Annotated in this window: 51 protein-coding genes and 1 tRNA gene (1 of these 52 cut by a window edge); 14 read left to right on the top strand and 38 right to left on the bottom strand. The window is 66.3% G+C overall.

The window, feature by feature from the left end; genetic code table 11:
- The 4 genes from ACE3RQ_RS17325 to ACE3RQ_RS17310 form a co-directional block, all read right to left on the bottom strand.
- On the bottom strand, window positions 1–1051 hold the 5' portion of the coding sequence (locus tag ACE3RQ_RS17325; protein WP_374523322.1) for an alkene reductase. It extends 53 nt beyond the left edge of the window; 1051 of the gene's 1104 nt are visible here — the first part of the coding sequence; the start codon lies at window positions 1049–1051; the stop codon falls past the left edge of the window.
- A gap of 83 nt (window positions 1052–1134) precedes the next feature.
- Entirely contained in the window at window positions 1135–2028 is an 894-nt protein-coding gene (locus tag ACE3RQ_RS17320) for a ribose-phosphate diphosphokinase (protein WP_374523321.1), read from the bottom strand.
- 2 nt (window positions 2029–2030) lie between these two features.
- Window positions 2031–3605 (bottom strand): thymidine phosphorylase family protein, encoded by a 1575-nt coding sequence (locus ACE3RQ_RS17315; RefSeq protein ID WP_374523320.1) that lies wholly within the window; start codon window positions 3603–3605, stop codon window positions 2031–2033.
- 35 nt (window positions 3606–3640) lie between these two features.
- A complete protein-coding gene (locus ACE3RQ_RS17310; RefSeq protein ID WP_374523319.1) occupies window positions 3641–4360 on the bottom strand; it encodes a GntR family transcriptional regulator in 720 nt (239 codons plus the stop codon).
- A 77-nt stretch (window positions 4361–4437) separates the two neighbouring features.
- Between ACE3RQ_RS17310 and ACE3RQ_RS17305 the strand changes: the two genes are divergently transcribed.
- From ACE3RQ_RS17305 to ACE3RQ_RS17275, 7 genes are all read left to right on the top strand, one after another.
- The gene (locus tag ACE3RQ_RS17305; RefSeq protein WP_374523318.1) at window positions 4438–5817 is read left to right on the top strand and encodes a Rieske 2Fe-2S domain-containing protein; all 1380 of its coding nucleotides are present in this window, start codon (window positions 4438–4440) and stop codon (window positions 5815–5817) included.
- Complete coding sequence (locus tag ACE3RQ_RS17300; protein ID WP_374523317.1) at window positions 5814–7289, top strand: glutamine synthetase family protein; 1476 nt, start codon at window positions 5814–5816, stop codon at window positions 7287–7289. The genes ACE3RQ_RS17305 and ACE3RQ_RS17300 overlap by 4 nt, the downstream gene beginning before the upstream one ends.
- 23 nt (window positions 7290–7312) lie before the next feature.
- Window positions 7313–7636, top strand: coding sequence for a 2Fe-2S iron-sulfur cluster-binding protein (locus ACE3RQ_RS17295; protein WP_374523316.1), 324 nt, complete (start codon window positions 7313–7315; stop codon window positions 7634–7636).
- A gap of 65 nt (window positions 7637–7701) precedes the next feature.
- A complete protein-coding gene (locus ACE3RQ_RS17290; protein WP_374523315.1) occupies window positions 7702–8403 on the top strand; it encodes a fumarylacetoacetate hydrolase family protein in 702 nt (233 codons plus the stop codon).
- Between the two features lie 97 nt (window positions 8404–8500).
- On the top strand, window positions 8501–9550 hold the full coding sequence (locus ACE3RQ_RS17285) for a TRAP transporter substrate-binding protein (RefSeq protein ID WP_374523314.1): 1050 nt from the start codon (window positions 8501–8503) through the stop codon (window positions 9548–9550).
- Window positions 9551–9645: 95 nt separating this feature from the next.
- Window positions 9646–10200: an NUDIX hydrolase gene (locus ACE3RQ_RS17280; RefSeq protein WP_374523313.1), complete on the top strand. Its 555-nt coding sequence runs from the start codon at window positions 9646–9648 to the stop codon at window positions 10198–10200.
- Between the two features lie 6 nt (window positions 10201–10206).
- The gene (locus tag ACE3RQ_RS17275) at window positions 10207–11385 is read left to right on the top strand and encodes an MFS transporter (RefSeq protein ID WP_374523312.1); all 1179 of its coding nucleotides are present in this window, start codon (window positions 10207–10209) and stop codon (window positions 11383–11385) included.
- On the opposite strand, the gene ACE3RQ_RS17270 is transcribed toward ACE3RQ_RS17275, so the two are convergent.
- The 5 genes from ACE3RQ_RS17270 to imuA form a co-directional block, all read right to left on the bottom strand.
- Complete coding sequence (locus ACE3RQ_RS17270) at window positions 11371–11676, bottom strand: ATPase with chaperone activity (protein ID WP_374523311.1); 306 nt, start codon at window positions 11674–11676, stop codon at window positions 11371–11373. The genes ACE3RQ_RS17275 and ACE3RQ_RS17270 overlap by 15 nt on opposite strands.
- A 54-nt stretch (window positions 11677–11730) precedes the next feature.
- Window positions 11731–13263: a methyl-accepting chemotaxis protein gene (locus tag ACE3RQ_RS17265; protein WP_374523310.1), complete on the bottom strand. Its 1533-nt coding sequence runs from the start codon at window positions 13261–13263 to the stop codon at window positions 11731–11733.
- A 112-nt stretch (window positions 13264–13375) separates the two neighbouring features.
- The gene (locus ACE3RQ_RS17260; RefSeq protein ID WP_374523339.1) at window positions 13376–16471 is read right to left on the bottom strand and encodes an error-prone DNA polymerase; all 3096 of its coding nucleotides are present in this window, start codon (window positions 16469–16471) and stop codon (window positions 13376–13378) included.
- A 16-nt stretch (window positions 16472–16487) separates the two neighbouring features.
- A complete protein-coding gene (locus ACE3RQ_RS17255) occupies window positions 16488–17801 on the bottom strand; it encodes a DNA polymerase Y family protein (protein ID WP_374523309.1) in 1314 nt (437 codons plus the stop codon).
- Window positions 17761–18519: a translesion DNA synthesis-associated protein ImuA gene (gene imuA, locus ACE3RQ_RS17250; protein ID WP_374523308.1), complete on the bottom strand. Its 759-nt coding sequence runs from the start codon at window positions 18517–18519 to the stop codon at window positions 17761–17763. Before imuA ends, ACE3RQ_RS17255 begins: the two co-directional genes overlap by 41 nt.
- Window positions 18520–18802: 283 nt before the next feature.
- Here imuA and ACE3RQ_RS17245 point away from each other — a divergent pair, with 283 nt between their 5' ends.
- On the top strand, window positions 18803–19807 hold the full coding sequence (locus tag ACE3RQ_RS17245; RefSeq protein WP_374523307.1) for a porin: 1005 nt from the start codon (window positions 18803–18805) through the stop codon (window positions 19805–19807).
- Between the two features lie 166 nt (window positions 19808–19973).
- On the opposite strand, the gene ACE3RQ_RS17240 is transcribed toward ACE3RQ_RS17245, so the two are convergent.
- From ACE3RQ_RS17240 to aceA, 10 genes are all read right to left on the bottom strand, one after another.
- Window positions 19974–20050: transfer RNA gene (locus tag ACE3RQ_RS17240), tRNA-Pro, on the bottom strand.
- A 34-nt stretch (window positions 20051–20084) separates the two neighbouring features.
- Window positions 20085–20525: a MerR family transcriptional regulator gene (locus tag ACE3RQ_RS17235; protein WP_374523306.1), complete on the bottom strand. Its 441-nt coding sequence runs from the start codon at window positions 20523–20525 to the stop codon at window positions 20085–20087.
- Between the two features lie 141 nt (window positions 20526–20666).
- Entirely contained in the window at window positions 20667–20993 is a 327-nt protein-coding gene (locus ACE3RQ_RS17230; protein WP_374523305.1) for an integration host factor subunit alpha, read from the bottom strand.
- 29 nt (window positions 20994–21022) lie between these two features.
- Entirely contained in the window at window positions 21023–23443 is a 2421-nt protein-coding gene (gene pheT, locus ACE3RQ_RS17225) for a phenylalanine--tRNA ligase subunit beta (protein WP_374523304.1), read from the bottom strand.
- Between the two features lie 112 nt (window positions 23444–23555).
- A complete protein-coding gene (gene pheS / locus ACE3RQ_RS17220) occupies window positions 23556–24608 on the bottom strand; it encodes a phenylalanine--tRNA ligase subunit alpha (RefSeq protein ID WP_374523303.1) in 1053 nt (350 codons plus the stop codon).
- 110 nt (window positions 24609–24718) lie between these two features.
- Window positions 24719–25078: a 50S ribosomal protein L20 gene (rplT, locus tag ACE3RQ_RS17215; protein WP_086120609.1), complete on the bottom strand. Its 360-nt coding sequence runs from the start codon at window positions 25076–25078 to the stop codon at window positions 24719–24721.
- Between the two features lie 24 nt (window positions 25079–25102).
- A complete protein-coding gene (gene rpmI, locus ACE3RQ_RS17210) occupies window positions 25103–25306 on the bottom strand; it encodes a 50S ribosomal protein L35 (protein ID WP_009517525.1) in 204 nt (67 codons plus the stop codon).
- A gap of 174 nt (window positions 25307–25480) precedes the next feature.
- Window positions 25481–26086 (bottom strand): translation initiation factor IF-3, encoded by a 606-nt coding sequence (infC, locus tag ACE3RQ_RS17205; protein ID WP_374523338.1) that lies wholly within the window; start codon window positions 26084–26086, stop codon window positions 25481–25483.
- Between the two features lie 88 nt (window positions 26087–26174).
- Window positions 26175–28082: a threonine--tRNA ligase gene (gene thrS / locus ACE3RQ_RS17200; protein WP_374523302.1), complete on the bottom strand. Its 1908-nt coding sequence runs from the start codon at window positions 28080–28082 to the stop codon at window positions 26175–26177.
- Between the two features lie 241 nt (window positions 28083–28323).
- The gene (gene aceA, locus ACE3RQ_RS17195) at window positions 28324–29655 is read right to left on the bottom strand and encodes an isocitrate lyase (protein WP_374523301.1); all 1332 of its coding nucleotides are present in this window, start codon (window positions 29653–29655) and stop codon (window positions 28324–28326) included.
- A 326-nt stretch (window positions 29656–29981) separates the two neighbouring features.
- On the opposite strand from aceA, the gene ACE3RQ_RS17190 reads away from it, so the two are divergent.
- Window positions 29982–30896 carry a DMT family transporter gene (locus ACE3RQ_RS17190; protein ID WP_374523300.1) on the top strand — a complete coding sequence of 305 codons (915 nt, stop codon included), beginning with the start codon at window positions 29982–29984 and terminating at the stop codon, window positions 30894–30896.
- Here ACE3RQ_RS17190 and ACE3RQ_RS17185 read toward each other — a convergent pair.
- Together ACE3RQ_RS17185 and hemN are read right to left on the bottom strand one after the other, a co-directional pair.
- Window positions 30882–31553: a sulfite exporter TauE/SafE family protein gene (locus ACE3RQ_RS17185; protein WP_374523299.1), complete on the bottom strand. Its 672-nt coding sequence runs from the start codon at window positions 31551–31553 to the stop codon at window positions 30882–30884. The genes ACE3RQ_RS17190 and ACE3RQ_RS17185 overlap by 15 nt on opposite strands.
- A gap of 38 nt (window positions 31554–31591) precedes the next feature.
- Entirely contained in the window at window positions 31592–32971 is a 1380-nt protein-coding gene (gene hemN, locus ACE3RQ_RS17180; RefSeq protein WP_374523298.1) for an oxygen-independent coproporphyrinogen III oxidase, read from the bottom strand.
- Between the two features lie 154 nt (window positions 32972–33125).
- Between hemN and fnr the strand changes: the two genes are divergently transcribed.
- Window positions 33126–33845, top strand: coding sequence for a fumarate/nitrate reduction transcriptional regulator Fnr (gene fnr, locus ACE3RQ_RS17175; protein WP_374523297.1), 720 nt, complete (start codon window positions 33126–33128; stop codon window positions 33843–33845).
- A gap of 12 nt (window positions 33846–33857) precedes the next feature.
- Here the strand turns inward: fnr and ACE3RQ_RS17170 are convergent, their stop codons facing one another.
- From ACE3RQ_RS17170 to ACE3RQ_RS17130, 9 genes are all read right to left on the bottom strand, one after another.
- Complete coding sequence (locus tag ACE3RQ_RS17170) at window positions 33858–34142, bottom strand: hypothetical protein (RefSeq protein WP_374523296.1); 285 nt, start codon at window positions 34140–34142, stop codon at window positions 33858–33860.
- A 30-nt stretch (window positions 34143–34172) separates the two neighbouring features.
- A complete protein-coding gene (locus ACE3RQ_RS17165; protein ID WP_374523294.1) occupies window positions 34173–34466 on the bottom strand; it encodes a nitrogen fixation protein FixH in 294 nt (97 codons plus the stop codon).
- Between the two features lie 18 nt (window positions 34467–34484).
- Window positions 34485–35858 (bottom strand): cytochrome c oxidase accessory protein CcoG, encoded by a 1374-nt coding sequence (gene ccoG, locus ACE3RQ_RS17160; RefSeq protein ID WP_374523293.1) that lies wholly within the window; start codon window positions 35856–35858, stop codon window positions 34485–34487.
- A 127-nt stretch (window positions 35859–35985) separates the two neighbouring features.
- The gene (gene ccoP / locus ACE3RQ_RS17155; protein WP_374523292.1) at window positions 35986–36900 is read right to left on the bottom strand and encodes a cytochrome-c oxidase, cbb3-type subunit III; all 915 of its coding nucleotides are present in this window, start codon (window positions 36898–36900) and stop codon (window positions 35986–35988) included.
- Window positions 36901–36926: 26 nt separating this feature from the next.
- Complete coding sequence (locus ACE3RQ_RS17150; protein WP_374523291.1) at window positions 36927–37064, bottom strand: cbb3-type cytochrome oxidase subunit 3; 138 nt, start codon at window positions 37062–37064, stop codon at window positions 36927–36929.
- A 12-nt stretch (window positions 37065–37076) separates the two neighbouring features.
- Window positions 37077–37703 carry a cytochrome-c oxidase, cbb3-type subunit II gene (ccoO, locus tag ACE3RQ_RS17145; RefSeq protein ID WP_374523290.1) on the bottom strand — a complete coding sequence of 209 codons (627 nt, stop codon included), beginning with the start codon at window positions 37701–37703 and terminating at the stop codon, window positions 37077–37079.
- A 21-nt stretch (window positions 37704–37724) separates the two neighbouring features.
- The gene (ccoN, locus tag ACE3RQ_RS17140; RefSeq protein WP_374523289.1) at window positions 37725–39170 is read right to left on the bottom strand and encodes a cytochrome-c oxidase, cbb3-type subunit I; all 1446 of its coding nucleotides are present in this window, start codon (window positions 39168–39170) and stop codon (window positions 37725–37727) included.
- 70 nt (window positions 39171–39240) lie between these two features.
- Window positions 39241–39378: a cbb3-type cytochrome oxidase assembly protein CcoS gene (gene ccoS / locus ACE3RQ_RS17135; protein ID WP_374523288.1), complete on the bottom strand. Its 138-nt coding sequence runs from the start codon at window positions 39376–39378 to the stop codon at window positions 39241–39243.
- Between the two features lie 35 nt (window positions 39379–39413).
- Window positions 39414–41798: a heavy metal translocating P-type ATPase gene (locus tag ACE3RQ_RS17130; protein WP_374523287.1), complete on the bottom strand. Its 2385-nt coding sequence runs from the start codon at window positions 41796–41798 to the stop codon at window positions 39414–39416.
- A gap of 95 nt (window positions 41799–41893) precedes the next feature.
- Here ACE3RQ_RS17130 and ACE3RQ_RS17125 point away from each other — a divergent pair, with 95 nt between their 5' ends.
- Window positions 41894–42337 carry a universal stress protein gene (locus tag ACE3RQ_RS17125; RefSeq protein WP_374523285.1) on the top strand — a complete coding sequence of 148 codons (444 nt, stop codon included), beginning with the start codon at window positions 41894–41896 and terminating at the stop codon, window positions 42335–42337.
- Window positions 42338–42400: 63 nt separating this feature from the next.
- Here ACE3RQ_RS17125 and ACE3RQ_RS17120 read toward each other — a convergent pair whose 3' ends face one another.
- The 6 genes from ACE3RQ_RS17120 to ACE3RQ_RS17095 form a co-directional block, all read right to left on the bottom strand.
- The gene (locus ACE3RQ_RS17120) at window positions 42401–43954 is read right to left on the bottom strand and encodes a malonyl-CoA synthase (RefSeq protein ID WP_374523284.1); all 1554 of its coding nucleotides are present in this window, start codon (window positions 43952–43954) and stop codon (window positions 42401–42403) included.
- A gap of 9 nt (window positions 43955–43963) precedes the next feature.
- Entirely contained in the window at window positions 43964–44728 is a 765-nt protein-coding gene (locus ACE3RQ_RS17115; protein WP_374523283.1) for an enoyl-CoA hydratase/isomerase family protein, read from the bottom strand.
- A 20-nt stretch (window positions 44729–44748) separates the two neighbouring features.
- Window positions 44749–45729 carry a Bug family tripartite tricarboxylate transporter substrate binding protein gene (locus tag ACE3RQ_RS17110; protein WP_374523282.1) on the bottom strand — a complete coding sequence of 327 codons (981 nt, stop codon included), beginning with the start codon at window positions 45727–45729 and terminating at the stop codon, window positions 44749–44751.
- Window positions 45730–45857: 128 nt separating this feature from the next.
- The gene (gene lgt / locus ACE3RQ_RS17105; protein ID WP_374523281.1) at window positions 45858–46667 is read right to left on the bottom strand and encodes a prolipoprotein diacylglyceryl transferase; all 810 of its coding nucleotides are present in this window, start codon (window positions 46665–46667) and stop codon (window positions 45858–45860) included.
- 74 nt (window positions 46668–46741) lie between these two features.
- Window positions 46742–48601, bottom strand: a complete 1860-nt coding sequence (gene ilvD, locus ACE3RQ_RS17100; protein ID WP_374523280.1) for a dihydroxy-acid dehydratase — start codon at window positions 48599–48601, stop codon at window positions 46742–46744.
- Between the two features lie 101 nt (window positions 48602–48702).
- The gene (locus ACE3RQ_RS17095; protein ID WP_374523279.1) at window positions 48703–48939 is read right to left on the bottom strand and encodes a TIGR04438 family Trp-rich protein; all 237 of its coding nucleotides are present in this window, start codon (window positions 48937–48939) and stop codon (window positions 48703–48705) included.
- Window positions 48940–49061: 122 nt separating this feature from the next.
- Here ACE3RQ_RS17095 and ACE3RQ_RS17090 point away from each other — a divergent pair, with 122 nt between their 5' ends.
- On the top strand, window positions 49062–49367 hold the full coding sequence (locus ACE3RQ_RS17090; protein ID WP_374523278.1) for a c-type cytochrome: 306 nt from the start codon (window positions 49062–49064) through the stop codon (window positions 49365–49367).
- A gap of 192 nt (window positions 49368–49559) precedes the next feature.
- Here the strand turns inward: ACE3RQ_RS17090 and acs are convergent, their stop codons facing one another.
- A complete protein-coding gene (gene acs / locus ACE3RQ_RS17085) occupies window positions 49560–51554 on the bottom strand; it encodes an acetate--CoA ligase (RefSeq protein WP_374523277.1) in 1995 nt (664 codons plus the stop codon).
- 147 nt (window positions 51555–51701) lie between these two features.
- Here acs and ACE3RQ_RS17080 point away from each other — a divergent pair, with 147 nt between their 5' ends.
- Window positions 51702–52298 (top strand): TIGR00645 family protein, encoded by a 597-nt coding sequence (locus tag ACE3RQ_RS17080; RefSeq protein WP_374523276.1) that lies wholly within the window; start codon window positions 51702–51704, stop codon window positions 52296–52298.
- Window positions 52299–52340: 42 nt separating this feature from the next.
- On the opposite strand, the gene fumC is transcribed toward ACE3RQ_RS17080, so the two are convergent.
- Complete coding sequence (gene fumC / locus ACE3RQ_RS17075; RefSeq protein WP_374523275.1) at window positions 52341–53726, bottom strand: class II fumarate hydratase; 1386 nt, start codon at window positions 53724–53726, stop codon at window positions 52341–52343.
- A gap of 128 nt (window positions 53727–53854) precedes the next feature.
- On the opposite strand from fumC, the gene ACE3RQ_RS17070 reads away from it, so the two are divergent.
- On the top strand, window positions 53855–55354 hold a 1500-nt coding region (locus ACE3RQ_RS17070; RefSeq protein ID WP_374523274.1), incomplete at its 3' end, for a fumarate hydratase.

Raw genomic sequence — 55354 nt, 5'->3', positions numbered from 1 at the left:
AGGTGGCGCGGTTGCCTTCGTTGAAGGGGCCGCCGCGCTTGAGTCGCTCGACCAGATCGGGGTTGGCGATAAAGGGACGGCCAAACGCCACCAGATCGGCACCATCGGCCAGGGCCTGGTTGGCCAGGACGAGGTCGTAGCCGTTGTTCACCATCCAGGCGCCCTGCCCGCCTGCGGCGCGGTAGACGGCCTTGAGGGCGGCGTAGTCGAAGGGGCGGTCGGCCAGCTCTCGGGCACCGCCGGTGGCGCCTTCGATGATGTGCACATAGGCCAGGCCGAAGCGGGCGAGCTGGCGCACCACGTAGTCAAACAGCGGCTGCGGGTCGGCATCGACCACGTCGTTGGCGGGCGTGACCGGCGAGAGGCGGATGCCGGTGCGGCCACCGCCAATGGCCTCGGTGATAGCCTGCACCACCTCCACCAGCAGGCGGGCGCGGTTCTCGATGGAGCCGCCGTAAGCGTCGGTGCGCTGGTTGCTGCCGGTCTTGAGGAATTGATCGATCAGGTAGCCGTTGGCGGCGTGAATTTCCACGCCATCAAAACCGGCTTCGATGGCGGCCTTGGCGGCGCGGCGGTAGTCGTCCACGATGCCGGGCAGCTCGCTGGTCTCCAGGGCGCGCGGGGTGGAGGTTTCCACGAAGGTGGGCACGCCGTCCTGAAGGAGCACGGTCTTGGTCTTGGCCGCAATGGCCGAGGGCGCCACTGGCGCGCCACCGTTGGGCTGCAGCGAGGTGTGCGACACGCGGCCCACGTGCCAGAGCTGGGTGACGATCTTGCCGCCGGCCTCGTGCACGGCGGCGGTCACGGGCTTCCAGCCCGCCACTTGCTCGGGCGCGTAGAGGCCCGGCACGTCGGCATAGCCCTGGCCCTGCTGGCTGATGGCGGTGGCCTCGGTGATGAGCAGGCCGGCGCTGGAGCGCTGGCGGTAGTAGGTGGCCATGAGCGGCGTGGGCACGGCGCCTGGCGCGCGGTTGCGGGTGAGGGGCGCCATGACGACGCGGTTGCTCAGGGCGATGTCGCCCACGGTGACGGGATCGAACAGGGTGGTCATGCAAACCTTTCTCGGTTGACGCTATCGAATCGGAGGCACGTGCCGGCCCGGGGCCGGTACGCGGCGGGCAAATTGTGGGCAATTCAATGGCCCGCTGCCTTGATGCGCCGCAAAGCCCCGACCACCGCGGGGACGATGCTGACGGCGTTTGACGGGTGCGCAATCGCGTCGGTGCTCCAGATCTCGCCAACGCCAGCGCCGCGCACCAGGGCCAGCGCGCCTTCGGCGAACAGGGCATGCGTCACGGCCACGTCCACCGAGCGGGCACCGGCGGCCAGCAGCAGCTCGGCGGCACGGGCCAGGGTGTGGCCAGAGCTGGCCACGTCGTCGATGAGCACTACCGCCCTGCCCTGCACCGGCACATCGGGCAAGGCAATGTCCACATTGCGGTCGCCGTTGCGCTTTTTGTGGCACACGGCATAGGCCCAGCCGCGCGGTTGGGCGGCCTGGGCCACCCACTGCAGGGCCTCTTCGTCGGGCCCGATCAACAGCACCTCGCGCCCTTGGCCGGCAATGTGCTCGGCCAGCAGCGGCGCGCCGCTGATGAGTTGGGCGTCGCGCACCGGCACCGCCTCTTGCAGCGTGGCCACTCGGTGCAGGTGCGGGTCCACCGTGACGAGGGCGTCGAAGAGGCTGGCCAGAAAGTCGCCCACGATGCGCTGGCTCACGGCTTCGCCGGGCGAGAAGGCCATGTCCTGCCGCATGTAGGCCAGGTAGGGCGCCACCAGGGTGAGGTGGCGAGCCCCCAGGGCGCGCGCCGTGCGCGCGGCCAGCAGCAACTCCACCAGTTTTTCGTTCGGCGCCTGCAGCCCACGCCACAGCACCACGCGCTCGGGCAGGTGGGTTGGCAGGCGCAGCTTGAGTTCGCCATCGGGAAAGCGATGGCGATTGATGGTGGCGAACGCCAGGCCACCGGCCTGGGCGGCGCGCTGGGCGGTGTCGGCCTCGTCGTCGAAGGCCAGCAAGAGATCGGCCATGCTCAAAACTCCACGAACACGTGGGGCACTTCGCTGGCCACGCCGATGCGGTAGCCGCTGGCGCGTTCGCAGGCCTGGCGGGCAAAGGCCAGGTCGGCCGGGTAGCGGGCGTGCACGCGGTAAAGCAAGTCGCCGGCCTGCACCGGCTCGCCCAGCTTGCGGGCCAGGTCAACGCCCGCGCCGCGCACCTTGGGCGCACCGGCCAGGCGGGCAATGTGGGCGATTTGCAGGTTGTCGATGCCGGTGACCACGCCGGCCTGCGGGGCGGTCACGTCCAGCGTGAGTTCGCCCAGGTCGGGCGCGTGGTGGTCAAAGCCTTTGCTGCCCTGCGCCGCGATGATGGCCTGCATGGCCGCCAGGGCGCGGCCGGAATCAAGGATGTCGCGAGCGATGCGAAAGCCGTCGCCGCCGCGCACGTCGGGGCTGCACTCGATGAGGCGCCCGGCCAGGTGCAGGGATTTCTGGCGCAGGTCGTCGGGGGCGCGCGGGTCGTTCTCCAGCACCTGCATCACGTCGCGTGCCTCCAGCACCGGGCCCACGCCACGGCCCACGGGCTGGCGGCCATCGGTGATGACCACGTCCAGCGAGAGGTGCAGGCGCTGCGCCACGAACTCGAACAAGCGCTTGAGGCGCTGTGCCTCGGGCATGGAGCGCACCTTGGCCGTGGGGCCGATGGGAATGTCCAGCACCAGATGGTTGGCGCCGGCGGCGATCTTTTTCGAGAGGATGGAGGCCACCATCTGGCCCGGCGAATCAATCGACAGCGGGCGCTCCACCGAGATCAGCACGTCATCAGCGGGCGAGAGCTCGGCGGTGCCGCCCCAGCCGATGCAGGCTCGGTGCTGGCGCACGATTTCCTGCATGCGCTCAAACGGCAGTTCCACATTGGCCAGCACCTCCATGGTGTCGGCCGTGCCGGCCGGCGAGGTGATGGCGCGCGAAGACGTTTTGGGAAACACCAGGCCGTAGGCCGCCACGATGGGCACCACCAGCATGGTGGTGCGGTTGCCCGGAATGCCGCCGATGCAGTGCTTGTCCACCACCAGGCTTTCGCGCCAGTCGAGCCGGCGGCCGCTGTTGATCATGGCCTCGGTGAGAAAGGCCACTTCCTCGCGGTCCAGTTCGCTGCGGTTGCAAGCCACCACGAAGGCGGTGAGTTCGATCTTGGAATAGCGCAGCCCGGCGATGTCGCGAATGATGGCGGCGAAGTCTTCGCGGTTCAGCCGCTCGCCGTTGATCTTGCGAAACAGCGCCGGAATGGACTCGGGCGGCTCGGCCTGCGACACCTGCGCCGGGTGGCCGTCGGCCACTTCCAGGCGGGCAAAGGCGTCTTCCGACACGCCGATCTGGCCGCAATCGACGATGGCGGTGTCGTCCACCACGTTGAGCGTGGCCAGGATGCGCCGGCCGTTGGCCCGCACCTCCACCTTGGAGAGCGCCTGAAAACCTTCGGCGCGCACCACCGCGCAGTCGCGGTGCAGGTAGGCCACGTTCTCGCGGTAGGTGTCGATGGCCACCCGCTTGATGACCAGGCCCTCAGGGGCACGGGATGGGGAAATGTCTGTCGCTTGAACCATGGCGTGACGATACACCCCAGGGTTCACCGACTCTGTCACCCCACCACCAGCTTGATCACCGGCATGAAGCGCTCGGACTCGGCGCGGCGCTCCAGCGCCAGGCGCATGTTCAGGCGCGCCACCTCGGTGTGCTCTTGCGCCAGCGCCTGAGCGCGCGCGCCTTCGCCTCGGCGCAGTGCGTCAAACAGCATGTGGTGCTGGCGGTGGGCGTAGAGCATCCAGTCGCGGTCGAGCGACACCGACCCCTGCATGGGCAACATGGCCGAAGCCGGCGCGAAGGGCAGTTTGTCGTTCAAGGCCACGGCGCGTTGCAGGGCGCGGTTGCCGCTGGCCTGCAGGATGAGCGCGTGAAAGCGGTCGTTCATCAGCGCGTAGGCGGCGTAGCTTTCCATGGTGAGCGGGTTGTCGGCCAGCAGGCGGTCGCCCTCGTCCAGCGTGGCCTGCAGGTCGGCCTGCAACTGGCGCGACACGCCGTGCTCGGCCACCAGGCGCGCGGCCATGCCCTCCAGGTGGCCGCGCACGGCGATGGCGTCCAGCACCTCTTGCTCGGTGAACTGGCGCACCAGGTACTTGCCGGTGTCGTTGGCCTCCACCAGGCCTTCTTGCTCCAGGGTCATCAGCGCGGTTCGCACCGGCGTGCGCGACGCCCCCAGGCGCTCGGCCAGTTGCTGCTCGGCCAGGCGCTGGCCGGGCTCGAATTCGCCACTGAGGATCAGGTCGCGGAGTTGGATCAAAACGGTTTCTTGCAGGCTCATGGAGAAAAACTGTACACTGATTTTTAGAAACGGTATACCGTTTGCACACCATCCCCCACATTAGACCGGAGATCCCCATGAAAGCCGAACTCAACCAACGCCTCACCCAGGTGGGCCCGGGCACCCCTGGCGGCGAGCTGCTGCGCCGCTACTGGCAACCGGTGGCGCTGCTCGACGAGTTCGACCCGGCGCTGGACCCGCGCATGGCCAAGCGCCCGCTGAAGGCGGTGCGCGTGCTGGGGCAGAACTTCATTCTGTTCCGCGACGACAACGGCCAGTGGGGCCTGCTGGACCGCGACTGCCCGCACCGCGGCGCCGACCTGGCCTTTGCCCGCCACGAAGGCGACGGCGTGCGCTGCCCCTTCCATGGCTGGAAGTTCGACGCCAGCGGCCAGTGCCTGGAAACCCCGGCCGAACCCAAGGGCAGCACGCTGTGCACCCGCATCAAACAACGCAGCTACCCGGTGCAGGTGCGCGCCGGCGTGGTATTCGGCTGGTTCGGCCCCGAAGGCCAGACGCCCCCGCCCATGCCCAAGCTGGACGCCTTTGAGGCCCCGGCCAGCCACAGCTTCGCCTTCAAGGGCCTGTGGCACTGCAACTGGCTGCAGTCGCTGGAGGTGGGCATTGACCCGGCCCACACCTCGTACCTGCACCGCTTCTTCGCCGACGGTTCGTTGGAAGACAGCTACGGCAAGCAGTTCCGCGGCGCCAGCGCCGGCGACGTGGACGGCGAGCGCTGGCCCATGACGCGCGTGATGCGCGAGTTCGGCCAGCCCGAGATTTCTTACGTGCAGCAGCCGCACGGCCTGCGCCTGACCGCGCTGCGCCACGTGAGCGACACCCTCACCCACGTGCGCGTGACGCACGCCGTGTTCCCGCAGACCTTCGTGATCCCGCTGTCGGAGACCATGACCATCACCCAGATGCACGTGCCGGTGGACGACACCCACAACTACTGGTTTGCCTTCTTCACCAGCTTCGCCGACCCGGTGGACAAGACCGCCATGCGCAACCAGCGCCTGGCCGGCGTGACCCTGCCCAACTACATCCCGAAAATGGGCCGCCACAACGACTGGGGCTTTGACATCGACGAGCAGCAAAGCCGCACCTACCTGGGCATGGGCGAGGAAGACATCAACGTGCACGACCAGTGGGCTTGCGAAGGCATGGGCGCCATCCAAGACCGCACCCGCGAGCACCTGGGCACCACCGACAAGGTGATCATGGCCCACCGCCGCCTGCTTCAAGAGGCCATGGAGACCGTGGCCCAGGGCGGCACCGCCCCCGGCATTGCCAACCCCGAACTGCACGATCAGATCAGCGGCCCCGACACAGTGGACGGCATGGCGCCGGCCGGCCAGTGGGACAGCTGGTGGCAACGCGCGGTGCAAGAGCGCCGCGAGGCCGCCTCGTGGAGCGCCCAGGACAGCCAGCGCGCAGAAGGCGAAACCGCATGAGCTTTGCCGACCTTTGCGGCGTGCACACGCCCGATCGCCAGGCCGCCTGCGAGCGCGTGGCACGCCAGATCGAGGCCAGCGGCATCGAGCGCGTGCGCATGGGCTGGTGCGACGTGCACGGCCAGTTGCGCGCCAAGACGCTGATGGCGGGTGCCGCCATCAAGGCCCTGCGCGACGGCGTGGGCATGGTGGGCACCCTGGCCCTGAAAGACACAGCCGACCGCACCGCCTGGAAGGTGTTCGAGCCCGGTGGCATCGACGACCTGCCCGGCTTTGCCGGGGCGTCCAACCTGATGCTGCTGCCCGACCCGGACAGCTTCGTGGCGCTGCCCTGGAGCCCCGGCACCGGCTGGCTGCGCTGCCAGCCCTGGTTCCTGGACGGCACGCCCGTGGCGCTGGACACGCGGCGCGTGCTGCAGCAGGCCCTGGCCGAGCTGGCCGCCACCGGCCACGGCTTCGTCACCGGGCTGGAGGTGGAATTCCACGTCTACAAGATCACCGACACCTCGCCCCAGCTTGACCCGATGCTGGCCGCCTGGCCGGGCCTGCCGCCCTCGGTGGCCATGGTGCACCCGGGCTATCAGTTGCAGGCCGAGGCCATGGGCGACATGGCCGACGAGGCGCTGGGCATCGTGCAGCGCACGGCCCAGGCCCTGGGCCTGCCGCTGCAGTCGCTGGAGATCGAGCTTGGCCCGAGCCAGGTGGAGGCGGTGTTTGACGCCACCGACGCCCTGCGCGCGGCCGACCACATGGTGCTGTTTCGCAACGGCGTGCGCCAGGCGCTGCGCCGCGCGGGCTACCACGCCACCTTCATGTGCCGCCCGCCGTTCCCGAACATCATGTCCAGCGGCTGGCACCTGCACCAGTCGGTGGTCGATCTGGCCAGCGGCCGCAACGCCTTCGTGCGCGAGGCGCCAGCCCCCGGCAGCGCGCCGCAAGACGCGCAGCACACCTTGTCGGCGCTGGGCTCGCAGTGGCTGGCCGGCCTGCTGGCCCACGCCCATGGCATGACGCCGCTGTGCACTCCCACCGTGAACGGCTTTGGCCGCTTCCGGCCCAACGCGCTGGCGCCGCAGTCGGTGCTGTGGGGCCGCGACAACCGCGGCGCGCTGCTGCGGGTGGTGGGTGGGGCGGGTGACCGCGCCACGCGCATTGAAAACCGCCTGGGCGAGCCCTCGGCCAACCCCTACCTCTACATGGCGTCGCAGATTCACGCCGGTCTGGACGGCGTGCGCCGCCAGCTCACGCCACCCCCGGGCAGCGAGGCGCCCTATGCCCCTGGCGCCGAGAAAATCCCGGGCAACCTGCCCGCCGCCCTGGCCGCCCTGCAGGCCGACGAGGCGCTGTGCAAGGGCCTGGGCAGCGACCTGGTGCGCAGCTTCGTGCGCATCAAGCAATCCGAGATTGACCGCCACGCCCAGGCCGAAGACAGCACCGACTTCGAGCGCCGCGAGTACTTCGCCCGTTTCTGATTTCCTTTTTTCACACCCAGCCCATGATCAAGATCCGCTTCATCGCCGCCGACGAGTCGGTGCAAGACATCGAGGCCGCGCCCGGCCAAAGCCTGATGAAAGCCGCCGTGGACGCCAACGTGCGCGGCATCGAGGCCGACTGCGGTGGCACCCTCACCTGCGCCACCTGCCACGTCATCCTGGATGGCTACTGGTCGGCCCAGGTGCCGCCGCCCGCGCCCGACGAAATCGACATGCTCGACTTCGCGGCCACGCCGCCCCAGCCCGGCAGCCGCCTGAGCTGCCAGCTGCAACTCACGCCACAACTTGACGGCTTGCAGGTGCGCCTGCCTGCGAGTCAACACTGAGGCGCCAGGGGGAGTATCGGTGGCACACTGGCCCACCCCTCTTTTCAGCCCTGGAGCGCCATCGCATGCCTGAGCCTTTTGTCTTTGCCCCGCCCCCCGTGGTGAGCGTGCCCGTGGTGGGCACCGAATCGCGCTTTCCCGTGCACCGCGTGTACTGCGTGGGCCGCAACTACGAAGACCACGCCAAGGAAATGGGCCACAGCGGGCGCGAGCCCCCCTTCTTCTTCCTCAAACCGGCCGACGCCGTGGTGGTGGCCGAGGCCGGGCAGACGGCCTGCCTCCCCTACCCTGACCTCACCCAGAACCTCCACCACGAAGTGGAACTGGTGGTGGCCATCGGCAAGGGCGGGCAGAACATTTCGGCCGAGCAGGCACCCTGGCACATTTTTGGCTACGCCGTTGGCCTGGACATGACCCGCCGCGACCTGCAAAACGAGATGAAGAAGCAAGGCAAACCCTGGTGCATCGGCAAGGCCTTTGAGCACGCCAGCCCCATCGGCCCCATCACCCCGGCGGCGCAGGCCGGCGACATCGCCAACGCCGCCATCTGGCTGCAGGTCAACGGCGCCGACCGCCAGCGCAGCCACGTGAACAAGCTGATCTGGAACATCGCCGAAACCATCGAGCAACTCTCCAAGGGCTGGGCACTCCAACCCGGCGATCTCATCTACACCGGTACGCCCGAAGGCGTGGGCGCCGTGCTGCGGGGCGACCTGCTGCACGGCCACGTGGACGGCCTGACCGACATTCGCCTGCTGGTGAACTGAAACCACCCGCACCACACCAAGGGTTAGACCTGTCAACAGCCATCGCCCGCGACCCCTATCCTCCCCTCCGTTTCCACCCTCCCCAGGAGCCATGACCATGATCCAACGCAGAACCCTTCTTCAGGCCGGCGCTGCGGCCACCCTGGGCGCCCCGGCGCTCACGGGCTTCGCCCAGTCCACCGTGACCCTGAAGTTCCACACCTTCATGGCGCCCCAGTCGCACGTGTACCTGAACATGCACAAGGCCTGGATGGACAAGGTCACCAAGGAATCGGGCGGCCGCATTCAGTTCCAAGGCTACCCAGCCATGCAACTCGGCGGCACCCCGGTGCAGCTCTACGACCAGGCCCGCGACGGCGTGGTGGACATCATCTGGTCGCTGCAGGGCTACACCGCTGGCCGCTTCCCGCGCACCGAGGTGTTTGAGCTGCCATTCATGCTCAATAACGCCGAAGCCACGTCGCGTGCGCTGTGGGAATACATCCAGACCCACGCGGCCGACGAGTACCGCGACGTGCACCCCCTGGCCTTCCAGGTGCATGGCCCGGGCATGTTCCACACCCGCGACAAGCAGATCAAAACTGCCGCAGACCTCAAGGGCTTGAAGATGCGCGGCCCCAGCCGCCAGGTCACCAAGATGCTGAGCTACATGGAAGCCATTCCCGTGGGCATGCCGCTGCCGCAGATTCCCGATGCGCTGTCCAAAGGCGTGATCGACGGCTGTGCCATTCCCTGGGAAGTGGTGCCCTCGGTGAAAGTGCACGAACTCACGAAGTACCACAGCCAGTTTGATCCGGCCGGTGGCGCGCTCTACACCGCCACCTTCATGATGGTGATGAACAAGGCCAAGTACGCCAGCCTGCCGCCCGACCTGAAGGCCGTGATCGACAAGAACTCGGGCATGGAGACCTCGGCCTGGCTGGGCAAGATTCAGCAGGAAGGCGACATTCCCGGCCGTGAGGCCGCCGTCAAGCGGGGCAACACCATCTACACCATTCCCCTGGCCGACGCCCAGGAATTCAAGCGCAAGTCGCGCCTGGTGGAAGTGGAGTGGATGCAGGACATGGACAAGCGTGGCTTCAAGGGCCAGCAACTCCTGGATTCGGCCCGCTCGCTCATCGCCAAGTACGGCGCCAAGAAGGCCTGAACCTTCGGCCGAGGCTTTTCTTGCCACACGAAAGACCGGGCTGAGGCCCGGTTTTTTGTGACAGGCCTGTCTTGCTCGCCCGCTACACTCGTCCGATGCTCCGACCGCCTGCCAAACACTGCCGCGAGTGCGGCACCGCCGTGGTGATGCGCCTGCCCGACGACGGCGACACCCGCCTGCGAGCCGTCTGCCCCGCCTGCGGCCACGTGCACTACGACAACCCCCTGAACGTGGTGGGCACCGTGCCCGTCTGGGGAGAACACGGCGAGTACGTGCTGCTGTGCAAGCGCAACATCGAACCCCGCTGGGGCAAGTGGACCCTGCCCGCCGGCTTCATGGAACTGGGCGAAACCACCGCCGAAGGCGCGCGGCGCGAGACCGACGAAGAGGCCGGCGCGAACATCGAACTGGGCGAGCTGTTCACCCTGATGAACGTGGCCCGCGTGGGCCAGGTGCACCTGTACTACCGCGCCCGTCTGCTCGACACCCACTTCAACCCGGGTCACGAAACGCTGGAGGCCCGCTTGTTCACCGAAGACGAGATTCCCTGGGACGAGATCTCCTTCCGCACGGTGAAGGAAACGCTGGAGCGCTACTTCGCTGACCGCCGCACCGGGCACTTCGGCTTTCACGCCTTCGACATCACCTGAGCCCGCATGGCCGCCAGCACTTCGCTCGTGCTGCGCCTGGGCACGGCCCAGACCCTGGCCTGGGCCTCCACCTATTACCTGCCCGCCCTGCTGGCCAAGCCCATGGCCGCCGAGTTGGGCCTGCCCGTCACCCAGGTGTGGCTGGCCTTCAGCGCCGCGCTGCTGGTCTCGGCCGGGCTGGGCCCCATCGCCGGCCGCGCCATTGACCGCTTCGGCGGGCGACCGGTGCTGAGCCTGACCAGCGTGCTCTTCGCCCTGGGCTTGGCCGCCTTGTCTCAAACGCAGGGGCCGGTGTCGCTGGCGCTGGCCTGGGGCCTGATCGGCGTGGCCATGGGCTGCGGCTTGTACGAGGCGGCGTTCGCGGCCCTGGTGCGCCTGCACGGGCATGCCGCGCGCAACGCCATCACCGGCATCACCTTGCTGGCGGGCTTCGCCAGCACCGTGGGCTGGCCACTCACTGGCTGGATGGACGCCGAGTTCGGCTGGCGCTGGGCCTGCCTGGGCTGGGCGGCGTTGCACCTGCTGCTGGGCCTGCCGCTGAACGCCAGCGTGCCCAGCGCCCCGCCCCACCCGGCACCCGAGCCACTGCCGGCCGGTGCGCCGTCGCCCGCAGCAGTGGCAGATGAGCCCCCGGCTCCGCGCCACGCCGCCTGGGTGCTGGCCTATGTGTTTGCCGCCACCTGGTTCGTGAGCACCGGCATGGCGGCGCACCTGCCGCAACTGCTGGTGGCCAGCGGCCTGACGCTGGCCGGCGCGGTGGCGATTGGCGCGCTGGTGGGCCCCGCTCAGGTGGCCGGCCGCCTGCTGGAATTTGGCTGGCTGCGCCGGCTGCACCCCTTGCTGTCGGCGCGCTGCGCGGCGGCCGCGCACCCGATGGGCGCGGTGGCCTGGCTGGTGCTTGGGCCCATCGCCGCGCCGGTGTTCGCCGTGCTGCACGGCGCGGGCAACGGCATCCTCACCATCGCCAAGGGCACGCTGCCCCTGGTCTTCTTCGGCCCGCAGGGCTATGGGCAACGCCAGGGCTGGATCATGGCGCCCTCGCGGGTGGCGCAGGCCTTTGCCCCCTTGGTGTTCGGTGCGCTGATTGAGCACTTTGGCGCCGGCGCCCTGGGCTTTTCGGCGGCGCTCAGCGCCAGCGCGCTGGCCGCCCTGCTGTGGTTGCGCACCGGTTCAGCGCGGGGCTGACCAGTCCAACAACTCGGCCAGGCGGGTGACCACCCAGGTGGCCTCGTCGGGGCTGACCACCGCGCCCTCACCCCGCAGGCCCTGGCCGACCCGCTGCAGCACATCGGCCTCGGTGATGCCCAGGCTGAACTCCATGGTGCGGGCCGTGTCGGTGAGCATCTGCGCCATGTCTTCGCACAACTCGTAGCGAGCGGTCAGTTCGGCGCGGGGCAGCGTGGGCTTCAGGCGCCCGGGCGGCAGGTAGAGGGCGATGAAGCTGGCGGGAATCTCAATCTGGTAATCGTCTGACATGAAGCGGCGCGGGCAAACAAAACGCCGATCATGCGACAGAAGCCGATGGCCCCGTCAATGAAAAGCGCTCACCGCCTCACGCAGCGACACGGCACGGGCGCGCAAGGCATCGACCGCACTGCGCGATTGCTCCACCAGGGCGGCGTTCTGCTGCGTCATGCGGTCGAGCTCACCCACAGCGGACGTCATCTCACCAATGCCCGCGCTCTGGTGCGCAGTGGACTGACTGATGTCGCGAATCATCTTCGCCACTGAAGTGGCTTCGTGCACGATGGACTCCATGGCTTGGCCGGCGCGCTGCACCAGCTCGGCCCCCCGATCCACGCGCTCAGCGCTGCTGCCGATCAGCGTCTTGATTTCTTTGGCCGCTGCGGCGCAGCGCTGGGCCAGTCCTCGCACCTCGCCTGCCACGACCGCGAAACCTCGGCCATGTTCGCCTGCACGGGCAGCCTCCACCGCCGCGTTCAAGGCGAGGATGTTGGTCTGAAACGCGATGCCGTCGATCACACCAATGATGTCGGCAATGCGGCGTGAGCTGGTGCTGATCTCGTCCATGGTGTTCACCACGTCTCGCACCACCTGCCCCCCACCATCGGCCGTCTGACTGGCCTTCTCGGCCATCTGGCAAGCCTGCCCGGCGGTCTGACTGGTGTTGGTGACGCTGGCGTTCATGGCCGCCATGGCCGCCGCTGTCTGCTCCAGATTGGCCACCGCCTGCAAGGTTCGCGAGCTCAGGTTCTGGTTGCCCTGGGCAATGTCTTGCCCCACGTCGCCGATGCCGTCCACTTGAGCGGCGACGTCGTCTAGCAAGGCACGCAGGTTCAACCCAGCCTGGTTCAAGGTGCGCGAAAGCATGCCGACCTCGTCCATGCGGTTCATGGCCGGCATGGCATCGGGCTGACCTGCTGCCACCAGCTGGGCTTGGTGCAGAACTGCCCGCAAGGGTTTGACGATCTGAGCCTCCAGCCAAGCGCCCATGAGACCCCATATCAAAGCCGTTGCCCCCCAAGCCCCTACTGGCGCACCGGTCAGCGCCAAACCGACGCACAACAGAAACGCCATCAACGCCGCGATGCCGTGCAAGCGCAGCCGTAAGCTGGCCGTGACGCCAATGGAGCGCCAACACATCCAGCCGCCATGCACCACCCAACCGCGGCGGAATGTCAGGCTGCCTTGACGGCCTTCGCGAAACCGGGCGTACAGGGCCTCGGCTTGCTGCACCTCTTCGCGAGAGGGTTTGGTGCGCACCGACATATAGCCCACCAGGCGTCCCTGACGCATCACTGGCGTGGCGTTGGCTCGAACCCAGTAATGGTCTCCGTCCTTGCGGCGGTTTTTCACCAACGCACTCCAAGAGACACCCGCCTTCAAGGTGGCCCACATGTCGGCAAAGGCCTCAACAGGCATGTCGGGGTGACGAACCAGGTGGTGCGCCTGCCCGATCAGTTCTTCGCGCTCGAATCCGCTGGCCTCGACGAAGGCCGCATTGGCGTATTGGATGTGGCTGTGCACATCGGTGGTGGACATCAGCGTGGTCTGGTCGGGCAACTCGTATTCACGCTGGGTGACGGGCAGGTTCTGGCGCATAACTGTCTCCGGGTTACGGTTGGTTCTTTCGGTGTAACCAACTTCGTCATGCACCATTTTTTCTTGAGAAAAACCAATTCCTTTGAACTCAACAGGCCAGGGTGCCATGTCCTCAATGAAAGTCCCGGCTGCTGGTGGCCAGGCGACCGAGCAACGGGGTGAGGTCTTCCAGGTGCCCGGCGATGAGGTTGGCCACCGCGCCTTCGCGCTGCCAGGTGCCGCGCACGGCCAGCAGGCGCGAGCGCAGCAAGGCCTGGCGAAAGCGCTCGCGCAGGCGGCGCCACACGATGACCTGCACCACGCCGGTTTCGTCTTCCAGGCTCACGAACACCACGCCGCTGGCGGTCTCGGGCTGTTGCCGCAGCGTCACCAGCCCGGCAAAGCGCACCAGCCGGCCGTGGGGTGCGCGGTGCAACTCGGCCGCGGTGGCCAGGCGGCGCTCGGTCAGCAGGGGGCGCAGCAGGGCCAGCGGGTGGCGGCGCAGGCTCAGGCCCAGGCTGGCGTGGTCCCAGACGATGGCCTCGCCCTCTGGGGCCTCGGGCAGGCTCAGCGGGTCTTCGTCCACCGGGGCCTGGCGCAGCAGCGCGGGCGGCGTGGCCAGGGCGGCGGCGTCCCACACCTGCTGGCGGCGGTGGCCGCTGAGGCTGTGCAGGGCATCGGCCGCGGCCAGGCGCGTGAGGTCGGCCTGCGCCAAGGCGGCACGGCGGGCCAGGTCGTCGGTGCTCTCGAAGGGCGCGCGCCGGCGCGCGGCCACGATGCGCTGCGCCACCGCCTGCCCCAGCCCGCTCACCAGGCGCAGGCCCAGGCGCACGGCGGGCGGGTGCGGCAGGTCTTCCAGGGTGCAGTCCCAGTCGCTGTGCAGCACGTCCACCGGGCGCACCTGCACGCCGTGGCGCTGCGCGTCGGCCACGAGCTGGCGCGGCGTGTAGAAGCCCAGGGGCTGGCTGTTGATGAGCGCGGCCAGGAACTCGGCCGGGTGGTGCCGCTTGACCCAGGCGCTGGCATAGACCAGCAAGGCAAAGCTGGCCGCGTGGCTCTCGGGGAAGCCGTAGCTGGAGAAGCCCTTGATCTGCTCGAACACGCCCTGGGCGAAGTCCAACGGGTAGCCGCGCTCGGTCATGCCGTCGATCAGGCGGCGTTCGTATTTCTCCAGCCCGCCCTTTCGCTTCCAGGCCGCCATGGCGCGGCGCAGGCCGTCGGCCTCGCCGGGCGAGAAGCCGGCCGCGAGGATGGCGATCTGCATGCACTGCTCCTGGAACACGGGCACGCCCAGGGTGCGCTCCAGCGCGGCGTCCAGCGCGGGGGGGAAGGTGATGGGCTCTTTGCCCTGGCGGCGGTTCAGGTAGGGGTGCACCGCCCCGCCCTGAATGGGCCCCGGGCGCACCAGGGCCACCTCAATCACCAGGTCGTAGAACTTTCGCGGGCGCAGGCGCGGCAGCATGGCCATCTGCGCGCGGCTTTCCACCTGGAACACGCCCACGGTGTCGGCGGCGCAGAGCATGTCGTAGGTGGCCGGGTCTTCGGGCGGAATGTCGTGCAGGCCGAAGGGCTCGCCGCGCCGCCGGGCGATGAAGGCCAGCGAGCGGCGCAGCGCGCTGAGCATGCCCAGGGCCAGCACGTCCACCTTGAGCAGGCCCATGGCGTCGAGGTCGTCTTTGTCCCACTCGATCACGGTGCGCCCGGGCATGGCGGCGTTTTCAATCGGCACCAGGCGCGACAGCGGCCCGCGCGTGAGCACGAAGCCCCCGGTGTGCTGCGAGAGGTGGCGCGGAAAGCCCATGAGCTGGCCGGTGAGCGTGCTGAGCTGGCGCACCGCCAGGGCCTGCGGATCGAGCCCGGCCTCTTGCAGCCGCTCGGGCGAGATGCCCTGCCCGTCCCACCAGACCATGCCCTTGGCCAGGGTGTCGAGCGTGGCGGCGTCAAAGCCCAGGGCACGGCCCACGTCGCGCACGGCGCTGCGCGGGCGGTAGGCGATGACGGCGGCGGTGAGCGCGGCGCGCTCGCGCCCGTACTTGGCGTAGAGGTACTGGATCACCTCTTCGCGGCGCTCGTGCTCGAAGTCCACGTCAATGTCGGGCGGCTCGTTGCGCTCTTTGGAGATGAAGCGCTCGAACAGCACCGACATGCGCTGCGGGTCCACCTCGGTGATGCCCAGGCAGTAACACACCACGCTGTTGGCCGCCGAGCCGCGCCCCTGGCACAAGATGCCTTGCGAGCGCGCGAAGGCCACGATGTCGTGCACGGTGAGGAAGTAGTGCTCGTACTTCAGCTCGCCGATGAGCGTCAGCTCGTGCTCGATCTGCGCCTGCACCGCCGCCGGCACGCCCGCCGGCCAGCGCCAGCCCGCCCCCTGCCAGGTGAGCTGGCGCAGCCAGCTCGCGGGCGTGTGGCCGGTGGGCACCACCTCGTCGGGGTATTGGTAACGCAGCTCGTCCAGCGAGAAGGTGCAGCGCGCCGCCACCTGCAGGGTCTGCGCCAGCAGCTCGGGCGCGAAGCGCTGGCCCAGCGCCAGGCGAGAGCGCAGGTGGCGCTCGGCGTTGGGCTGCAGCTCACGCCCGCACTCGGCCAGGGGGCGGCGCAGGCGCGTGGCGGTGAGCACGTCGTGCAATGGCTGGCGCGAGCGCAGGTGCATCTGCACATCGCCCACGGCCACCAGGGGCACCGCCGTGAGTTCGCTGCTCTGGCGGGCTTGCTGCAGGCGCAGCTCGTCGTCCAGCTCGCGGCGGTGCTCCACCCCCAGCCAGCAGCGGCCCACGAAGTGGCGCAAGAGCCAGCGCGCCAGCGCGTCGGTCTGCGCTTGCGTGGCCTGCGGGCTGGGCACGGCAATGGCCAGGCAGTCGGCCAGGGCGGCGCTGTCGATGCGCGCCCAGTCCAGGCGGTAGCTGCCCTTGGGCGCCGAGCGCCGCAAGCGCGTGATGAACTCGCACAGGTTGCCGTAGCCCTGCGCGTTGCAAGCCAGCAGCACCAGGGTGAACGGGGCCTCGGCCTGCACGCGGAACTGGCTGCCCACCAGCAGCTTCAGGCCATGCGACTTGGCCGCCACGTGGGCGCGCACCACGCCGGCCATGGAGCACTCATCGGTCAGCGCCAGGGCGGTGTAGCCCAGGGCATGGGCACGGGCCACCAGCTCTTCGGGGTGGCTGGCGCCGCGCAGAAAACTGAAGTTGGAGCAGCAGCGCAGCTCGGCGTAATGGGGCAAGGCGGACAACACGGGCGGGCCTCTTTCACGCAAACAGGCCGTGCAGAAACCAGGCGGGCGAGGCGTCGCCGACCTGCGGCCGGGTCTGGAACACCCACAGCAGCCCGGCCTGCGCCGACCAGGCCAGCCAGTAATCGCGCGCCACGTGGCGGTGGGCGCCCTGGGCGTCGTCGCGGTCCCACCAGCCGCCCTCCACCCGCTGCGGCCCCAGCAGCAACTGCAGCTCGCCCAGGTACTGGGGCCGGTGCTCACGCACCACCAGCTTCAGCGGGGCCGGCAGCAAAAACGCGGGCTGAGGCCCGGCGTCGGGCCAGTCGCCCCGGGGCGCCGGGCCGGTGGCCGGCAGCCACTCGCACATGGCCTCGGGCCGGTGGTCGGCGCGTGGCTGCGGGCGCAGCACCCGCTCAGGCCCCAGGCGCGCGCTCAGGCGCTCGAGCAACTGCGGCAAGGGCTCGGCGGGCTGGCGCTCGTCCAGCAGCAGCGAGGCGCTGGCGCCGCTCAGGGGCCGGGTGTCGGTGGCGCACAGGCGCAACTCGCCCACCGGCGCGTCCAGGGTGACGTGGGTCAGGTGCTCGGCCAGCAAGCGCGCCAGGTGCTCGGTCTGGCGGGTGGGCTCGGCGGTGCGGATGCCCAACTCGCCGCCCTCGCCCACCTCGCGCCCGCGCATGGCGTCGTGGGCCCAGTGCAGAGTGATGGCGGTCACCCCCTCTTGCCGCGCCGCCAGCCAGGCAGACAACTGCCACAGCAGGTGCCGCGCGCCGTCCATCAGGCCTGTGCTGTGCTCCACCCGCCAGGGCAGTTCCAGCCGGGCCTCGAAGCGCTCGGCCGGTTTGGCCCAGGCGTGGGCCTGCGGGCGCTGGCCGTAGGCCTGATCGAGCGCCTGCAGCAAGCCCGCCTCAAAACGCCGCCCCAGCCCGCCACGCGGCAAAGCCCGCACGTCACCCAGGCAGCGGCAACCCATCTGGGCCAGGGTGTCGGCGTGGGGCCGCAGGGCGCTCAAGGTGTGCAAGGGCAGGCCGTCGAGCAGGCTCGCCAAAGGGGCCGACAAGCCGTCCCCTCGCCCCGCCCGCGCCAGCGCCAGCGCGGCCAGCGCATTGGGCGCCCAGGCCAGGGCCTGCGCCCCCAGCAAGGGCGCCTGCTGGGCCACCCGCTCTTGCAAGGCCTGCTGGCCACCCCACAGGCGCAAACAGGCCTGCACCTCCATCAGCACCGCCTCGTCCTGCCGCGTGACGCGTGGGGTGATGGCCAGGGCCCAATGCGTGGCGTGCTCAAGCACGGCCACGCCGGGGGCATCGGCCTCAGTGGGCGACCAGGGAAACAACAGGGCGCACCACAACATGGTCGGCACCAGAAGGCAAAGGCCGCGCCCCTGGGCGCAGGCGCGCGGGCAACACGGCGGCCAAGGCGTCGGGCAAGGCGGTCAGGCGCAGGGCCTGGGTCAGCGGCGGGCCTTTGCGCTTGACCAGGTCCACCTCAATGCCCCAGTCGGGCAAGGGCCTGAGCCGCAGCCGCAAAGGCGCGGGCGACGAGGCTTGCGCCGCCCCCGCCGGCCGGCACACCAGCACCGGCCCCTCGTGCGCTGCCGCCAGCACCTGCAGGCGGCGCAACTGCGTGGCCCGCACCTCGGGCAGCCAGGCCACCACCGCGCCGGTGGCGTTGGCGCGCAGCAGTTGCTCAGTGGCCCACAGGCGCTCGGCCGGGCTGCTGGCCTGCACCCACAGCAAGTGGCGTGGGCTCCAGCCCGCCACCCGCCAGCCCAGCGGGTGGGGCACCTGCGGCGGGGCCACCAGCGCCAGCGGGGCCGTCAGGGTGGGCAGCAAGGGGGCCAGCAAGCGCCACTCGGCAGCGCCGGGCGGGGAACACAGCCACTCGGTCAGCCCATGGCCCGGCCAGCCCCCACCGGGCAGCACGGCGTCCAGCGCCGACCAGCCGCTGGGCCACACCCGCTGCGGCACCAGCCCCAGTTGGCTGGCCCGCCACACGGCAGCCCACTGCCCGGCCCCGCCGAGCAGGGCATCGACGGCGGCGTTGGGGTGGGCTTCAGGACGGGAAAACATGGGAAAAGCACTGTACACCCGTACAGTATATGAAATCCATGATGTTCGTCAGAACGCGCCAGCACTCGGCCATTGACTGCCCCTGGCATGGCATTTGCGGACTGCCCTGCGGCCCCAAACCCATGGCGTTCTGGCTTCTACCGAGACAGGGCGCCGCCCCACCGTGGTGCCCGTGTCGTCCGCATGGGCACCACGGCAGGGCCCCGATGCCAGCGACCTCGTCGCCTGGCGCGGGGTGGGCAAAGACCGAGTTCCCTACCCCCTCATCCGGAGTCCCTCTCAAATGAAAAAATCGCACCAGCGCATCGCCCTCGTCGCCTCCCTGCTCAGCCTGGCCGCCGCCAGCGCACAAGCCCAAAGCAATGTCTCGCTCTATGGCCTGGTGGACATGAGCATCGGCGCCACCAAGGCCCCCGGTGGCACCTCGGTCACCGGCATCGACAGCGGCAAGATGACCACCAGCTACTACGGCATGAGCGCCAGCGAAGACCTGGGCGGCGGGCTGTCGGCCGTGTTCAAGCTCGAAGGCTTCTTCCTGGCCGACACTGGCGCCCAAGGCCGCTTCACGGGCGATGCCCAGTTCGCCCGCACCGCCTCGGTGGGCCTGTCGCACCGCGACTACGGCACGCTGACCCTGGGCCGCAACACCACGCAGCTGTTTGTGTCCACCCTCATGTTCAACGCCTTTGGCGACTCGTTTGGCTATTCGCCCAGCATCCGTCACTACTTCGCTGGCGGCCAGGGCGTGACCACCGGCGACACCGGCTGGAACGACTCCATCGCCTACAGCAGCCCCTCCTTCGCCGGCCTGCGCTTTGGCGTGGCCTCAGCCACCAAGGAAAGCGCGCTGGGCACTGGCAACAGCGGCAACCTGAGCGTGAGCGTGGGCTACAGCAACGGCCCGCTGGCCGCTTCGCTGGTGGTGCAAGACGTGGAGAAAGACACCGCCGTGGCCGTGGCCAACACCACCACCTCGCAGCTGGGCGCCTCGTACGACTTCGGCGTGGCCAAGGCCTTTGCCCAGTACGGCCGGGTGAAGAACGACAGCACCGGCGCCAAGTACGACATCACCGGCCTGGGCGTGCGCGTGCCCGTGGGCGCGGGTGCCGTCATTGCCCAGTGGGGCGAGCTTGACGCCAAGGTGGGCGCCGATCGCACCACCCTGTCGGTGGGCTACTTGCACAACCTGTCCAAGCGCACCGAGCTGTACGCCGTGCTGATGCACGACAAGGTGGATGGCCTGTCCAGCGGCGGCGGCTACTCGCTGGGTATTCGTCACCGCTTCTGACGAGCCGGACAAGACAGGTGCCCGATCCTCTCGGGTGCCTGTCGAGGCGACATTGAGCACCGACAGGCCTGGTTCGCAAGGCCTGTCACCTTGGCACACAAGGGCGCCAACCCCAGCGCACAAACGAAAAAGCCCGATACCTTTCGGTACCGGGCTTTCGTATCACTGGTCGGCGTGGCGGGATTCGAACTCGCGACCCCTTGCACCCCATGCAAGTGCGCTACCAGGCTGCGCTACACGCCGTGAAGCCTTGAATTATAGCGTCAAAAATGGGCTTTTAGAAAGGCAGGCGAAGAAGTTCGCGAATTTCCAGCAGCTCGCGCCGAATGCCCTCAAGCGTCTCCTGGGTGGGCTCAGGCGAATCGGCCGAATCGGCAGACGCAGCGACACCTTCGGCCGACTCAATCACCGCCTCTTCTACGACCTCGCCATCGTCGACCCGGCGCCTGTCGCGCTCGGCCTGGGCAATTTCCTGCAGCTTGTTGCGTGCCCCACTGATGGTGAAGCCCTGTTCGTACAGCAGTTCGCGGATGCGACGGATCATCAGCACCTCGTGGTGCTGGTAATAGCGGCGGTTGCCACGGCGCTTCATGGGGCGCAACTGGGTGAACTCTTGCTCCCAGTAACGCAGCACGTGCGGCTTCACACCGCACAACTCCCCGACTTCACCAATGGTGAAGTAGCGTTTGGCGGGAATGGGGGGAAGCGCTTTTTCCATGCAAATCAAGGCGGTAGAAGCCAAACCTTGAAATTTACTCTAAGGGGTAGCCGGCAACACGGCCGCCCCGAGAAACTGTGTGAAAAAAGGCAAACGCCCACGAGGGGCGTTTGCCAGCCTTGACAGCACCGGGCCTTGGCGTCAGCCGTTGCCCACCGCCGCCTGCACCTGCTCCTTGAGTTTGGGGCTGGCATGGAAGGTGACCACCCGGCGGGCCTCGATGGCAACCGGCTCGCCGGTGCGCGGGTTGCGGCCCGGGCGTGGCGCCTTGGTGCGGATCTGGAAGTTGCCGAAACCCGAAATCTTCACATCGGTGCCATCAACCAGGCTGTCGGTGATCAGATCGAAGAAGGCATCGATCATGTCCTTGGATTCGCGCTTGTTCAGGCCAATCTGGTCAAACAGCAACTCAGCGAGTTGGGCCTTGGTCAGGGCTGGGGTTTCCAGGCTTTCGACAGCGAGTTCCATGAGCGGGGAGATCCTTCGGGGTTCGGTCATCAGGCGCGCAGGCGGGCCGCCACGCGCTGTTGCAGGGCATCAAGCACCGCCTTCACGGTGGTCTCGATGTCGTCCTCGGTCAGTGTAGCGTCGTCGCGGTTGAGCACCAGGCGCACCGCCAGGCTCTTCTCATCCGAAGCGAGGCTGCCCGCCGGCGCGCCCTTCTTCGGGCGGTACACGTCAAACAGCACCGCGTCGCGCAACCAGGGGCTGCCCACGGAGCGAATGGCGGCCATCACCGCGTCATGGGCCACCGACTCGTTCACCACGATGGCCAGGTCGCGCTCCACCGGCTGCTGGCGGCTCACGCCCTGGAACTGCGGCACGGGGCGGGCCAGCACGGCGTCCAGTTCCAGTTCAAACAGCACAGGTGCAGTCGGCAGCTCATACGACTGGCGCCAGCGGGGATGCAACTCACCCACATGGCCAATGCATTGCCCATCCAGCCAGACGCTGGCGCAACGCCCCGGGTGCAGGGCTGGGTGCTCGGCCGCGCGGAACTCGGGCTTGCGGGGGGCCAGCAAGGCCTCGACGTCGCCTTTGGCGTCGAAGAAGTCCACCGCGCGTTCGGCGCTGCCCCATTGCAGGCGGTCCACCGAACCGTAGGCCAGACCGGCCACGCGGCGCGGCTGCACAAACCCGGCCACCGTGGTGTCGCTGTCCACCACCGAGGCGTCCTTGCGAAACACGCGGCCCACCTCGAACAGGCGCACGCGGTCGGCGCGACGGTCCAGGTTGAACTTCAACACCGACACCAGGCTGCCCAGCAGCGAAGAGCGCATCACGCTCATCTGGCTGGCAATCGGGTTGAGCAGCTTGATCGGGTCGGCGTTGCCCGCCAACTCACGCTCCCAGCGCTCTTCCACAAAGCTGAAGTTGATGGTTTCCTGGTAGCCCAGTTGGGCCAACTGGCGGCTCACGGCATAGACGCCACGCCGCGATTCGGGCCGGATCTTGGCCGTGGTCGGCGCCAAGGGCGGTGTGTGCGGCAGCTGCTCGTAGCCAATCACGCGTGCCACTTCCTCGATCAGGTCTTCTTCGATTTGCAGATCGAAGCGGAAGGCCGGCGGGGTCACGGTGACGGTGCCCTCACCCTCTTGCACCGACAAGCCCAGGCGGCGCAGCGCATCGGCGCATTGCACCTGCGTCAGCGGCATGCCCACCACCTTGGCCGCGCGCGCCACGCGCAGCGTCACCGGCTTGGCCTGCGGCAGGTTGACCACGTGGTCGTCCATCGGGCCAGCCTGACCGCCACAAATCTCCAGCACGAGCTGGGTGATGCGCTCGATGTGCTCCACCGTGGTGGACGGGTCTACGCCCCGCTCGAAGCGGTGACCAGCGTCGGTGCTGAAGTTGTAGCGGCGCGAGCGACCGGCGATGGCCTTGGGCCACCAGAACGCGGCCTCGATGTAGATATTGGCGGTGTCGTCCGACACGGCCGTGGCGTCGCCACCCATGATGCCGGCCAGCGATTCCACCGCCTGGTCGTCGGCGATCACGCCTACGGCCTCGTCCACGGTAATGGTATTGCCATTGAGCAGCTTGAGGGCCTCACCCGCGCGGCCCCAGCGCACCTGCAGACCGCCGTGGATCTTGTCCAGATCAAAGATGTGCGACGGGCGGCCCAGCTCGAACATCACGTAGTTGGAGATGTCCACCAGCGGCGACACACTGCGCTGTCCGCAGCGCGCCAGGCGCTCCACCATCCAGGTGGGCGTCTGCACTCGGGTGTTCACGCCTCGCACCACACGGCCGGTGAAGCGGCCGCAAAGATCGGGCGCCTGCACCGACACCGGCAGCTTGTCTTGCAGGGCCACCGGCGCGGCCGGAAATTCGGGCGCCAGCAATGGTGCCCCGGTCAGCGCCGACACCTCGCGCGCAATGCCGTACACGCTCAGGCAGTGCGCCAAATTGGGCGTGAGCTTGAGGGTGAACAGCATGTCGTCCAGCGCCAGTTGCTCGCGAATGTCGCGGCCCACGGGGGCATCGGCCGGCAACTCCAGCAGACCACCGTGGTCTTCTGAGAGCTTGAGCTCACGCGCCGAGCAAAGCATGCCCTGGCTTTCCACCCCCCGCAGCTTGCCCAGCTTGATCTTGAAGGGCTTGCCGTCGTCGCCCGGCGGCAGTTCGGCCCCCACCAAGGCACACGGCACCTTGATGCCAACACGGGCATTGGGCGCACCGCACACGATGTTGAGCAGCGCACCCTGCCCCACGTCCACCTGGCACACGCGCAGGCGATCGGCGTTCGGGTGCTGCACCGCCTCCTTGATCTCACCCACCACGATCTGGGTAAACGGTGGCGCGACCGGTTGCAGCTCTTCGACCTCCAGACCCGCCATGGTCAGGGTGTCGGCCAGTTGCTGGCTGGTCAGGGAAGGATTGCAGAAGGCACGCAGCCAGGATTCGGGGAATTGCATGGAACAGCTCAGTTCGGGAACACGGCAATGGCTTCGCGACAGCCCACAGCATCGGCTTGACCGATCTGCTGGTGCAGCGCCCACCACGGGGCAACGCGAAGCGGCGCGGGAATCATCGGAATTGCGACATGAAACGCACGTCGCCGTCAAAGAACAGGCGAAGGTCGTTCACTCCGTAGCGCAGCATGGTCAGGCGGTCAGGGCCCATGCCGAAGGCGAAGCCGATGTAGCGCTCGGGGTCCAGGCCCATGTTGCGCACCACGTTCGGGTGCACCTGGCCAGACCCCGCCACCTCCAGCCAGCGGCCCGCCAACGGGCCGCTCTGGAACTGAATGTCGATCTCGGCGCTTGGCTCAGTGAACGGGAAAAAACTGGGGCGGAACCGCAGCACCAGGTCATCGCTCTCGAAGAAGGTGCGGCAGAAATCCGTGAAGACGAACTTCAAGTCCTTGAAGCTCACGTTCTCGCCAATCCACAGGCCTTCGCACTGGTGAAACATCGGCGAGTGCGTGGCGTCGCTGTCCACGCGGTAGGTGCGGCCGGGCGCGATCACGCGAATCTCGGGCATGCCCTGCCCCGCGTCCAGCGCGGCGCGGTGGCGCTTGACGTGCTGCACCGCGTGGCGAATCTGCATCGGGCTGGTGTGCGTGCGCAGCAGGTTGGGCGCCTTCTCGCTGCCCCCTTCCACATAGAAGGTGTCGTGCATCGAGCGCGCCGGATGGTCTTCGGGCGTGTTGAGCGCGGTGAAGTTGAACCAGTCGGACTCGATCTCGGGGCCATCGGCCACCTCGAAGCCCATGGAGCCGAAGATCGCCTCGATGCGCTCCATGGTCAGGCTCACCGGGTGAAGTCCGCCCTGCCCCCGCTGACGGCCGGGCAAGGTCACGTCCAGCGCTTCGGCCTTGAGTTGCGCCTGCAACTCGGCATCGGCCAGGGCCTGGCGACGTTCGGTCAAGGCGGCTTCAATGGCCTGCTTGGCCACGTTGATCGCCGCACCCCGGGTCTTCTTCTCTTCTACCGGCAGGGCGGCCATGCCCTTCATCAACTCGGTGATGCGACCGGCCTTACCCAAAAACTGGGCCTTGGCGTTCTCCAGATCGGCCGGCGTGGCGGCCTGCGCAAAAGCGGCGCGGGCGCTGTCGACCAGGGCATCCAACTCGTTCATGTCTGTGGGTGTGCAATGCAAAAGAAAAAAGGGGTTGAAGCCAGCGAGGGATCCCCTCAAGCCTCAACCCCTTCGAGCGGCGAAGGGCGGACAGACCGCCCTGCCGTGAATCAAGCGGCCAGCTTGGCTTTGACTTGCTCCACGATGCTGCCGAAAGCCGCCGGGTCATTGACCGCCAGATCGGCCAGGACCTTGCGGTCGATCTCGATCTGGGCCTTCTTCAGGCCGTTGGCGAACTGGCTGTAGGTCAGGCCGCAAGCGCGAGCACCGGCGTTGATACGGGCGATCCACAGCTGGCGGAACACACGCTTCTTCGTACGGCGGTCACGGTAGGCGTACTGACCCGCCTTCATCACCGCCTGCTTGGCGATGCGGAAGACATTACCGCGACGGCCGCGGAAACCTTTGGCCAGAGCCAGAACCTTTTTGTGTCGGGCGCGAGCCGTGACACCACGTTTGACGCGAGGCATATGAGTTCTCCTAGTTCGTCGTGATTACAGGCCAGCAAAGGGCAGCATCTGTGCCATGTGACCCATATTGGTCTCATGCACGTTCACTGCACCGCGCAGGTGGCGCTTGTTCTTGGTGGTCTTCTTGGTCAGGATGTGACGCTTGAAGGCTTGACCGCGCTTGACGGTTCCACCCGGACGAACGCGAAAACGCTTCTTCGCGCTGCTCTTGGTCTTCATTTTGGGCATCTTCATGCTCCTTTTTCATTTGTGCTCGTGAGGCGCCGCGAACCTTCCGCGGACTTGCTGGCCCCGAGCCACTTTTGTCAGGCCCCTTGCGGAAACCTGTTCGACGTCTTCCTTTGCAGGTAGCGTCTCGAACCGACAGGGGACCAACCCTGCCAGTCCAATTCAATGGCCGTCTTACGCGGCGGCCTGACCAGCCGCCGGCGCATCCGCCGGCTTGCTGGTGGTGGCCCCTGGCTTCTTACGGCCCGGAGCGATCATCATGATCATCTGGCGACCTTCGAGCTTGGGGAACTGCTCCACCATGATCGTGTCACCCAGATCGTCACGAATGCGGTTCAGGAGGGCCAAGCCCAGTTCCTGGTGCGTAATCTCGCGACCACGGAACCGCAAGGTGATCTTGCACTTGTCGCCTTCATCCAGAAAACGCCGGATGTTGCGCAACTTGATGTTGTAGTCACCGTCATCGGTACCCGGGCGGAATTTCACCTCCTTGATCTCGATGACGGTCTGCTTGGCCTTGGCTTCGGCCGCCTTCTTCTGCTCCTGATACTTGAACTTGCCGTAATCCATCAGGCGGCACACCGGCGGATTGGCCGTGGCAGCGATTTCGACAAGATCAACGTCCAGTTCCCCAGCCATGCGCAAGGCTTCTTGCAGACTGACGATGCCCAAAGGCTCGTTTTCGGGTCCGTTGAGGCGCACTTCAGGCGCCATGATTTCCCGGTTCAGTCGGTGTGCACGCTCTTCACGCTGGCGGCGGTCGCGAAAGTTGGTAGCGATGGTTCGTTCCTTGGTGGGCAGATGAGGTCTGGAAGCGCAAGCGCCATGGGCAAAGCGACCGACGGGACATTCACCGGCAAAGGATTCGTCAAACCTTGGATGAAATGTCAGCCGCCACCAATTGAGAAAAGGCTTCCAGCGGCATGACACCGAGGTCTTTGTTGCCTCGGGCCCGCACAGCCACTGCGCCAGCTTCCTTCTCTTTGTCGCCCACGACCACAATAAAAGGCAGCTTTTGCAACGCGTGCTCCCGTATTTTATACGTGATTTTCTCGTTGCGCAGGTCCGTCACCACCCTAAGCCCTTGATTCTCCAACGATTTCGCGATTTCGCGACAGTAATCGGCCTGGTTGTCGGTGATATTGAGCACGGCCACCTGCACAGGGGCCAGCCACACCGGCAGAGCGCCAGCGTGCTGCTCGATCAGGATACCGATGAAGCGCTCCAGGCTGCCGACAATGGCGCGGTGCAGCATGATGGGGCGGTGGCGGCTGCCGTCTTCGCCCACAAACTCGGCGTCCAGGCGCTCGGGCAGGTTCGGGTCCACCTGAATGGTGCCGCACTGCCATTCACGACCCAACGCGTCCTTGAGCGTGTACTCAATCTTCGGACCGTAGAACGCCCCCTCACCCGGCAGGTACTGGAACTCACAGCCCGAGGCGCGCAGGCCTTCGGCCAAAGCAGCCTCGGCCTTGTCCCAGCTCTCTTCTGAGCCGATGCGCTTCTCGGGGCGGGTGGACAGCTTGTAGATGATCTCGGTGAAACCGAAGTCTTTGTAGACCTTCTGCAGCAGTGCGGTGAAGGCGGTCACTTCCGACTGGATCTGATCCTCGGTGCAGAAGATGTGGCCATCGTCTTGCGTGAAGGCACGCACTCGCATGATGCCGTGCAGACCACCCGTGGGCTCATTGCGGTGGCAGGCGCCGAACTCGCCATAGCGCAGGGGCAGGTCACGATAGCTCTTGATGCCCTGCTTGTAGATGAGGATGTGGCCGGGGCAGTTCATCGGCTTGAGCGCGTAATCGCGCTTTTCCGACTCGGTGGTGAACATGTTCTCGCGGTACTTGTCCCAGTGGCCGGTCTTCTCCCAAAGCGACTTGTCCAGGATCTGCGGGCCCTTCACCTCGCGGTAGCCGTTCTCACGGTAGACGCGGCGCATGTACTGTTCGACCTCTTGCCAGATGGTCCAGCCATTGGGGTGCCAGAACACTGTGCCAGGCGAATGCTCGTCCAGATGGAACAAGTCCAGCTCGCGGCCGAGCTTGCGGTGGTCGCGCTTCTCGGCCTCTTCCAGCCGGGTCAGGTACTGCTGCAACTCTTCCTTGCTGGCCCAGGCCGTGCCGTAGATGCGCTGCAGCATTTCGTTGCGGTGGTCGCCGCGCCAGTACGCGCCCGCCACCTTCATCAGCTTGAAGTGCTTGAGCTTGCCGGTGCTCGGCACGTGGGGGCCGCGGCAAAGGTCTTCGAAGTTGCCCTCGCGGTAGAGGCTGACGTCTTCGTTGCTGGGAATACTTGCGATGATCTCGGCCTTGTAGTGCTCGCCCAGGCCCTTGAAATAGGTCACCGCTTCGTCGCGGGGCAGCACGCGGCGCACGACCTTCTCGTCCTTGTTGGCAAGTTCGCTCATGCGCTTCTCGATGGCGGCCAGGTCTTCGGGTGTGAACGGGCGCTTGTACGAAAAGTCGTAGTAGAAGCCGTTTTCGATCACCGGCCCAATGGTCACTTGCGCCTCTGGGAAGAGCTCTTTCACGGCGTAGGCCAGCAAGTGAGCAGTGGAGTGGCGAATGAGCTCCAGCCCCTCGGGGTCTTTCGCCGTGACGATGGCCAGCGGCGCGTCCTGCTCGATCACGAAACTGGTGTCCACCAGCTTGCCATTGACCTTGCCACCCAGGGCAGCCTTGGCCAGGCCAGTGCCGATCGAAGCGGCGACGTCAGCCACTGAAACCGGGCCGGGAAAGCTGCGCTGGGAACCATCGGGAAGCGTGACGTTGATCATGAGGGGTCCAGAAACGAAAAACGCGGCCGGGGCCGCGCTGAAAAACCAAGAGAAAAACGAGCAGGCGCGATCTGCCGGCCTCAACAGGCCAGGACGGGATGCGCCTGAGTTCGCGGTGTCATAACCGGGGTGCCTTTCTCGTTCTTTTTCGGTGGAAAGCCTGCGATTTTCCCACAAAAAAGCCCGGGGAGGCCCCGGGCTCGCTGTCTCCTCTGCCGCTCTGTGGCGGACTCGGGGGATTTCAGTGGAACTGCTCTTCTTCGGTCGAGCCGGTCAGGGCCTTCACGGAGGACGAACCGCCCTGGATCACGGTGGTCACGTCGTCAAAGTAACCCGCGCCCACTTCCTGTTGGTGCGACACGAAGGTGTAGCCCTTTTCGCGAGCGGCGAACTCGGGCTCTTGCACCATCTCGGTGTAGTGCTTCATGCCTTCGCCGCGGGCGTAGGCGTGGGCAAACTGGAAGGTCTGGAACCAGTTGATGTGGATACCAGCCAGGGTGATGAACTGGAACTTGTAGCCCAGCGCGGACAGGTCTTCCTGGAAGGAGGCGATCTGCTTTTCGTTCAGGTTCTTCTTCCAGTTGAAGGAAGGCGAGCAGTTGTACGACAGCAGCTTGCCCGGGCAGGCGGCGTGCACGGCTTGGGCGAATTCACGGGCGAAGCCGATGTCGGGCACGCCGGTCTCGCACCACACCAGGTCGGCATAGGGCGCGTAGGCCACGCCACGGCTGATGGACTGCTCCAGGCCGTTCTTCACGCGGAAGAAACCTTCTTGCGTGCGCTCACCGGTCAGGAAGGGCTTGTCGTTGGCGTCGTGGTCGCTGGTGATCAAGTTGGCGGCTTCGGCGTCGGTGCGGGCCAGCACGATGGTGGGCACGCCCATCACGTCGGCAGCGAAGCGCGCAGCGATGAGCTTCTCGCAGGCTTCTTGCGTGGGCACCAGCACCTTGCCACCCATGTGGCCGCACTTCTTCACGGCGGCCAACTGGTCTTCGAAGTGCACGCCAGAGGCACCAGCGGCGATCATGTTCTTCATCAGCTCGAAGGCATTGAGCACGCCGCCGAAGCCGGCTTCAGCGTCAGCGACGATCGGCAGGAAGTAGTCGATGAAGCCTTCGTCGCCGGGGCTGATGCCACGCGACCATTGGATTTCGTCAGCACGCTTGAACGTGTTGTTGATACGGCGAACCATCGTGGGGACGGAGTCGTAGGCGTACAGCGACTGGTCGGGGTACATGGTTTCGGAAGTGTTGCCGTCGGCAGCGACTTGCCAGCCCGACAGGTACACGGCTTCCAGACCGGCCTTGGCCTGTTGCATGGCTTGACCGGCGGTGATGGCGCCGAAAGCGTTCACGTAGCCCTTCTTGGCACCGCCATTGATCTTGTCCCAGAGCACCTTGGCGCCGCGCTGGGCCAGGGTGTACTCGGGCTGTACGCTGCCGCGCAGGCGCACGACATCGGCGGCGGTGTAGCCGCGCTTCACACCCTTCCAGCGGGGGTTGGTCGCCCAGTCTTTTTCAAGGGCTTCGATCTGTTGTTGGCGGCTCAGTTGACCATTCAGCGCGTTCGACATGGGTTCACTCCTGTGGGTTTGGACGGGCTCGAAGGACACCTCGTTTGCCACTGCGAATCTGGTGTCCATGGCCTTTACTCTAAGTCTTGTATAAGACTTGTAAAAGCTCTTATGTCTTATACAAGAGTAAATATTTTTCCAAATAAATCAATGACTTGCATCTTTATTTCTCAATGCAAAATCAAATCTCCCGTGATGAGAAATTTTTCTGCACCGCAACATTTCAATATTTCGTAATGCGGAATTTGACTTCCACATGAAGAAAAGCCATCCGGCGAATGGGGCATGATCAACAGACCGCGCTGCCTGACCCTTCTTGTCCCTTCATGCGCCCCTTCCCTCGTACCCCCTGGATTGCCTACGGTTCGCTGGCCTTGAGCATGGCGCTGGTCGGGAGCTATGTCGCGCTCTCCAAACCGCTGGTGGCGGTATTTCCGGTTTTCCTGCTGGCCTGGTTGCGATTTGCCATCGGTGGCATGGCCATGATTCGCTGGCTGAAGCGTCCCGCCAGTGAAGCACCCACCACGCCACGCGTGCGCCGCCTGCTGTTCCTGGAGTCATTCCTCGGCAACTTTCTGTTCTCGGTGTGCATGCTGTTCGGGGTGAGCATGACCACCGCCGTGGCGGCCGGCGTGATCATGGCGTCGCTGCCTGCGGTGGTGGCGCTCTTGAGCTGGGCCTTTCTTGACGAGCGGATCGAGCGGCGCACCGCCCTGGGCATTGCCCTGGCCGCGGCGGGTATCGGGCTGTTTTCGCTGCAGAAGACGGCAGGCCCGGCGAGCACTTCTTCTCTCCTGGGTAATGCCCTCGTGTTTGCCGCAGTGGTTTGCGAGGCCAGTTACGTGGTCATCGGCAAGCGCCTGACCGAGGGCCTCAGCCCTCGACGCATCTCGGCCATCATCAACGCCTGGGGCTTGGTGCTCATGACCCCATTCGGTCTGTGGATGGCCTGGCGGTTTGAATTTGCCGAGGTGACGCCCGGTCTCTGGACGCTGTTGGTCTTTTATGCGCTGGCGGCCAGCATGTGGACGGTCTGGCTCTGGATGCAGGGATTGAAATCGGTTCCTGCCTCGCGGGCTGGCGTGTTCACCATCATGCTGCCCATCACCGCAGCGGGCGTGGGCGTGGGGGTGCTGGGCGAGACCGTATCGGTCACACAGTGGCTGGCGTTTGCGCTGGCCTTGGGCGGCCTGGTGCTGGCCACCGCAGACCCCGCATCCAAGACTTCAGAGACACCATAGGCCAGTGGGCTGCGTCAGGCCCATCCACAGGGCCCAGCCGGAGGTGAGCAGCAAAGCGAGGCCAGCCAGGCGAATGCCCCAAGCGCCGGAGCGCCACTCCTTTAGCCGCAACAGCAGCCAAGGAGCGGCGGTGAGGCTGATGGACGTGCCCAGTGAAAACAGGGCCATCACCGCAGCGCCCTCAAGTGCGTTCGCGGTGAGGGAGGCCATCAGCAAGGCGGAATACAGCAGCCCACAGGGCATCAAAGCCCAGCCAACGCCCAACAAAAATGGGGCGCGGGGCCCGAGGGCCGCCAACACTGGCTTGGCCTTTCGCCACACCGATTGCGCCAGGCCATCGATCCAGGCCGGTTGTCGGGCGCGCCACAGCAGCACGGCGCCCAGCAGCAAGGCCGCCACATGAAACATGGTCCAGACCGGGCGCAGCACCGCCGTGTTGGTGCCCAGCCAGGCCAGGCCTTGCACCGAGCCAGCGGAGAAGGCACCAAAGGCCGAGTAGCCCACGAGGCGGCTGGCTTGGAAGGACACCAGTGCCCGGGTGCCGCGAGTGCCGGCTGCCTGGGCAATGCCCGCGCAGGCGGCACCGCACATGGCCACGCAATGGGGGCCACCCACCACGCCCATGAACAGGGCCGTCAACGCCATCGAGGTTTGCATGTTGCGCACTGTAGCCCACCAGGGGCCGCCTCATCGCCTCAGATGATCTTGGAGAAGCGCGCGCGGTCCTGGTCGTGCTGCAGGTACTTATCAAACACCATGGCGATGGCGCGAACCAGGTACCAGCCTCGGTCTGTCACGTGCACGCCGCTGTCGTCCAGTGTCACCAGGCCAGCCGCCTGGAAGTCTTCCAGGGCCTCGATTTCTCGGGCGAAGTAGGACTTGCACTCGATGAGGTGACCCAACTCAATGGACTCGTACAGCAGCTCGCCCTGGCACATCAAGGACATGATGACCGCGCGACGCAGCAGGTCATCGCGCGAGAGAGCCAGGCCCCGCACGATGGGCAGGCGCCCCTGGTCTAGCATGTCGTAGTACTCGTCCAGGGTTTTGGCGTTCTGGCTGTAGGTGGCGCCAATGCGCCCGATGGCGGACACGCCCAAAGCGATCAGGTCGCAATCGGGTTGGGTGCTGTAGCCCTGGAAGTTGCGGTGCAGGCGCCCCTGGCGCTTGGCCACGGCGAGGGAGTCGTTGGGCAGTGCAAAGTGGTCCATGCCCACATAGACATAGCCGGCCTCGCCCAGAGCGTCGAGGGACGCCGAGAGCATGGCCAGCTTGTCGCCAGGACTGGGCAACTCGGCCGGCACAATGCGCCGCTGCGGCTTGAAGCGGCTGGGCAGGTGGGCATAGGCGTAGAGCGCTACCCGGTCTGGACGGAGTTGCTCCAACTGCGCCAACGTGCGTGCGAAAGACTCGGGTGTCTGCAGCGGCAGGCCGTAGATCAAGTCAACGTTGACCGACTCAAAGCCGATGCGACGCGCCGCGGCCACCAGGTCGAACACCTGCTCGGCCGGCTGGATGCGGTGCACGGCTTTTTGCACAGCGGGGTCGAAGTCTTGCACGCCAAAGCTCAGGCGGTTGAAACCCAGACGGTGCAACACCTGCAACCGCTCTTCGGTGACGGTGCGGGGATCGACCTCGATCGAGTATTCGCCGCCCGGCACCAACCTGAAGTGTCGGCGGATCATGGCCATCAGGTCTTCGAGCTCGGTGTCCGAGAGGAAGGTGGGCGTGCCGCCCCCCAGGTGCAGTTGCGAGACTTGGTGCCCCACGCCGAAATGGTTGACCTGCAGTTCCATCTCGCGAGAGAGATAGCGCAGGTACTCGGCCGCGCGCTCATGGTGCTTGGTGATGACCTTGTTGCACGCGCAGTAGTAACACACCGACTCGCAAAAAGGCACGTGCACGTACAAGGACAAAGGCAGTGCCATCGAGCCAGCGCGGCGCTGCTCCAGTGCCTGGATGTAGTCGGCCTCACCGAAGGCTTCGACGAAGCGATCCGCGGTGGGGTAAGAGGTGTAGCGCGGGCCGGGGATGTCAAACCGGCGCAACAAATCATCGGGAATTGAGTGGCTCACAGGCTGCTCCAAGAATGGTGCGACTTTGCCGCAGTCTTGCCCGTTCGCCCTTGACCAGGATCAAGGGCCGCACGGTACCGCCCAGAACGGCCAAGAGCCCCTGACCCTGCCATGCAGGGTATGCTTCAGGGTTGGGAAACATCACGATACGCTTATGGACGCTCAGAGCATCAAGGTCGCCTGTTCAAGCTGCAACTTGCGCGAGTTGTGCCTGCCGATGGGCCTGAACCCTGAAGAAATGACCAAGCTCGACCGGGTGGTGTCCACCCGCAAGCGCATCAAGCGCGGCACGTCTCTCTTCAATGTGGGCGACCCGTTCACCTCTCTTTACGCCGTGCGCTCAGGCTTCTTCAAGACCTGCGTGACCACGGCAGACGGGCGCGATCAGGTCACGGGCTTTCAGATGACGGGCGAGATCATTGGGCTTGATGGCATCGTGAGCGACCGGCACTCGTGTGACGCCATTGCACTGGAGGACGCCGAGGTGTGCGTGATGCCCTTCGACAAGGTGGAAGAGCTGTCGCGCGAGTTCACTACCCTGCAGCACCACGTGCACAAGATCATGAGCCGCGAGATCGTGCGCGACCACAGCGTGATGCTGCTGCTGGGCAGCATGCGGGCCGAGGAGCGCCTGGCGGCGTTCCTGCTGAACCTGGTGCAGCGCCTGCACGCGCGCGGCTTCTCCAAGTCTGAGGTGATTCTTCGCATGACGCGCGAAGAAATCGGCAGCTACCTGGGCATGAAGCTGGAGACCGTGAGCCGCACTTTTTCCAAGTTCGTGGACGACGGCATCATCGACGTGAAGCAGCGCTACGTTCACATCAAGAACACCGACGGCCTGCGGGCGATCGTCAACCCCCAGAACTGCGGCTGAGCACGCACAGGCTCAGCAGTGGCGGGCGCAGTCACCGGGACGCTCGTCCACCGGCACAGGGCAGCGATTCACCTCGAACGGTGAGAGGGCCAGCAAGGTGGTGAGTGCACTGGAGGCCATGGTCACGCCCCAGAACACGAAGAAGGCCAGGGTGTACACCGCCTGGCGAGACAGGCCGAGGGGTTGGCCAAACCAGTGCAGGTCACTGGGATCGACCAAGGCAAACACGATCATTTCCAGCACGCCGGCCACCAGAAAAGCAGGCCAGGCGATCCACATCCAGCGGTGAGCGAGCATGGGTTGTCTCCGGTGTTTTTTTGTGGGAACTCAGGGCTTGGTCTGCGGCACCACAGGCGAAGCCGCGTGGTTGCGGGCCTGCTGGGCGGGCTGGAGCTTGATTAGCGCCTCGGCCCGGGCGGCATCGCCGATGTCCTCGGCGGGCTTGAGGGCCTGATTGGGCGCCCGCTTGTCGAGCACGGGGTCAGGGTTCTTGATGGCCAGCGTGATGGTGACCATGCTGGCGATGACCACCGCGACAGGACCGCCGACCACCAGCCACATGGCCTTGACACGCCACCAGGGGGTGGGCGCGGAGGGAATGGATACCGTGGAGTTGTTCATGGGACTCCAATTCGCCGCTCAGCGCGGCACAAGGAAAACAGATTTTTCCACCACTCGCACAGAGTCGTCGGAAGAGGACTTCACTTCGAAGGTGATGGGATGGGAACCGGGCTCCGCGCCGTTGGGGGGAATCTGCACCCGCACTGCCGCAGCGCGCACTTCGGTGGGCAAGACCTCGATGTCGGCACTCGGGTCGAGCGTGATGCCGGGAATGCCCGATACCGTCACGGTGTAACGCTGGGTGGACTCGGTGGCGTTCATCACTTGCAGGCGATAGACGTTCTCGATACGCCCCTGCTCGACCATGCGCGCCAGGGCGCCGCGGTCGCGAATCACGTCCACCTTCAGAGGCGTGCGCAGGAACAGGCTCACGAACACGGCCAGCGTGATGAGGCCCAGGATCGCGGTGTAGACCAACACACGAGGGCGGAACGCCCGCTTGAGCATCTGCGCCCTGGTCCAGCCCTGCGCCACGCCGTTCTGGGTGGAGTACTTGATGAGCCCGCGCGGGTAGCCCACCTTGTCCATCACGTCGTCGCACACATCAATGCAGGCGCCACAACCGATGCACTCGTACTGCAGGCCGTTGCGGATGTCGATGCCGGTTGGGCACACCTGAACGCACAGCGTGCAATCCACGCAGGAACCCAGGCCCAGCGCCGCCGGATCGGCCTTCTTGCTGCGGGCACCACGCGGCTCGCCGCGCTTCTCGTCATAGGTGACGATCATGGTGTCCTTGTCGAACATCGCGCTTTGGAAGCGCGCGTAAGGACACATGTACTTGCAGACCTGCTCGCGCAGGAAGCCGGCATTACCGTAGGTGGCGAAGCCGTAGAACAGCACCCAGAAGGTCTGCCAGGGGCCAAGCGAAGCGGCCAGCGTGAGGGCGCCCAGCTCGCGGATGGGCGTGAAGTAGCCCACGAAGGTGAAGCCGGTCCAGATCGCCACCGCGATCCACAAGCCGTGCTTCAGCGCCTTCTTGCCCAACTTCTGGGCGCTCATGGGCGCTTTGTCGAGGCGCTGGCGAGCAGAGCGGTCGCCCTCCACCAGCTTTTCCAGCCAGAGGAAGATCTCGGTGTAGACCGTCTGCGGGCAGGCGTAGCCGCACCACAGGCGCCCGGCCACCGCCGTGAACAGAAAAAGGGCCAGCGCCGAGATGACGAGCAGGCCCGTGAGGTAGATGAAGTCCTGCGGGTAGAGGACGAGGTTGAAGATGTAGAAGCGGCGGGCTTCCAGATCAAACAGCACCGCCTGCCGCGCGTTCCACTGCAACCAGGGCAGACCGTAGAAAACGATCTGGGTGATCCACACCAGGGCCCAGCGCCACTTGGACAACAGGCCCGACACCGAGCGGGGATAGATCTTCTGCCGCGAGGCGTACAGAGAGATCATCACCTCGTCATCCCCACCTCCACCGCCGGCAGGCACGGGTTGGATGGGAATGACGGTCTTGGGGGCCGAAGGCCGTTGGCCTTCGGGTGTGGAAGCACTCACAGGAACCTCAGAGATAGACGAAGGCTTACTTGGCCGCGGCCGGCTTGTTGGAGAGGCTCCAGACGTAGGCGGTCAGCACATGAATTTGATCGGCGTTGAGCTTGGTCGACTGGGCCGGCATGTGGTTGTTGAAGCCATTGGTCACGGCGCGAACCACCGCCTCTTCGCCCCAGCCGTGCAGCCAGGTGTTGTCGGTAAGGTTCGGGGCACCCATGGTCTGGTTGCCCTTGCCGTCCATGCCGTGGCACGCAGCGCAGGCGCCGAACTTGCTCTTGCCTTGAACAGCGCGCACCGAGTCGTGCGGGCTGCCCGAGAGGCTCAGCACGTAGTGGGCCACGTTGCGAACGTCTTCCGGGCCACCTACGGCGGCGGCCATCGGTGGCATCACGCCATTGCGGCCCTGGGTGATGGTGGTCTTGATGGCTGCGGGGTCGCCACCATAGAGCCAGTCACCGTCGGTGAGGTTGGGGAAGCTGCGGGCGCCGCGGGCGTCAGAGCCGTGGCACTGGGCGCAGTTGTTCATGAACAGGCGCTCGCCGATGGCCAGGGCTTGCGCCTCACCGGCCAGTTGCTCGGGCGTCATGCTGGTGAAGCGGGCGTACAGCGGCGCAATGGCCTCCTGCACCTTCTTCACTTCGGCCTGGTGCTGCCCTTGCGACGACCAGCCCAGGGCACCCTGGTACTTGCCGAACATGGGGTACAGCGCGCCGTAGGCCAGCGCGAAGACCACGGTGATGACGAACAGATACACCCACCACTTGGGCAGCGGGTTGTTCATTTCCTTGAGGTCGCCGTCCCACACGTGGCCGGTGGTGTTGTCGGCCGAGGCGTTGACCTTGGTGGTGCCGCTGATCCACAGCAGGATCACACAGGCAATGATGCTGACCAGCGTGAGGCCAGCCACGTAGAGGGACCAGAAGTCGTTGGTGAAGTCGCTCATGATGTTTCTCGTTGTCGGTCCGCGGGTTATTCGTCCTGGAACGGCAGTTGGGCGGCTTCCTGGAAGTTGGCCAGGTTGCGGCGCGACCAAGCCCAGCCGACGATGCCCAGGAAGGTGAGCAGGCTCACCACGGTGACGATGCTGCGCAGATCATTGATGTCCATGTCAGCCTCCGATTACTTGATGGCGGTGCCCAGCACCTGCAGGTAGGCCACCAGGGCGTCCAGTTCGGTCTTGCCCTTGACCTCGTCCACCGAGGCCTTGATTTCGTCATCGCTGTACGGCGCGCCCAGGGTGCGCAGCACTTCCATGCGGCGGGGCAGGCCTTCGGCCTTGACGGTGCGCTTTTCCAGCCAGGGGTAAGCCGGCATGTTGGACTCAGGCACCAGATCACGCGGGTTGATCAGGTGCACACGGTGCCACTCGTCGCTGTAGCGGCCGCCCACGCGGGCCAGATCAGGACCGGTGCGCTTGCTGCCCCACTGGAACGGGCGGTCGTACACAAACTCGCCCGCCACCGAGTAGTGGCCATAGCGCAGGGTCTCGGCCTGGAAGGGGCGAATCATCTGCGAGTGGCAGTTGTAGCAACCTTCGCGCACGTAGACGTCGCGACCGGCCAGTTGCAGCGCGGTGTAAGGCTTGAGGCCCTCCACCGGCTGGGTGGTGGACTTCTGGAAGAAGAGCGGAACGATCTCGACGAGACCACCGACCGCGATCACCAGAACGATGAGCACGATCATGAGGAAGTTGTTGGTCTCGATCCGTTCGTGGGTGAAACCCTGGGGTTTTTGTGCGTTGGCCATGTTGTTGTCCTCAGGCGGTGATCAAGCGTGTGCGGGGTTGACGGCGGGAATGCGCACCGCCTCCACCTTGCCGCTGCGGGCGGTCATGATCACGTTCCACAGCATCAGCACCATGCCGCCCAGGTAGAGCAGACCACCCAGCAGACGGATGACGTAGAAGGGGAAGGTGGCCTTCACCGATTCGACGAAGGTGTAAGTCAGGCTGCCATCGGGGTTGACCGAGCGCCACATGAGGCCCTGCATCACGCCGGCAATCCACATGGCGGCGATGTACAACACGATGCCGATGGTGGCCACCCAGAAGTGCAGCTCAATGGCGGGCACCGAGTACATCTTCTTCTGGCCGAACAGGCGCGGGATCAGGTAGTACATGGAACCCATGGTCACCAGACCCACCCAGCCCAGGGCGCCCGAGTGCACGTGGCCCACGGTCCAGTCGGTGTAGTGGCTCAGGGCGTTGACGGTCTTGATGGACATCATCGGGCCTTCGAAGGTGGACATGCCGTAGAACGACAGGGACACGATCAGGAAGCGCAGGATGGGGTCGTCACGCAGTTTGTGCCAGGCACCCGACAGGGTCATGATGCCGTTGATCATGCCGCCCCAGCTCGGGGCCAGCAGGATGAGCGAGAACACCATGCCCACCGATTGGGTCCAGTCGGGCAGCGCGGTGTAGTGCAGGTGGTGGGGGCCCGCCCACATGTAGGTGAAGATCAGGGCCCAGAAGTGCACGATCGACAGGCGATACGAGTACACGGGGCGCTCGGCCTGCTTGGGGATGAAGTAATACATCATGCCCAGGAAGCCAGCGGTGAGGAAGAAGCCCACGGCGTTGTGGCCGTACCACCACTGCACCATGGCGTCCTGAACACCCGCGTAAGCCGAGTAAGACTTGAACAGGTCAACCGGCACGGCGGCGCTGTTGACGATGTGCAGCAGGGCCACGGCCAGGATGAAGGCACCGAAGAACCAGTTCGCCACGTAGATGTGGCGCACCTTGCGGGTGCCGATGGTGCCGAAGAACACGATGGCATAGGCCACCCAGGTCACGGCAATCAACAGGTCAATCGGCCACTCCAGCTCGGCGTATTCCTTGCCTTGGGTCAGGCCCAAGGGCAGGGAAACGGCGGCCAGCACGATCACCAACTGCCAGGCCCAGAAAGTGAAGCTGGCCAGCGGCCCACCAAACAGACGCGTCTGGCTGGTTCGCTGCACCACGTAGTAGCTGGCAGCGAACAGACCGCAACCACCGAAGGCGAAAATCACCGCGTTGGTGTGCAGGGGGCGCAGGCGGCCGTAGGTCAGCCATTCAATGCCCAGGTTGAGCTCGGGCCAGGTGAGCTGGGCGGCGATGATGACGCCCACCAGCATACCGACCACCCCCCAGACAACGGTCATGACGGCAAACTGCCTCACGACCTTGTCGTTGTAGACCGATTGCTGATCGGCCGCGCTTGTTACGGACATACGGAACTCCTCTTCTTAAATCACTGTCGATAAGTGTCTCGGGGGGACTGGACCCCTGGGTTGACCTACGTCAATCGCTCTTGAGAATGCGCTCGCCTTCGCGTTCGATGTTGTCGAACTGCCCCGCCTGCAGTGCCCACCAGAACACGCCGATGATGCCGAACACCAGCAGCACCGACAGCGGGATGAGCAGATAAAGAATGTCCATTCGAATATACCGATGAAATATGGCTTCTAGCCGTCTCAGGTGCCCGAGACAGTCGTTGGGGCGCCAGGCACACGCGATGCCAGGCGCAGGGCGTTGACGATGACCAGCAAAGAACTCAAGGCCATGCCCAGCCCGGCCAGCCAGGGGGGCATCCAGCCCACCAGCGCCAACGGCACGGACACCGCGTTGTAGAGGGCCGCCCAGATCAGGTTCTGTCGCACCACGCGCATGGTGTCGCGGGCCAGGCGCAGGCTGGCCACCACGTCCATGACCTGCCCACCCTGGATCACGAAATCGGACTGCGCCTGAGCCAGCGGCGCGCCATGCCCCAGCGCGAAGGAGACATCGGCCCGCGCCAGCACCGGGCCGTCGTTCAGACCGTCGCCCACCATGGCCACGCGCCAGCCTTGTGACTGCAGTGCCATCAGCTCTTCCAGCTTGCGCTCGGGCGACGCCTCGGCCATGGTGCCATCGACGCCCACCAGCCCAGCCACGCGCTCAGCGGCCTCACGCCGGTCGCCCGACAACAGCCAGGTGCGAATGCCCAAGGCGCGCAATTCGGCCACGGCCTGCACCGCGTCATCGCGCAGGCCCTCTTCCATCTCGAAGGTGGCCATCCAGCCCTGCTCGTCAGCCAAGTGGGCCTGGGGCAGCGCAGACAAGGCCTGCTGAGGCGCCAGGCCCGCGAACGGTGCCGACCCCAGGCGCAACACCACCACCTCGCCTTGGCGCAACTGCACACCCTGCCCTGCCACCTCTTCGATTTCGCCCGGCCAGGTGGTTAACGGCAATGACTCGGCCGCTTGCGCAATGGCGCGAGACACCGGGTGCAGCGACCCGCGCGCCAACAGGCCGGCCACGGCCACCGCCTGCTCTTGCGTGACGCCCGGACGAGTGCGCACGGTTTGCAGGCGCAGGCGGTCTTGGGTCAGCGTGCCGGTCTTGTCGAACACCACCGCATTGATGCCCGCCAAGGTCTCGAAGGCTTGCAAGCGACGCACCAGGATGCCGCGGCGCGCCAACGCGCCGGCCGAACTCAACATGGCCGCGGGCGTGGCCAGCGACAGGGCACAGGGGCAAGTGACGATCAGCACCGCCACCGCCACGGCCAGCGCGCGAGAGGGGTCCACCTGCCACCAGGCAAAGCCGGCGGCGGCGGCCGCCACCAGCACCAGCACCAGAAAGGGGGCGGCAATGCGGTCGGCCAGCACGGCCAGCCGGGGCTTCTCGGTGGAGGCCTGCTCCATCAGGCGCACGATCTGGCCAAAGCGCGTGTCGCTGCCCAGGCCGGTGATGCGCACCTGCACCTGCCCCGCCAGGTTGAAGCTGCCGGCCACCACCGCCTCGCCCTGCTGGCGGGTCACGGGGTGAGACTCGCCCGTGAGCAAGGCCTCATCGACGGTGGCGCGGGGCGACAGGAGATGGGCATCGCCAGGGAAGGCTTGCCCGGCTTGCACCCGGACCACGTCACCCACCTGCAGCCGCCGCGACGACACAGCCTCCCAACCGCCGTCGGCCTTCAGGCGCTCCGATACCTCGGGCAGGCGGTTCATCAGGGTGTCCAGGGCGCCGGCGGTGCGGTCGCGCGCCTTGAATTCCAGGTAGCGCCCGCCCAGCAGGAAGAACACGAACATGGTGAGCGAGTCAAACCAGACCTCGCCGCCCCACGGCCCAGTGGGATCAAACGTGGCGGCCGAGCTGGCCAAGAAGGTGACGAGAATGCCGATGGACACCGGCGTGTCCATGCCCACACGACCACGCCTGAGGTCGTTCCAGGCACTGCGGAAGAAGGGGCCGCTGGCAAAAAACACGACCGGCAAGCTGATGACCCAACTGGCCCAGCGCAACAACTGGTCAATGTCGGCCGGGATTTCGCCTGGTTGGGTGACGTAAGCCGGCCACGCGTACATCATGACCTGCATCATGCAGAAGCCGGCCACGAACAGGCGCCACAGCGCCTGCCGGGTTTCTTTCAGGCGCTCGCTGATGGACAGGGCCTGTTGAAGTGGCAAGAGGCGATAGCCCGTGTCGCCCACGGCGCGGGCCAGCACAGAGACTTGGATGCGCGCCGGGTCCCAGCGCAAGACCAAGCGCCGGGTGGCAGCGTGCACGCGAGCCGAGAGCACGCCCGGTGCATGCTGCAAAGCGCCCTCCACCGTGTCGGCACAGGCTGCGCAGTACATGCCCTGCACCAGCAGCACCGACTCGGCCACCTCGCCCTCGGGGGTGGACACGCGCTCGGTGAAGGCCTGCTGCTCGATCGGATCGTCGAGCACGGCGAAGTCATCGGTGACCGTGAGGGGGCCGCGGTGCTCGCCCAGCCAGGGCGGGGCAACAGAGGAGGATGATGAAGCGTCAGCGGCCAAGGGCGCCGCCGGGCTCACGGGCGCGGCCGAAGACATGGGTTGAGGGTAATCCATTAGGTGAGTCACCTGCTTGACTTAAGTCAACCACAAGCCGGTCAACTTTGCTACCCTGCACCGTACAGCAACAACCCGCCTGAGAGGAGAAGACCATGTACAAGCGCATTCTGGTGGCCACCGATGGCTCCAAGCTGTCCCAGCAAGCCATCAGCCACGCATTGGGCTTGGCCGATGTGACTGGCGCGGACGTCGTGGCGCTCAAAGTGGTGCCGCGTTATCCGCAAACCTACTTCGAGGGCGGCGTGGCGCTCGCAGCAGCCGAGGTGGCACGCATCGAGAAGCAGTGGCAAGAAGAGGCCATGAAGGCCGTGAACGCGGTGAAAGACGCGGGCCAGAAGCTGGAAGTGAAGGTCAAGCCCATCACGGTGAAGTCGGACACAGTGTCCGATGCCATCATCTCGGCGGCCAAGCGCAACAAGTGCGACCTGATCGTGATGGCCTCGCACGGCCGCCGTGGCATCAAGCGCCTGCTGCTGGGCAGCGAAACCCAGCAGGTGCTGACCCACTCGCACATCCCGGTGCTGGTCCTGCGCTGATCGCGCCCGACCCCACCCGACGGCAAAAGCGCCGGCACCGACCGGCGCTTTTTTGTTGGGCACTCAGGCGCTGAACAGGTGCTTGTGCTGCTCGCGCAGCAGGTTCTTTTGCACCTTGCCCATGGTGTTGCGAGGCAACTCGGGCACCACCAGGCAGCGCTTGGGAATCTTGTAGTTGGCCAGCCGCCCTTTGAGGCCATTGATCAGCGAGACCGGGTCGGGCTCGAAGCCCGGGCGGGCAATGACCACGGCCACCCCCACCTCGCCGAAGTCGGGGTGAGGCACACCCACCACCGCGCTTTCGGCCACACCGTGCATCTGGTTGAGCTCGGCCTCGATCTCGGCCGGGTACACGTTGTAGCCACCCGAGATGATGAGGTCTTTGCTGCGCCCGACGATGGTCACGTAACCGCGCTCGTCGATCTTGCCCACGTCGCCGGTCTTGAAGAAGCCATCGGTGGTGAACTCTTCGGCGGTTTTTTCGGGCATGCGCCAGTAACCACTGAACACGTTGGGGCCACGCACCTGGATGCCCCCCACCTCCCCCACCTCGACCGGTCGCCCCGCGTCGTCCACCACGCGCAACTCCACACCCGGCAAGGGAAAGCCCACGGTGGCGCCGCGCCGCTCGAACTGCCCGCCATGGCGTGGGTCGGCCTGATAGGGGTTGGAGGTGAGCATGATGGTCTCGCTCATGCCATAGCGCTCCAGGATGGTGTGCCCGGTGCGCTCCTGCCACTGCGTGAAGGTCTCGATCAGCAGCGGCGCCGAGCCCGAAATGAACAGGCGCATGTGCGACGCGGCCTCACGCGTGAGCGCCGGGTCGGCCAGCAGGCGGGTGTACAGCGTGGGCACGCCCATGAAAACGGTGGCGCGGGGCAATAGGTCAATGACGGCCCGCGGTTCAAACTTGTTGAGCCACAGCATGGGGCTGCCGTTGAGGAGCGCGCCGTGAATGGCCACGAACAGGCCGTGCACGTGGAAGATGGGCAAGGCGTGGATGAGCACGTCATCCGGCCGCCAGCCCCAGTAGTCGCGCAGCACCCGGGCGTTGCTCAGCATATTGCCGTGCGAGAGCATGGCGCCTTTGCTGCGGCCGGTGGTGCCACTGGTGTAGATGATGACGGCCAGGTCATCGGCCCCGCACTGGGCCGGGGTGTGCTGGTCGCTGTGGTGGGAGGCGCGGTCGAGCAAGGTGCCGGTGCGGTCATCGCCCAGCGTGTACACGTGGCGAGTGCCGGCGTTGAAGGCCAGCTTGGACACCCAGCCGAAATTGGCGGGGCTGCACACCACCACGGCAGGCTCGGCGTTGCCGATGAAGTACTCGATCTCGGCGGCCTGGTAAGCGGTGTTGAGCGGCAGGAACACATGGCCGCTGCGCAAGGTGGCCAGGTACAGCACCAGGGCCTCAACCGACTTCTCCACCTGCACCGCAATGCGCGAGCGCGTCGGCAGCTTGAGGCTGTCGAAGTGGTTGGCGATCATGGCGCTGGCGCGGTCCAGGTCGCGCCAGGTGTAGCAAAGGCCGCCGCCCACGCCGACGGTTTCCACGGCCACGGCGTCCAGGTCGTCGGGGAAGGCCGCGCGCAGGGCCACGAACAGGTTGTGATTGCTCATCTCAATGGCTCAAAAGACAGGGGTTCGTTTGCCCAGGAAAGCGTCGATGCCTTCCCGGTGCTCGGTTGAATCGGCGTAGCGGTAGGCCTGTTGCATCAGGTCTTGGGGAATGGCGCCAGACAGCAAAGACCGCATGGTTTGCTTGTTCAGGCGGGCCGCTTGCGGCGCCATGCCGGCGATGCGTGCCGCGCGGGCATTTGCCTCCGGCGCGACCTGGGCGTCGGGCAAGACGGTGTGCAGAAAACCGCGTGCTTTCATTTCGGCGGCGTCGAGCACGGCGGCCTGCAGCAGCATCTCGCGCGCGGTGAGGGCACCAGCCTCGCGGGCCACCAGCTGCGCCTCGCGCGGCGCCATGGGAAAACCCAAGCGGGCGATCGGGGCGCCAAAGCGAGCCGATTCGGCCGCGACGCGAATGTCACAGCAACTCGCGATTTCCACCCCGGCGCCCATGCAGTTGCCCTCAATCTGCGCCACGATGGGCAGGTCGCAGTCGAGCATGGCCGACAGGCCACCCCACACGTCGTTCTCGTGAAAGTCGCGCAGGGCCGCCTCGTCAAATCGGAACGCCGGGTACTCGGCGATGTCGCCACCCGCACAGAAATGGCCGCCCTGCCCCGCTATCAGCACGCAGCGAACGCCGGCTTGCGTGGGCAGGTGGCGGAAGGTGGCGGCCAGTTCGCGCCACATGGCGCGGGACATGGCGTTGAACTTGCCCTCATGGGACAGGGTGACCCGCGCCAGCGGGCCATCGATGCTGAGTTGAACCTGTCCCATGGACTCCTCAAAAAAAGTGGTCAGTCGAGTTTGGCGCCGGAGGCTTTCACCACCTGCGCCCATTTCTGGATTTCGGCCTTCACGAAGGCATCAAAGGCCGGCCCGGCCAAGTCGGGGAACTCGGCGCCCTGTGCGGCCCAGACCGCCTTGGCTTCGTCGGTCTGGATGGCGCGGCGAATGTCGTCGATGGCGGCCTTCTGCGCATCGGCCGGCGTGCCGCGCGGCGCCCAGATGCCATACCAGGTGGTGACGTTGTAGTCGGGCAGGCCAAGCTCGGCGGCGCAAGGCACATCGGGGAAGGCTGGGTTGCGCTTGGCACCAGACACCATCAGCGCCTTGATGCGACCGCCCTTGATGTGGCCCGCTGACGAGCCCAGGCCGTCGAACATCACGTCCACATTGCCTGCGATCAGGTCGTTGAGCGCCGGCCCGGCGCCTCGGTAGGGAATGTGGGTGATGAAGGTCTTGGTCTGCTGCTTGAACAGTTCACCGGCCAGGTGGTGGGAAGTGCCTCCGCCCGCCGAGGCATAGTTGATCTTGCCGGGCTGGGCCTTCACCTGGCGCAGAAAATCCTGGAAGTTGCCCGTGACGCGCTTGGGGTTGACCACCAGCACCTGCGGCACGCTGGCCACCAGGATGAGCGGCACGAAATCCTTCTCCAGGTCGTAATCGAGCCTGGGGTACATGCTGGGCGCGATGGAGTGGTGCACGCCGCCCATGAACAGCGTGTAGCCGTCATTGGGCGCCTTGGCCGCGATGCCGGCCCCCAGGGTGCCGCCCGCCCCGCCGCGGTTGTCGATCACCAGCGATTTGCCGGTGAGGCGCGTGAACTGGGCGCCCAGTGGACGGGCAAAAGCGTCGGTGCCGCCGCCAGCGGGAAAGGGCACGATGAGGTTCACGGCCTTGGTGGGCCAAGACTGCGCCAGGGCAAAGCCGGGCATGCCCGCCAAGGCAGCCGCCGTCCAGCCGAGCCACTGCCGGCGCGTGGGTTGGAAATTCATGGGTGTTGTCTCCGTCGGTGTTGTGGTTGTCGGCCACTGGCGGCGAGCGCCGGGGGCAAAACCATCGTACGACGGCCAGGGTGAACTGCGCCCCCGGGGAGTTACCGAGGTGCGCCGGCGCCCTGCCCTCAGGCTGCAGGACGCCGGCCGAACCACCACCACATCACCACGCCCCCCACCACCATGGGCACGCACAACCATTGGCCCATGCTCATGCCCAGCGACAGCAGGCCCAGGTGGGCGTCGGGCTCACGGAAGAACTCAGCGATGAAGCGGAACACGCCATAACCCAAAAGGAAAACGGCCGACACACGGCCGGTCGCACGCGGCTTTCTTGCGTACAACCAAAGCAGCACAAAGAGCAGCAAACCTTCCAGCAGGAACTGGTACACCTGCGACGGGTGCCGGGGCAGGTCACCCGCGCCGCGAAACACCATGCCCCAGGGTAGCGACGGGTCGGCCACCCGACCCCAGAGTTCGCCGTTGATGAAGTTGCCCACGCGCCCGGCCGCCAGACCGGTGGGCACGCAGGGCGCCACAAAGTCCATCACCTGCATGAAGGGCCGTCCACGCGAACGGGCATACCAGAGCATGGCCAGCATCACGCCCACCAGCCCACCGTGAAAGCTCATGCCCCCTTGCCACACGGCAAACACCTCCAGCGGGTGCGAGAGGTAATACAGGGGCTTGTAAAACACCACGTAGCCCAGGCGCCCACCGAGCACCACGCCCAGCACGCCCAGGAAAAGAATGTCTTCCACGTCGCGCCGCGCCCAGGCTTGCGGCTGGGTGATGCCCGCGAAGGGCAAGTGCCGCAGGCGCCGAGTACCAAGCCAGTAAAACAGGCCGAAGGCCGCGAGGTAGGTCAGGCCGTACCAGTGAATGGCCAAAGGCCCGATTTGCAGGGCGACGGGATCGATTTGGGGGTGTTGGAGCATGGGCGGAAGACTTGGCGCCGGTGCTCAGGCCGGCAGGGCAGCCCGCGCCGAACGGCGCGGGCTTGACGAGGCGATCAGTCGCCGAGCTTGGACAAGTCGCGAACAGCGCCCTTGTCGGCCGAGGTGGCCAGCAGGGCATAGGCCTTGAGCGCGGCCGACACTTTGCGCGGGCGGGGCAGCTCGGGCTTCCAGCCCTTGGCGTCCTGCTCGGCACGGCGGCGGGCCAGTTCTTCGTCGCTCACCAGCACGTTGATGGTGCGGTTGGGGATGTCGATGCGAATGCGGTCACCGTTGCGCACCAAGCCAATGGCGCCACCGGCGGCGGCTTCGGGCGAGCAGTGACCAATGGACAGGCCCGAGGTGCCACCGGAGAAGCGACCATCGGTGAGCAGCGCGCAGGCCTTGCCCAGGCCTTTGCTCTTGATGTAGCTGGTGGGGTACAGCATTTCCTGCATGCCGGGGCCGCCCTTGGGGCCTTCGTAGCGCACCACCACCACGTCGCCGGCCTTGACCTCGTCGTTCAGGATGTGCTCCACGGCCTCGTCTTGCGACTCGACCACGTGGGCCGGGCCTTCGAACACCATCAGGCTGTCGTCCACGCCAGCGGTCTTGACGACGCAGCCATCCAGCGCGATGTTGCCGCGCAGCACGGCCAGGCCACCTTCCTTGGAGAAGGCATGGTCATAAGAACGAATGCACCCCTCGGCACGGTCCAGGTCGAGACTGGGCCAGCGCGTGGCCTGGCTGAAGGCCACCTGAGTGGGAATGCCAGCCGGGCCGGCCATGTAGAAGGTCTTGACGGCGTCGCTGGGCGAGCGGGCGATGTCCCACTGGTCCAGCGCGTCCTTCATGGTCTTGGCGTGGACCGTGGGCACGTCGGTGTGCAGCTTGCCGGCGCGGTCAAGTTCACCCAGGATGGCCATGATCCCGCCGGCGCGGTGCACGTCTTCGATGTGGTACTTGTTGGTGTTGGGCGCCACCTTGCACAGCTGCGGCACTTCACGCGAGAGGCGGTCGATGTCGGTCATGTCGAAATCGATGCCCGCCTCTTGCGCCGCGGCCAGGATGTGCAGGATGGTGTTGGTGGAGCCCCCCATGGCGATGTCCAGCGTCATGGCGTTCTCAAAGGCCTTCTTGCCGATGGCACGTGGCAGCACCGAGGCGTCGTCCTGCTCGTAGTAGCGGCGGCACAGCTCAACGGCGGTGCGGCCGGCGCGCTTGAACAGTTCTTCGCGGTCGGCGTGGGTGGCCAGCACCGTGCCGTTGCCCGGCAGCGAGAGGCCCAGGGCCTCGGTGAGGCAGTTCATGGAGTTGGCGGTGAACATGCCCGAGCACGAACCGCAGGTGGGGCAAGCCGAGCGCTCGACCTCGGCCAGGTCGGCGTCGGACACCTTGCTGTCGGCGGCCATCACCATGGCGTCGATCAGGTCAAGCTTTTTGATCTCGATGGTCTGGGTGGCGGGGTTGGCCAGGCGCACCTTGCCGGCCTCCATGGGGCCGCCCGAGACGAAGATCACCGGGATGTTCAGGCGCATGGCGGCCATGAGCATGCCGGGGGTGATCTTGTCGCAGTTGGAGATGCACACCAGCGCGTCGGCGCAGTGGGCGTTGACCATGTACTCCACCGAGTCGGCAATGATGTCGCGACTGGGCAGCGAGTACAGCATGCCGTCGTGGCCCATGGCGATGCCGTCGTCCACGGCAATGGTGTTGAACTCCTTGGCCACACCGCCCACGGCTTCGATTTCGCGGGCCACCAGCTGGCCCAGGTCCTTCAGGTGCACGTGGCCCGGCACGAACTGGGTGAAGGAGTTGGCGATGGCGATGATGGGCTTGCTGAAATCGCCGTCTTTCATGCCAGTGGCGCGCCACAGGGCGCGGGCACCGGCCATGTTGCGGCCAGCGGTCGAGGTCTTGGAACGGTAGGCGGGCATGTTGTCTCGGGTACGGTGGGTGAAAGGGTCAGCGGCAAATTATCGCTGCGCGGGCATGAAAGCCCCGATTCGCCTGCTGCCAGCAGGGATGAGGCCCGGCCTCAGGGACGGCGCTTGATGCCCAGGGCGTCGCGTTGCTTGTTGATGCGGTCTTGCCGCTTCTTGTCCATCTTTTCCATGGCCTTGCGGCGGGTATAGCCGGTGGAATCGGCCCAGGCCCACCACAGCACGGCCAGACCGAAGGGCAGCAGCACCCACCACCACGACCAGTCGGCCACGGGGCCCATTTCCAGCACCTTGAGCAAGGCCAGCAACACACCCAACGCCAGGAAATACATCACAAACTCCGGTAAAGGCCGAGTAAAGCCAGGGAACAAGGTGTGGTCAGTCCCCGCGCCCGAGACGGGGCTGGCTAAAATCCGCCCGCCGGTCGCCGACCGCTTTCCTAAGGACAGACCCCATGAAACGTGCTCTGCTGATTATGGCCGCGATGGCCGCCATCTCTGCCCCCGCCATGGCCGACCAGGCCCTGGCCACCGCCAAGAACTGCATGGCCTGCCACGCCGTCGACAAGAAACTGGTGGGCCCGTCCTACAAAGACGTCGCCAAGAAGTACGCTGGTGACGCCAAGGCTGCTGACATGCTGGCCACCAAGATCATGAAGGGCGGCTCTGGCGTGTGGGGTGCCATCCCGATGCCGGCCAACCCGCAAGTGAGCGACGCCGACGCCAAGAAGCTGGCCGCCTGGGTGCTGAGCCAGAAGTAATTCGGCCCTTCGCCAAACAAAAAACCCGCTGCGACCAGCGGGTTTTTTGTTGCCCCCTCCCTGCCACCCAGGCGGCAAGAGAGGAGGAAATGGCCTGATCAGTTGTTTTCTGACAGCTGATCAAGGCTTTGGGTTCTGGTGAGCACATCACGCCGCTGCGCGGCATGAGTGCTCCCCACCCCGTCCGCCTGATCAGTTGTTCTCGGCCAACTGGTCAAGAATGGCCGGGTTCTCCAGCGTGGAGGTGTCCTGCGTGATGGCTTCGCCTTTGGCGATGGAGCGCAGCAGGCGGCGCATGATCTTGCCGCTGCGGGTCTTGGGCAGGTTGTCGCCGAAACGGATGTCCTTGGGCTTGGCGATGGGGCCGATTTCCTTGCCCACCCAGTCGCGCAGTTCCTTGGCGATGGCCTTGGCCTCTTCGCCGGTGGGGCGCGAGCGCTTGAGCACCACGAAGGCCACGATGGCCTCGCCGGTGAGGTCGTCAGGGCGGCCCACCACGGCGGCCTCGGCCACCAGGTCGGTCTTGCCCACCAGGGCCGATTCGATTTCCATGGTGCCCATGCGGTGGCCCGAGACGTTGAGCACGTCGTCGATGCGGCCGGTGATGCGGAAGTAACCGCGGTCGGCGCTGCGCACCGCACCGTCACCAGCCAAATAGAAGCCCTTCAGCTCTTCGGGGAAGTAGCTCTTCTTGAAGCGCTCGGGGTCGCCCCAGATGGTGCGGATCATTGAGGGCCAGGGTTTCTTGACCACCAGGATGCCGCCCGAGCCGTTGGGCACGTCATGGCCTGCTTCATCGACGATGGCCGTGGCGATGCCGGGCAGCGGCAAGGTGCACGAGCCAGGCACCAGCGGCGTGGCGCCGGGCAGCGGGGTGATCATGTGGCCGCCGGTTTCGGTCTGCCAGAAGGTGTCCACGATGGGGCAGCGCTCGCCGCCCACATGGCGGTAGTACCACATCCAGGCCTCGGGGTTGATGGGTTCACCCACCGAACCGAGCAGGCGCAGGCTCTTGAGGTTCCAGTTCTTCGGGTGCACCTTCTCGTCGCCCTCGGCCGCCTTGATGAGCGAACGGATGGCGGTGGGCGCGGTGTAGAAGATGGTGCACTGGTGCTTCTCGATCATTTGCCAGAAGCGGCCGGCGTTCGGGTAGGTGGGCACGCCCTCGAACACGATCTGCGTGGCGCCGGCGGCCAGCGGGCCGTAGGCCACGTAGCTGTGGCCGGTGATCCAGCCGATATCGGCCGTGCACCAGAAGATGTCCTCGGGCTTCAGGTCGAAGGTCCACTGCATGGTGAGGTTGGCCCACAGCAGGTAGCCGCCCGTGCTGTGCTGCACGCCCTTGGGCTTGCCGGTGGAACCCGAGGTGTAGAGCACAAAGAGCGGGTGCTCGGCGCCCACCATCTCGGCCGGGCAATCGGTGCTCTGGCCGGCCACCGCATCGTGAAGCCAGACGTCGCGCCCGGCCACCATGTTGCAGGCGGTGGCGGTGCGCTGGAAGACGATCACGCTCTTGACCGACTCGCAGCCGCCCATGGCGATGCCTTCGTCCACGATGGCCTTCAGCGGCAGCTCTTTGCCGCCGCGCAACTGGTAGTTGGCGGTGATCACGGCCACCGCGCCGGCGTCTTGAATGCGCTCTTGCAGGGCCTTGGCCGAGAAGCCACCGAACACCACCGAGTGGGTGGCGCCGATGCGGGCACAGGCCTGCATGGCCACCACGCCTTCGATGGTCATGGGCATGTAGATGACGACGCGGTCGCCCTTCTTCACGCCTTTGGCCTTGAGCGCATTGGCGAACTGCGAGACCTTGGCCAGCAGTTCCTTGTAGGTGACGCGGGTCACCTCGCCGCCGTCGGCTTCAAAGATGATGGCGGTCTTGTTCTCCACCGGGGTGCCCATGTGGCGGTCCAGGCAGTTGTAGGAAGCATTGAGCTCGCCGTCTTCAAACCACTTGTAGAACGGGGCGTTGCTGCTGTTGAGCACCTGGGTGAAGGGCTTGTGCCAGGCAAGCGTCTCGCGGGCCAGGCGGGCCCAGAAGCCTTCGTAATCGCGCTCTGCCTCCGCGCACAGGGCCTCGTAGGCGGCCATGCCCTGGATGCGCGCGGCCTTCACGGTGGCCTCGCTGGGCTCGAAAACGCGGTTTTCGACCAGGGTAGATTCGATGGCGGAGGATGGCGTGGACATGCAGGTCTCCTGTGTGTTGTGTGAATGACGGGCCGGCGGGCACTGTGCGCAAAGGCTCTTACGAGCCACTTACACCGACGGCCCTCCTACAATACCGCGCAATCGAGACCCGTTCTTGCGGTCTCTGGCCATTCACCCCCCTCTTCCATGACCAACCCCGTCAAATCCACCGGGCCAATTCGGCCCCTGCCCAACCTGATTTTTGCCAGCCGCTGGCTGCAGTTGCCGCTGTACCTGGGCCTGATCGCGGCCCAGGCCATTTACGTCTTCCACTTCTGGGTGGAGCTGGTGCACCTGATCGAGGCCGCCTTTGGCAACCAAGAGGCGCTGCAGAAGCTGATCACCAGCATCGGCTACAAGTCCGACGTGCAGCTCACCGGCCTGAACGAAACCGTCATCATGCTGGTGGTGCTGGCCCTGATTGACGTGGTGATGATCAGCAACCTGCTGATCATGGTGATCGTGGGCGGCTACGAAACCTTCGTGAGCCGCATGAACCTGGAAAGCCACCCCGACCAGCCCGAGTGGCTGAGCCACGTGAACGCGTCGGTGCTGAAGGTGAAGCTGGCCACGGCCATCATCGGCATCAGCTCCATCCACCTGCTCAAGACCTTCATCAACGCTGGCAACTATGACCTGAAGGTGCTGATGTGGCAGACCATCATTCACATCGCCTTCCTGTTCAGCGCCCTGGCCATCGCCCTGGCCGACCGGCTGATGAGCCACCCCAGCGGCGACCACTGATCTCGCCCCCTCTGCACAAAGCGGCCCCAGCGGCCGCTTTTTTCATGGGCCGAGCATCTGGTCTGGCCGCACCCAGGCGTCGAACTCGGCCGCACTCACCCAGCCCGAGGCCAGGGCCGCCTCGCGCAGGGTCTGGCCTTGGTGGTGGGCCTGGTGGGCAATGGCGGCGGCGCGGTCGTAGCCGATGTGGGGCGCCAGGGCGGTGACCAGCATGAGCGAGCGCGCCAGCAGCTCGGCCATGCGGGCTGGGTCGGGCGCGATGCCGCTGGCGCAGTGGCGGTGGAAACTGTCCATGCCGTCGGCCAGCAGGCGCACGCTCTGCAGCAGGTTGTGCGCCAACAGCGGCCGGTAGGTGTTGAGCTGGAAATGGCCCGAGGCACCGGCCATGGACACCGCCACATCGTTGCCCAGCACCTGCAGGCACAGCATGGCCAGGGCCTCGCACTGGGTGGGGTTCACCTTGCCGGGCATGATGGACGAGCCAGGCTCGTTCTCCGGCAGGTGCAGCTCGCCCAGCCCGCAGCGCGGGCCGCTGGCCAGCCAGCGCACGTCGTTCGCGATCTTGGTGAGCGCCACCGCCAGGCCCTTAAGGGCGGCGTGAACCTGCACCAGCGCCTCGGCCCCGGCCAGGGCCGCGAACTTGTTGGGTGCGCTCACCAGGGGCAAGCCGGTGGCACGGGCCAGCTCTTTGGCCACCGCCTCGCCGAAGCCGTGCGGCGCGTTCAGGCCAGTGCCCACCGCCGTGCCACCGATGGCCAGTTCGCTCAGCGCCGGCATGGCCGCCAGCAGCGGCACCCGGGCGTGGTCGAGCTGGGCCACCCAGCCAGAGACCTCCTGGCCAAAGGTCAGCGGTGTGGCGTCTTGCAAATGGGTGCGCCCCACCTTCACCAGCCCGGCGTGGTCGTGCGCCAGGCGATCGAGCGTGGCGCGCAGCGCGCCCAGCGCGGGCAGCACACGCTGCGACAGGCCGGTCAGCACCGCCAGGTGAATGGCGGTGGGGAACACGTCGTTGGACGACTGGCTGCGGTTCACGTCGTCGTTGGGGTGCACCAGCCGTCCCGGGCCGCGAGGGCCGCCCAGGCGCTCGCTGGCGCGGTTGGCCAGCACCTCGTTGGCGTTCATGTTGGTCTGGGTGCCCGAGCCGGTCTGCCAGATGGACAGCGGAAACTCGCCGGCATGCTGCCCCGCCAGCACCTCGTTGGCGGCGGCCTCGATGGCCTGGGCCACGCGCGCGTCCAGCCCGCCCAGGCGCACGTTCACCACCGCACAGGCCCGCTTGACCTGCACCAGGGCGTGGATCAGCTCAGGCGGCATGCGCTCGGTGGAGATGGCGAAGTGCGTGAGCGAGCGCTGGGTCTGCGCGCCCCACAGGCGCTGGGCGGGCACCGGCACGGCGCCCATGGTGTCTGACTCGGTGCGGGTGTCCATGGTGGCTCTCCTGGTGCGGCGAATAGGCCCGTGTGGCGACCTGTCAAAATGCGGGGTTCGCCGACCGGGCCACTGTGCGCCAGATGACGCCGGGCGGCAATGCCTCCTTCCCAACCCCCCGTACCGCCATGCCCACGTCCATCCGCCAAGAAGACCTGATCGAGTCCATCGCCGCCGCGCTGCAGTACATCAGCTACTACCACCCGGCCGACTACATTGCCCACCTGGCCCGCGCCTACGAGCGCGAGCAGAGCCCGGCGGCCAAGGACGCGATCGCGCAGATCCTGACCAACAGCAAGATGAGCGCCTATGGGCACCGCCCCATCTGCCAGGACACCGGCATCGTCAACGTGTTCCTGAAGGTGGGCATGGACGTGCGCTTTGAAGGCTTCACCGGCAGCCTGGAAGACGCCATCAACGAAGGCGTGCGCCGTGGTTACAACCACCCCGACAACCAGCTTCGCGCCTCGGTGGTGGCCGACCCGCACTTCGCCCGCAAGAACACCAAGGACAACACCCCCGCGGTGATCTTCACCGAGATCGTGCCGGGCGACAAAGTGGACGTGACCGTGGCCGCCAAGGGCGGCGGCTCGGAGAACAAGTCCAAGATGATCATGATGAACCCCAGCGACTCGCTGGTGGACTGGGTGCTCAAGACCGTGCCGACCATGGGCGCGGGCTGGTGCCCGCCGGGCATGCTGGGCATCGGCATCGGTGGCACCGCCGAGAAGGCCGTGCTGCTGGCCAAGGAAAGCCTGATGGACGACCTGAACATGTACGAACTGCAGGCCAAGGCCAGCAAGGGCGAGAAGCTCACCCAGGTGGAAGAGCTGCGCCTGGAGCTGTTCGAGAAGGTCAACGCCCTGGGCATCGGCGCGCAAGGCCTGGGCGGCCTGACCACCGTGCTGGACGTGAAGATCAAGATGTACCCCACCCACGCGGCCTCCAAGCCGGTGGCCATGATCCCCAACTGCGCCGCCACGCGCCACGCCCACTTCGTGATGGACGGCTCGGGCCCGGTGTACCTGGAAGCCCCCAGCCTGGACCTGTGGCCCAACGTCAACTGGACGCCCGACACCGAGAAGAGCACCCGCGTCAACCTGGACACGCTCACCAAGGAAGAAGTGGCGAGCTGGAAGCCTGGCCAGACCCTGCTGCTCAACGGCAAGATGCTCACCGGCCGCGACGCCGCGCACAAGCGCATTCAGGACATGCTGGCCAAGGGCGAGAAGCTGCCGGTGGACTTCACCAACCGCGTCATCTACTACGTGGGCCCGGTCGACCCGGTGCGCGACGAGGTGGTCGGCCCGGCCGGCCCCACCACGGCCACCCGCATGGACAAGTTCACCGACATGATGCTGGAGCAGACCGGCCTGATCGCCATGATCGGCAAGGCCGAGCGCGGCCCGGTGGCCATTGAGTCGATCAAGAACCACAAGTCGGCCTACCTGATGGCCGTGGGCGGCGCCGCCTACCTGGTGTCCAAGGCCATCAAGCACGCCAAGGTGGTGGGCTTTGAAGACCTGGGCATGGAAGCCATCTACGAATTCGACGTGGTGGACATGCCCGTGACCGTGGCGGTGGACGCCGGCGGCACCAGCGCCCACATCACCGGCCCGGCCGAGTGG

The organism is Hydrogenophaga sp., from assembly GCF_041913525.1.
In the GTDB taxonomy this organism is placed as follows: domain Bacteria; phylum Pseudomonadota; class Gammaproteobacteria; order Burkholderiales; family Burkholderiaceae_C; genus Hydrogenophaga.
Note: the sequence above shows the minus strand (reverse complement) of the source record. Positions and strands in the feature narration are given on the sequence as shown.

What these genes read in the sequence shown, in the direction of transcription:
- ACE3RQ_RS17130 (WP_374523287.1), bottom strand. Translation starts at nt 41,798, where the DNA reads ATGGATTACCCTCAACCCATGTCTTCGGCCGCGCCCGTGAGCCCGGCG.
- pheS (WP_374523303.1), bottom strand. Translation starts at nt 24,608, where the DNA reads ATGAACGAGTTGGATGCCCTGGTCGACAGCGCCCGCGCCGCTTTTGCG.
- lgt (WP_374523281.1), bottom strand. Translation starts at nt 46,667, where the DNA reads ATGCTCCAACACCCCCAAATCGATCCCGTCGCCCTGCAAATCGGGCCT.
- ACE3RQ_RS17115 (WP_374523283.1), bottom strand. Translation starts at nt 44,728, where the DNA reads ATGGGACAGGTTCAACTCAGCATCGATGGCCCGCTGGCGCGGGTCACC.
- ACE3RQ_RS17290 (WP_374523315.1), top strand. Translation starts at nt 7,702, where the DNA reads ATGCCTGAGCCTTTTGTCTTTGCCCCGCCCCCCGTGGTGAGCGTGCCC.
- ACE3RQ_RS17275 (WP_374523312.1), top strand. Translation starts at nt 10,207, where the DNA reads ATGGCCGCCAGCACTTCGCTCGTGCTGCGCCTGGGCACGGCCCAGACC.
- pheT (WP_374523304.1), bottom strand. Translation starts at nt 23,443, where the DNA reads ATGCAATTCCCCGAATCCTGGCTGCGTGCCTTCTGCAATCCTTCCCTG.
- acs (WP_374523277.1), bottom strand. Translation starts at nt 51,554, where the DNA reads ATGTCCACGCCATCCTCCGCCATCGAATCTACCCTGGTCGAAAACCGC.
- ACE3RQ_RS17285 (WP_374523314.1), top strand. Translation starts at nt 8,501, where the DNA reads ATGATCCAACGCAGAACCCTTCTTCAGGCCGGCGCTGCGGCCACCCTG.
- ACE3RQ_RS17165 (WP_374523294.1), bottom strand. Translation starts at nt 34,466, where the DNA reads ATGAACAACTCCACGGTATCCATTCCCTCCGCGCCCACCCCCTGGTGG.
- ACE3RQ_RS17150 (WP_374523291.1), bottom strand. Translation starts at nt 37,064, where the DNA reads ATGGACATCAATGATCTGCGCAGCATCGTCACCGTGGTGAGCCTGCTC.
- ACE3RQ_RS17300 (WP_374523317.1), top strand. Translation starts at nt 5,814, where the DNA reads ATGAGCTTTGCCGACCTTTGCGGCGTGCACACGCCCGATCGCCAGGCC.
- ACE3RQ_RS17110 (WP_374523282.1), bottom strand. Translation starts at nt 45,729, where the DNA reads ATGAATTTCCAACCCACGCGCCGGCAGTGGCTCGGCTGGACGGCGGCT.
- fumC (WP_374523275.1), bottom strand. Translation starts at nt 53,726, where the DNA reads ATGGACACCCGCACCGAGTCAGACACCATGGGCGCCGTGCCGGTGCCC.
- ilvD (WP_374523280.1), bottom strand. Translation starts at nt 48,601, where the DNA reads ATGCCCGCCTACCGTTCCAAGACCTCGACCGCTGGCCGCAACATGGCC.
- ACE3RQ_RS17230 (WP_374523305.1), bottom strand. Translation starts at nt 20,993, where the DNA reads ATGGAACTCGCTGTCGAAAGCCTGGAAACCCCAGCCCTGACCAAGGCC.
- ccoO (WP_374523290.1), bottom strand. Translation starts at nt 37,703, where the DNA reads ATGGCCAACGCACAAAAACCCCAGGGTTTCACCCACGAACGGATCGAG.
- ACE3RQ_RS17170 (WP_374523296.1), bottom strand. Translation starts at nt 34,142, where the DNA reads ATGCTCGCTCACCGCTGGATGTGGATCGCCTGGCCTGCTTTTCTGGTG.
- ACE3RQ_RS17185 (WP_374523299.1), bottom strand. Translation starts at nt 31,553, where the DNA reads ATGCAAACCTCGATGGCGTTGACGGCCCTGTTCATGGGCGTGGTGGGT.
- ACE3RQ_RS17315 (WP_374523320.1), bottom strand. Translation starts at nt 3,605, where the DNA reads ATGGTTCAAGCGACAGACATTTCCCCATCCCGTGCCCCTGAGGGCCTG.
- ACE3RQ_RS17090 (WP_374523278.1), top strand. Translation starts at nt 49,062, where the DNA reads ATGAAACGTGCTCTGCTGATTATGGCCGCGATGGCCGCCATCTCTGCC.
- ACE3RQ_RS17265 (WP_374523310.1), bottom strand. Translation starts at nt 13,263, where the DNA reads ATGCGCCAGAACCTGCCCGTCACCCAGCGTGAATACGAGTTGCCCGAC.
- ACE3RQ_RS17320 (WP_374523321.1), bottom strand. Translation starts at nt 2,028, where the DNA reads ATGGCCGATCTCTTGCTGGCCTTCGACGACGAGGCCGACACCGCCCAG.
- ACE3RQ_RS17245 (WP_374523307.1), top strand. Translation starts at nt 18,803, where the DNA reads ATGAAAAAATCGCACCAGCGCATCGCCCTCGTCGCCTCCCTGCTCAGC.
- ACE3RQ_RS17255 (WP_374523309.1), bottom strand. Translation starts at nt 17,801, where the DNA reads ATGTTGTGGTGCGCCCTGTTGTTTCCCTGGTCGCCCACTGAGGCCGAT.
- ACE3RQ_RS17270 (WP_374523311.1), bottom strand. Translation starts at nt 11,676, where the DNA reads ATGTCAGACGATTACCAGATTGAGATTCCCGCCAGCTTCATCGCCCTC.
- rpmI (WP_009517525.1), bottom strand. Translation starts at nt 25,306, where the DNA reads ATGCCCAAAATGAAGACCAAGAGCAGCGCGAAGAAGCGTTTTCGCGTT.
- imuA (WP_374523308.1), bottom strand. Translation starts at nt 18,519, where the DNA reads ATGTTTTCCCGTCCTGAAGCCCACCCCAACGCCGCCGTCGATGCCCTG.
- ccoP (WP_374523292.1), bottom strand. Translation starts at nt 36,900, where the DNA reads ATGAGCGACTTCACCAACGACTTCTGGTCCCTCTACGTGGCTGGCCTC.
- thrS (WP_374523302.1), bottom strand. Translation starts at nt 28,082, where the DNA reads ATGATCAACGTCACGCTTCCCGATGGTTCCCAGCGCAGCTTTCCCGGC.
- ACE3RQ_RS17190 (WP_374523300.1), top strand. Translation starts at nt 29,982, where the DNA reads ATGCGCCCCTTCCCTCGTACCCCCTGGATTGCCTACGGTTCGCTGGCC.
- fnr (WP_374523297.1), top strand. Translation starts at nt 33,126, where the DNA reads ATGGACGCTCAGAGCATCAAGGTCGCCTGTTCAAGCTGCAACTTGCGC.
- ACE3RQ_RS17280 (WP_374523313.1), top strand. Translation starts at nt 9,646, where the DNA reads ATGCTCCGACCGCCTGCCAAACACTGCCGCGAGTGCGGCACCGCCGTG.
- ccoS (WP_374523288.1), bottom strand. Translation starts at nt 39,378, where the DNA reads ATGGACATTCTTTATCTGCTCATCCCGCTGTCGGTGCTGCTGGTGTTC.
- ACE3RQ_RS17125 (WP_374523285.1), top strand. Translation starts at nt 41,894, where the DNA reads ATGTACAAGCGCATTCTGGTGGCCACCGATGGCTCCAAGCTGTCCCAG.
- ACE3RQ_RS17305 (WP_374523318.1), top strand. Translation starts at nt 4,438, where the DNA reads ATGAAAGCCGAACTCAACCAACGCCTCACCCAGGTGGGCCCGGGCACC.
- aceA (WP_374523301.1), bottom strand. Translation starts at nt 29,655, where the DNA reads ATGTCGAACGCGCTGAATGGTCAACTGAGCCGCCAACAACAGATCGAA.
- ACE3RQ_RS17310 (WP_374523319.1), bottom strand. Translation starts at nt 4,360, where the DNA reads ATGAGCCTGCAAGAAACCGTTTTGATCCAACTCCGCGACCTGATCCTC.
- ccoG (WP_374523293.1), bottom strand. Translation starts at nt 35,858, where the DNA reads ATGATCTCTCTGTACGCCTCGCGGCAGAAGATCTATCCCCGCTCGGTG.
- ACE3RQ_RS17235 (WP_374523306.1), bottom strand. Translation starts at nt 20,525, where the DNA reads ATGGAAAAAGCGCTTCCCCCCATTCCCGCCAAACGCTACTTCACCATT.
- ACE3RQ_RS17120 (WP_374523284.1), bottom strand. Translation starts at nt 43,954, where the DNA reads ATGAGCAATCACAACCTGTTCGTGGCCCTGCGCGCGGCCTTCCCCGAC.
- ccoN (WP_374523289.1), bottom strand. Translation starts at nt 39,170, where the DNA reads ATGTCCGTAACAAGCGCGGCCGATCAGCAATCGGTCTACAACGACAAG.
- rplT (WP_086120609.1), bottom strand. Translation starts at nt 25,078, where the DNA reads ATGCCTCGCGTCAAACGTGGTGTCACGGCTCGCGCCCGACACAAAAAG.
- ACE3RQ_RS17095 (WP_374523279.1), bottom strand. Translation starts at nt 48,939, where the DNA reads ATGTATTTCCTGGCGTTGGGTGTGTTGCTGGCCTTGCTCAAGGTGCTG.
- ACE3RQ_RS17080 (WP_374523276.1), top strand. Translation starts at nt 51,702, where the DNA reads ATGACCAACCCCGTCAAATCCACCGGGCCAATTCGGCCCCTGCCCAAC.
- ACE3RQ_RS17295 (WP_374523316.1), top strand. Translation starts at nt 7,313, where the DNA reads ATGATCAAGATCCGCTTCATCGCCGCCGACGAGTCGGTGCAAGACATC.